We start from the raw sequence: 48181 nt of genomic DNA, 5'->3' as shown, positions 1-48181 counted from the left end.
AGTACAAGGCGCTGGTGAAGCGCTTCCACCCCGACGCCAATGGCGGCGACCGCTCCTTCGAGGACCGCCTGCGCGACATCATCAAGGCCCACGACACCCTGCGGGGCGCCGGCCTGTGCTGAGCGGAGCGGGGCCCCGGCGGGCACGGATCTCGCATCCCTGCTGCGCGACGGAGGGACTCGAAACGCGACGCCTCGCCCATATATCCGGCTCAGGCACGTTTGCGCCGGCTCCCCCCGCAGATTAAGGACATGCGGCGCCCGCCGGTCTTCCCGCGCCGTCGCGACATTCGCAGGATCGCCCATGGAGGGCCGGCCTGCCCCGACGAGGTCCGTATGCTTGCTGAGAACACGCCACCCGCTCTCCCGGACACGACCGTCTCGGTGCGCAAGGTGTTCGGGATCGATTCGAACCTCGAAGTGCCGGCCTATTCGGCCACCGACGAGCACGTGCCGGATCTCGACCCTGACTACCTGTTCGACCGCGAGACCACCCTGGCGATCCTCGCCGGCTTCGCCCGCAACCGCCGGGTGATGATCACCGGCTATCACGGCACCGGCAAGTCGACCCATGTCGAGCAGGTCGCCGCGCGGCTGAACTGGCCCTGCATTCGCATCAACCTCGACAGCCACGTCTCGCGCATCGATCTCGTCGGCAAGGACGCGATCGTGCTCAAGGAGGGCAAGCAGGTCACCGCCTTCCAGGACGGCATCCTGCCCTGGGCGTTGCAGAACAACGTCGCGCTCGTCTTCGACGAGTACGATGCCGGCCGCCCGGACGTGATGTTCGTGATCCAGCGCGTGCTGGAGGTGTCGGGCCGCCTGACGCTCCTCGACCAGAAGCGGGTGATCCGCCCCCATCCCGGCTTCCGCCTGTTCGCCACCGCCAACACGGTCGGCCTCGGCGACACGTCGGGCCTCTATCACGGCACCCAGCAGATCAACCAGGGCCAGATGGACCGCTGGTCGATCGTCACCACGCTCAACTACCTGCCGCACGACCGGGAGGTCGACATCGTCCTGTCCAAGGCGCCGCATTACCGCGGCGAGGGCGGGCGCGACGTCGTCAACAAGATGGTGCGCGTGGCCGACCTGACCCGTAACGCCTTCATCAACGGCGACCTGTCGACCGTGATGAGCCCGCGCACGGTGATCACCTGGGCGGAGAATGCCGACATCTTCAACGATATCGGCTTCGCCTTCCGGGTCACCTTCCTCAACAAGTGCGACGAGCTGGAGCGCGCCCTGGTGGCCGAGTTCTACCAGCGCTCCTTCGGCAAGGAGCTGCCCGAGAGCGCGGTCAACGTCGCGCTGAGCTGACGGCGTCGGGGCCGTCGCCGGAGGGTGGGATCCCGCTGCGCGAGCGCCGCGTCGAGGCGCCGCCGCAGCGGGGCCGGCCCCGCCGGAGGACCGACCCCGAGCGCGCCGGCGCATGCCCACGACGCCTTCCCACGACGCCGCGCCCCTCCGACTTCGACTCGCTGAAGAAGTAGCCTTGCTATGTCCATCTCCAACCGCAAGCCCGGCGAGAAGCGCGAGTCCGTCGCCGAGCCGCTGAAGCGCTCGGTGGCCGGGACGCTGCGGGCCATCGCCCGCAAGGCCGAGATCGAGGTCACCTTCGCGACCGACCGGCCGGCGCTCACCGGCGACAAGGCCCGCCTGCCGGAACCGCCGCGCAAGCTCTCCCCCGGCGACGTGGCGATCCTGCGCGGCCATGCCGATTCGATGGCGCTCCGTCTCGCCTGCCACGACAACGCGGTCCACCGGCGCCTGGCGCCCGAGAACGCCGCCGCGCGCGCGGTCTTCGACGCGGTCGAGCAGGCCCGGGTCGAGGCGATCGGCTCGCGCCGGATGGCCGGCGTCGCCGGCAACCTCACGGCGATGCTGGAGGACCGCTACCACCGCGGCGGCAAGTACGAGGAGATCACCGACCGGGCCGACGCCCCGCTCGAAGACGCCGTCGCCCTGATGGTGCGCGAGCGCCTGACTGGCCAGGCCCCGCCCCCGGCGGCGCAGCGCATCGTCGGGCTGTGGCGCGAGTTCATCGAGGACCGGGCCGGGCGCAACCTCGACGGGCTGCTCGGCACCCTGGAGGACCAGCGTGCCTTCGCCCGCTCGGTGCGCGACCTGCTCTCCTCCCTCGACATGGCGGACGAGGCGCCCCTCGATCCCGACGACGAAGAGAACGACGACGAGAACGAGGCCGAGTCGGACGAGCAGCAGGCCGGCGAGGGCGAGGCCGAGCAGCAGAGCCAGGGCGACCGGGCCGAGATGGAGGTCTCGGACGAGGCGTCCGACGAGATCGAGGAAGGCGCCACCGAGGCCGCCGACGCGCCGTCGGGAGAGTTGCCGGAGGATGCTGAGGATGCTGATTCGGAGGAAGCCTCCGAATCCTGGCGACCGCCGGGCCCGCGGGCCAACGAGCCGCGCGGCCCCGACTACAAGGTGTTCTCGCAGAAATACGACGAGGTCGTCCACGCCGAGGATCTGTGCGACGCCGACGAGCTGGCGCGCCTGCGCTCCTACCTGGACAAGCAGCTCGCCCATCTCCAGGGCGTGGTCGGGCGGCTGGCGAACCGTCTCCAGCGGCGCCTGCTCGCCCAGCAGAACCGCGCCTGGGAATTCGACCTCGAGGAAGGCCAGCTCGACCCGGCCCGGCTCGTGCGCGTCGTGATCGACCCGTTCCAGCCGCTCTCCTTCAAGCACGAGAAGGACACGAATTTCCGCGATACGGTCGTCACGCTGCTGCTCGACAATTCGGGCTCGATGCGCGGCCGGCCGATCACCGTGGCGGCGACCTGCGCCGACATCCTGGCCCGCACGCTGGAGCGCTGCGGCGTCAAGGTCGAGATCCTGGGCTTCACGACGCGTGCCTGGAAGGGCGGGCAATCGCGCGAAGCCTGGCTGCAATCGGGCAAGCCGCCGACCCCGGGGCGCCTCAACGACCTGCGCCACATCGTCTACAAGTCGGCCGACGCACCATGGCGCCGGGCGCGCAAGAATCTCGGCCTGATGATGCGCGAGGGCCTGCTCAAGGAGAACATCGACGGCGAGGCCCTGGATTGGGCCCACAAGCGCCTGCTCGGCCGGCCCGAGCAGCGCAGGATCCTGATGGTGATCTCCGACGGCGCCCCGGTCGACGACTCGACCCTCTCGGTCAATCCGGGGAATTACCTGGAGCGCCACCTGCGCTACGTCATCGACGAGATCGAGACCCGCTCACCCGTGGAGCTTCTGGCCATCGGCATCGGTCACGACGTGACCCGCTACTACCGCCGGGCCGTCACCATCATCGACGCCGAGGAACTCGGCGGCGTGATGACCGAGAAGCTGGCCGAGCTGTTCGAGGAGGATGCCGGCCCTGCGCCGGTGCGCCGGATGGCGGCAGGCGGGCGGCGGTAGAGCCATAGACCCATCCCACACACGAACCTGATTCCGAGGCGCCGCTGTGCGGCACATCGGGATCAGGTTCGTGTGTGGGCAGGACCGACGGCGTGACGGCACATCTCATACCATCGGCCCAAGATGCTGACGCGTCGGGCCGATGAACCATCTCATATTTTCGATACTCAGCCTTTGGCTGAGCGAAAATTGGAGAACGGAACCAAAGGTCGTTTTCAACGGCCGTTGGTATCAGTGGCCAAAGCGAAAAACCCCCGGGCGCCGTCGGCGCATCCGGGGGTTTTTCGTCACCGTGCTCTCGTCATCGTCCTGGCGAAGGAGTCGCTGGACGCCTCCACCGCGAAAAATCAGGCCGCCTCGGCGAGCTTCTTCTCGATCTCGCGCTTCAGCAGGCGGGCATTCTGCGACAGATCGGTCTCGCCGGCCTTGATCAGGAACGCATCCAGGCCACCGCGGTGCTCGACCGTGCGCAGGGCGTTGGCCGAGACGCGCAGGCGCACCGAGCGGCCGAGCGTGTCGGAGAGCAGGGTGACGTTGCACAGGTTCGGCAGGAACCGGCGCTTGGTCTTGCGGTTCGAGTGGCTCACGAGGTGGCCGGTGAGCACCCCCTTACCGGTGAGCTCGCAGCGACGCGACATGGTCTATATCCTCAACTGGTCTTGGTTCGGCGAGGGACCACGCAACGCGAGAGAGCCGGGCGTGCTGCGCACCCCGGACTGAACCGGACCCCGCGAAGTCCCTGGAAAGCACGCGCCTATAGAGGGAGAGTGTGGGTCTCGTCAAGGCGCAGACCCCGATCGTGCCTCCGAGCGAGCGACCCCGGGCCGCCCTCTCGCGCCCGGGAGAGGCGCGCCGCGCCGGAGTGCGGTCCGCCGGCCGGACGCGCCCCGACCAGCCACGGGGGCGCGGCGAGACGGTCCGTTAACCCTGATCGCGTCACGATAGGGACAGATTTTCCCCGCTTCATCGCAGGCGGGCGATGGCGTTCGAGATCGGTTCCCTCATGCGTTGCACGGCCTTCCTCTCGCTCGCCCTCGCGGCGGGGCTCGCCCTCCCGTCCGGCGAGGCGACGCCAGCCCAGGCGGCGCGGGGCCGCGCGCCCAAGGCCGGCGAGACGGCCGTGACGGTCGATTACGGCATCACGCTGGCCGGCGTGCCGATCGGGACCGCACAGGTCACCGGTTCGGTGCAGGGCCAGCGCTACACGATGGATGTCAGCGCCCGTCTCACCGGCCTCGTCGGCGCGATCACGGGCGGCTATGGGTCGGGCCGGGCGAGCGGCACGGTGACGGCCCGGCCGGTGCCGGCAGCCTTCGCGCTGGCCTCCCACAGCGCCAGCGCCTCGATCACCGTGCGTATGGCGATGGCCCGCGGCAACGTGGTCGCCTCCGACATCGCCCCCCCGCTGGTGCCGGACCCCGAGCGGGTGACCGTCAGCGAGACGCATAAGCGCGGCGTAATCGATCCGGTGAGCGCCCTGATGATGCCGGCGCAAGGCCACGGCGACCTGACCGATCCGCAGAATTGCAACCGCATCATCCCGGTCTTCGACGGCGCGAGCCGGTTCAACGTGGTGCTGAGCTACGGCGAGACCCGCAGCGTCCAGAAGCCCGGCTATGCGGGGCCGGTCCTCGTCTGCAAGGCGCGCTACCAGCCCATCGCCGGCCACCGGCCGGACCGGCCGGGGGTGAAGTTCATGGAGGAGAACACCGAGATGTCGGTGTGGCTCGCCCCTGTCGCCGGCGCGCGGGTGCTGCTCCCCTTGCGCATCGCCGTCCGCACCCAGATCGGCCTCAACATCATCGAGGCGACGCGGTGGTCCCAGAGCGGCCAGGGTGCCCCGGAGACGAGCGTGCAGGCGGCGGCGCAAGCGCCGGAGGCTCCGGCGGACGGGCGCTAGAACCGTGCGGCGCGCCCTCCCCTTCCTCCTCCTGCTGGCCCCGCTCCCAGCCCTTGCGGGCGGCCTCGGGAACGGGCCTGATTGCGGCGGCGACGCCTATTCCTCGGCGACGATCGGCGCGAACCCGCCCGGACCGCTCACGGCGGTGCCGGAGACCCTCTGCGCCGACCTGGAACAGGGCCGGGCGCCCGATCCCCGCATCGAGGTCATCGTTCCGGGATTCGCCCCGCCCGGCCTGCCGTCGCCCTCCCCGTATGGCGATCGGTCCGTCTCCGCCCCATATGACGGGAGGCCGCCGGCCGGGCCACGGCTGCTCCGCGGCCGCGATCCGGAGCGCTGAAGGGGTCGCGCGACGGCTCCGGCGCCGAGTTCGGGACGGCGCGGCGGCTGCTGCCAATCGCCCCGAGGATGTCTGTCCGACCCGATGACGCGCCGTTCCCTCTCACCGCAGGCCCGCTTGCGCGGCGCCACGGCGGTGCTCGGTCCCACCAATACCGGCAAGACCCACCTCGCCATCGAGCGGATGCTCGGCCACCCGACCGGCATGATCGGTTTGCCGCTGCGGCTCCTCGCCCGCGAGGTCTATCACCGCGTGGTCGAGCGGATCGGACCCGAGCGGGTCGCCCTCGTCACCGGCGAGGAGAAGATCAAGCCGCACCGGCCGAGCTACTGGATCTGCACCGCCGAGGCGATGCCGCGGGACAGCGAGGTCGATTTCGTCGGCATCGACGAGATCCAGCTCGGTGCCGACCGCGACCGCGGCCACACCTTCACCGACCGCCTGCTGCACCAGCGTGGCCGCGAGGAGACGCTGCTGATCGGCTCGGCCACGATGGAGCCGCTGGTCAAAGCGCTGATCCCCGGCATCCACGTCACCACCCGGCCGCGCCTGTCGCAGCTGAGCTTCGCCGGCAGCCGCAAGCTCTCGCGCCTGCCCCAGCGCAGCGCCATCGTGGCGTTCTCGGCCGAGGAGGTCTATGCCATCGCCGAATTGCTGCGGCGCCAGCGCGGCGGCGCCGCGGTGGTGCTCGGCGCCCTCTCGCCCCGCACCCGCAACGCCCAGGTCGAGCTCTACCAGTCCGGCGAGGTCGATTACCTGGTGGCGACCGACGCCGTCGGCATGGGGCTCAACCTCGACGTCGACCACGTCGCCTTCGCGTCGAACCGCAAGTTCGACGGCACGCGCTTCCGCGATCTCTCCCCTTCCGAGATGGCGCAGATCGCCGGACGCGCCGGGCGCCACCTGCGCGACGGCACCTTCGGCACCACCGGGCGCTGCCCGCCGCTGGAAGCCGAGATGGTGGAGGCCCTGGAGAGCCACACCTTCGAGCCGCTGCGGATGCTGCAATGGCGCAACCCCGACCTCGATTTCCACTCGGTCGACGCTCTGCGCCGCAGCCTCGGCGAGCACCCGACCGAACGCGGCCTGACCCGCGCTCCCACCGGCGACGACGAGGCGGCCCTCGACCTTCTGGCGAAGGAGGACGACATCCGCGACTACGCCACCTCGAAGAGCGCGGTCGAGCGGCTCTGGGCGGTCTGCGGCGTCCCGGATTATCGGAAATCGGCGATCCAGACCCATGCCGACCTGATCGCCCAGCTCTTCCGCTTCCTGATGCGCGGCATGGCCGGTCGGATCCCGGTCGACTGGTTTTCCCAGCACGTCGCCATGGTCGATCGCACCGACGGGGACATCGACGCCCTGTCGCAGCGCATCGCTCACGTGCGAACATGGACCTTCGTGGCGAATCGGCCGGACTGGCTCGCCGACCCGGAGCATTGGCAGGGCGAGACGCGTCGGGTAGAGGACAGGCTGTCCGACGCCTTGCACGAGCGGCTGGCGAGTCGATTCGTCGATCGGCGCACCAGCGTGCTGATGCGGCGCCTGAGAGAGAATACCATGTTGGAAGCTGAGATCACCGCAGGCGGCGACGTGACGGTCGAGGGACAGCACGTCGGCCACCTGCACGGGTTCCAGTTCGTGCCGGATCCCGGCGCCGAGGGCCAGGAAGCCAAGACCCTGCGCAGCGCCGCCGAGAAGGCGCTGGCGAGCGAGATCGAGGCGCGGGCCGACCGGTTCGCCGCCGCGGCCGACGCCGCCCTGGTGCTCTCGAATGACGGCACGATCCGCTGGACCGGCAACCCGGTCGCCAAGCTCGTCCCGGGCGAGAAGCTCTACGCCCCGGGCCTGCGGCTGCTGGCCGACGAGCAGCTCGCCGGCGCGGCCCGCGAGAAGGTCGAGACCCGGCTGAACGCCTGGCTCAAGGCGCATATCGTGCGCCTGCTCGGACCCGCGCTGGAGCTGGAGACCGCCGCCGACCTGACCGGCCTTGCCCGCGGCATCGGCTTCCAGGTGGCGGAGGCGCTGGGCGTGCTGGAGCGCGCCAAGGTCCTCAACGAGATGCGCAGCCTCGATCAGGAGGGCCGCGCGGCGCTTCGCAAGCACGGCGTGCGCTTCGGCGCCTACCACATCACCATGCCGGCCCTGCTGAAGCCCGCGCCGCGCACGCTCGCCGCGCAGCTCTGGGCCTTGCAGAATGGCGGCCTCGACCAGCGAGGCCTCGACGAGATCGCGCATCTCGCCGGCTCCGGCCGCACCTCGATGCCGGTCGATCCCGAGATCGCCAAGGGCCTCTACCGCGCCGCCGGCTTCCGGGTCTGCGGCGGCCGGGCGGTGCGCGTCGACATCCTGGAACGCCTCGCCGACCTGATCCGCCCGGCCATCGCCTACGTGCCCGGCACCACCCCGGGCGAGCCGCCTCCGGGCGCCGCCGACAAGGACGGCTTCGTGCCGACCGTCGGCATGACCTCGCTGGTCGGCTGCTCGGGCGAGGATTTCGCCTCGATCCTGAAGTCCCTCGGCTACGTCGTCGACCGCCGGCCCGGCCCGGCGATCACCGTGGCCCTGCGCCCGGCCGCCCCGATGGTGCCGGTGCAGCCGAAGGTGGTGGAAGCCGGCGAGGCTCCGGCGGAGGCAGGCGAGGCCGCGGATGCCGCGACCGGTGACGACGCGCAGGCCGAGGCCGTGACGGCGGACACGGCGCCGAGCGAGGAGGCCGGTCACCACGCGACGGCCGCCGAGGCGACGGCCGCCGAGCCGGTGCAGGCCGAGGCGACGGAGCAGGCCCAGGAGGCGGCGGCCCAGGAGGCTGCGACCTATCATGAGGCTGCGGCCCAGGAGGCTGCGGCCCAGGAGGCCGTTACCCAAGACGCCACCCAAGACGTCATCCCCCAGCAAGACGTCATCACTCACCACGACGTCGTCACCCAGGACGCCGTGACCGAAGAGGCTTCGGCTCAAGAGACCGTCGCCCAGGATGGTGCGGTCGAGGCGCCGGCATTCGAGGAGCCGGCCGCGGTCGAGGCCACCGACGCCGCGGCGGGCGAGACCGACGAGACTGCGCCCGTGGAGACGGCCGAGGCGACGGGTGAGCCCGCCGCGCCGGCGGAGCCGATCATGATCGAGGTGTGGCGGATGCACCGCCACCAGCGCAGCCATGCGCCGCGCCACCAGGGCCGCGGCCGGCCGCAGGACGGCCAGTCGCGCGAAGGCCAGCGGGACGGCCGCCCGCGCGGCGGCTTCCAACGCCCCGATCCGCGCAGCGGCGAGGGGAGCGAGGGCGCGCCGGCGGAGCAGCGGGCCCATCATCGCGCGCCCCGCGACGGCCAGCGCTGGGGCGATCGGCGCCCGGCGGACAACCGGGGCGAGAGCCGCCCCGCCGGCGGGGGCGAGAGCCGTCCCGCCGGCGAGGGTCGGCCCGAGACCCGCTTCGAGGGCCGTGGCGGCGAGAACCGGAGCGAGAACCGGGGTGAGGGTCGCCGCGACGGGCGTCCCCCGCGCGGGCCGTATCCGGGTGGTCGCGAGGGAGGCCGTCCGCCGCAGGAACGTCGTGACGGCGCCCCGCGCAACGGCGGCCAGCACGAGGCCCGGCCGCCCCGCCGCGAGCGCGCCCCGGATCCGGATTCCCCCTTCGCCAAGCTTCTCGCCCTCAAGGCGCAGATGGAGGCGAGGGACGGCGACAAGCGCTGACCGGGCGCCATGCGCGCGGACCGGCAGCGCCTCGACAAGTGGCTGTGGTTCGCGCGCTTCGCCAAGACGCGCTCATTGGCCGCGCGCCTCATCGAGGACGGCTTCGTGCGGGTGAACGGCCAGCGGGCCGACGCGCCCTCGAAGGCGCTGGCGGTGGGCGACGTCGTCACGGTCGCGGCTCAGCACGTCACGGCGGCGGTGCGGGTGCTCGATCTCGGCGAGCGGCGGGGCCCGGCGCCCGAGGCGAGGCTGCTCTATGCCGATCTCTCGGCGGGCCCCTCGCCCGACGATGCAGGCTGACGGCCCCGCGGGCGAAAGCGTGACGCGAAGGCGACGCGCCCGGGCAACGCGAGGCCGCCCCCCACAGGGTGGCTTGCAAGCCCGGCCTCCCGGGTCTAAGGCCCGCCCCAGATGCCCCGGGCGCCACGCGAGCGCCCTGCTCAGCCTTCGAGGTTTGACCGGCCCATGACCTACGTCGTCACCGAGAACTGCATCAAGTGCAAGTACATGGACTGCGTGGAGGTGTGTCCGGTCGACTGCTTCTACGAGGGCGAGAACATGCTCGTCATCCAGCCGGACGAATGCATCGATTGCGGCGTGTGCGAGCCGGAATGCCCGGCCGAGGCGATCAAGCCCGATACCGAGCCGGGCCTGGAGAGCTGGCTGAAGCTGAACGCCGACATGGCGAAGAGCTGGCCCAACATCACCCAGAAGAAGGCTGCCCCGGCCGACGCCAAGGAATGGGACGGCAAGACCGGCAAGTTCGAGGCTCATTTCTCGGCCAATCCCGGCTCGGGTGACTGAGCCGTCCGACCGATCCGGCCGGGATGGTTGCTGCTCCGTTGCCATCCCTGCCGGATCCGCATGGCCGGTCTGCGATTGGCCCGTTACGCTGGTGAAACATCATGCAGGGTGCCCGGGCAGCCATGCCGGGCGCCTGAATTTTTTTGATTTTCTGGCCTCTTCGTGCTAGGTTCCTGATCGCCGTCGCTTGCGTCCGACGTGCGGCCTTCGTCCACCGAGCGGGATTTCTTCGATGGGGCGAGGCGGCATGCGATCAGCCGAGGTGGATCTTATCCGGTCCGCAGCGCGTTCGGACGTTCCTTAGCTATGGTTTGACAGGGACTGGCGGACGCCCCTCAGGACGTCCGGCAGGCGCGTATTTTTCGCCGGGTGCCCTGACCCGGATGAATGATCCGGTCGCGGACATTGCCGCGAACGGTGACCTGGAGGCCACCCCCGCATGACGACCGCCAAGAAGACGACAGCCGCCCGGCAGGGCTTCAAGACCGGCGAAGCGATCGTGTACCCGGCCCACGGCGTCGGCCGCATCACGGCCATCGAGGAGCAGGAGATCGCCGGCTACAAGCTAGAGCTGTTCGTGGTGTCGTTCGAGAAGGACAAGATGGTCCTGCGGGTCCCGACCGCCAAGGCGAACTCGGTCGGCATGCGCAAGCTCGCCGAGCCCGAGCTGGTCAAGAAGGCGCTCGACGTGCTCACCGGCCGCGCCCGGGTGAAGCGCACCATGTGGTCGCGCCGGGCACAGGAATACGAGGCGAAGATCAATTCCGGCGACCTGATCGCCGTGACCGAGGTGGTGCGCGATCTCTACCGCTCGGACGCCCAGCCCGAGCAATCCTATTCCGAGCGCCAGCTCTACGAGGCGGCCCTCGACCGGGTGGTGCGCGAGATCGCGGCGGTGAACCGCATCACCGACACCGAGTCGCTCAAGCTGATCGAGCAGAGCCTCGCCAAGTCGCCGCGCCGGGCCAAGGGCGCCGAGGCGGAGGCCGAGGCCGACGGCGAGGACCTGCAAGACGAGGCCGAGGCGGCCTGACGCCTCCCTTTCCTCTGACAGCCACCCTACGAAAGCCCGGCCCCGTGCCGGGCTTTCGCCTGTGCGGGCCCCTCGGTCCGACGCTCCCGCATCCTGCCCGTCCCTGTCACGCCGAGGCGATTGCCGCGTTCGCGAGGCAATCGCACCGCTGGGGATTTTTTCGCGGTGCGGGAACCGTCCGGGTGGTCTCGCCGTTGTCGCAGGCCTTGCGGTGTAACGGGCGCGCGTCATGCTGCGCCCGGGCCTCATCGCGATACACAGCGCTCACCATAGCGGCGGAGGCGGGGATGGCGGAAATCGCAGGCATACGTCGGCAGTTCGTGCGAGTTGCGATGGATGCCCCCTTCCTCGAAAGGGAGGAGGAGCGCGGCCTCGCGGTGCGCTGGAAGGACGAGCGTGACGAGCAGGCCCTGCACCGTCTGATCTCCGCCCATATGCGGCTCGTGATCGCGCTTGCCGGCCGCTTCCGCCATTACGGCCTGCCGATGGCGGATCTGGTCCAGGAAGGCCATGTCGGCCTGATGGAAGCGGCCGCCCGCTTCGAGCCCGAGCGGGACGTGCGCTTCTCCACCTACGCGACCTGGTGGATCCGGGCGTCGATCCAGGATTACATCCTGCGCAATTGGTCAATCGTCCGCGGCGGCACCTCCTCGGCCCAGAAGGCCCTGTTCTTCAACCTCCGCCGCCTGCGCGCCCGGCTGATGCAATCGACCGACGAGCGCGTCGGTGACGAGATCCATCGCCGCATTGCCACCGCCATCGGCGTCTCCCGCGAGGACGTGGCGCTGATGGATGCCCGCCTCTCGGGCCCGGATATGTCGCTCAACGCCCCCGTGGGCGATGACGGCGAAGCCTCGGCCGAGCGGGTCGACTTTCTGGTCGACACATCTCCCCTGCCCGACGAGACGGTCTCCGACGCCGTCGACGGCGAGCGCCGCCTGACCTGGCTGCGGCAGGCGCTCACCGTGTTGTCCGAGCGCGAGTTGCGCATCCTGCACGAGCGGCGCCTCGCCGAAGACCAGGCGACCCTGGAGGCCCTCGGCCACCGCCTCGGCATCTCCAAGGAGCGCGTGCGCCAGATCGAGAACCGCGCCCTCGAGAAGCTGCGCCGCGCTCTCGCAGAGCGCTTCCCGCAATCGGATGCCACCGGGATGAGCGCCTACGTCTGATGCCAACGGTCGTTGGAAACGACCTTTGGTGCCGTTCTTAAATTTTCGCCAAGCCCAAGGTCCCGGACATCTGCGCTTGGCATCGAGAATTCGAGATTGGATCAGCGGCCGCGTCGATCTCGGGCCTGCCCGAGATCGAATCGATGCGTCAGCATCCTCGGCCGTTGGTATGATGCGCTCGATCCTGTTTGACACGGTCGTCGTCAGTCCGAAGCCGCGACGCGGAGCCCGGATTGACGACTTCGGCACGGAACCGGCTGCTCACACGCAACGAGCGTGTCGGACGAAGGTGGGCATTTTGCCCACGGCAAGAGTCGGCCGATCAACCCGCGACCGCGACCACCACCTCGACTCCCTCCGCCGCCGCCCAGGCGAAGCGCGCCCCATCCGGCAGGACCCGTGACGCCGCCCGCAGCGACAGCCCCGCCCGCTCCAAGCGCCAGGCCGCGCCGTCCGGCGTCAACCAGACCGAGCACGGCTCGGCGACCAGCCCCTCGCCAGTCGCCTTCAGGCACGCTTCCTTGACCGACCAGAATTCCAGCGCGCGGCGCGGCCGCGCCCCGGCTGGCAGGCCGCGATAGGCTGCGAGTTCGGCCGGGTGCAGGAAGACCGGCGCCAGGCGGTCCCAATCCACCGGCCGGACGGCGCCTTCGACATCGACGCCGATCCGACCGACGGTCGACAGGCCGACAGCGACCCAGCCGCCGCCATGGCTCAGGTTCAGGTCGAGGGCTGCCCCTGGGAGGAAGGGCCGGCCGCCCGCGTCCCGCGCCAGCGTGAGCCCGGCCGGGTCTCGGCCGAGCCAGGATCCGAGCAGATGGCGCAGCAGCCCGTGCGCCGCCATGCGCTCGTGACGGTCCTGCGGCTGCCGGAAGCGGGCGATGCGCGCCGCTTCGTCCGGCGGCAATCCCCGGCGCTCCGGCGGCAGGGCAGCCACCGCATCGGCCGGGACCGCCACCGCAAGGGCCCCGCCCGTGAACACGAGAGTCGAAAGGTCCGTCACATCGCCGCGCCCCCACCCGCCCCCGCGCTAAAGCACGGGCGGGCAGCCCGCGTCACGCCTCCTGAAGGTCGTACAGGGTGGCGAGTTCGACCTCGTCCAGGGTGACGCCGCGGGGTGCCAGCTGCTCCGCGAGCTGGCGCGACGCGAAGGCGATGAAGCTGCGGGTCTTGGCCGGGAGCAGCCGCGAGGTCGTGACGAGGTAGACCGGGTTCGGCAAGCCGCGCCATTCGGGCAGCACCCGCTCCAGGCGTCCGGCCTCCATATCCTGCTCGACGTCGATCACCTGGAGGAGGCCGATCCCGTGCCCCGACGTGACGAGGCGCCGGGCCATGCCCTGGCTGTTGCTTGAGACCGCGCGGCCGACCCGGGCCGAGACCGATGCGTCGTCCCGCTCCAGCGGCCAGCTTCCCGATGGCGATGCGGCCGCGGGCGACGTCCCGGATGCCGAAGGCGCCACCAGCACCGCCTGGTGCCGCGCGAGATCGGCCGGGGTGTCGGGCCGCCCGGCCCGGTCGAGGTAATCGGGTGCGGCGAACAGGCCGGTCTCGAGCTGCGCCACCTTGCGGGTGATCATCGAGGTCTCCCGCGGCGCCCCGACGGCGAGCGCCAGGTCGTAGCCGTCCTGGGCTAGGTCGACGAGATGCGGCCAGACGTCGAGATGCACCCGCACCTGGGCATAGCGCCGCGCATAGTCGCCGGCGACGGCGGAGAGGTGGCGCAGCACCCACGGATCGGGCGGCGCCGCGATCTTGAGGAGGCCGCTCGGCCCCTTCGCCTGCGCGATCAGTTCGTCGAAGGTGCGCTGCGCCTCTTCCACCAGGCGGGTCGCCTGCTCGTAATACGCCTCGCCATGCGGAGTCAGCACGATCTTGCGGGTGGTGCGGTCGAGCAGGCGCAGACCGATCGAGGTCTCGAACTGGGTGATGCGCCGGGAGAGGGACGAGATCGGCACGTCGAGCGCCACAGCGGCCTGACTGAAGCTCTTCCGCTTCGCAACCTCGACGAAGAGCGCCATGTCGCGAAGGACTTGCGGGTGGGCCAAGCGGGAACCTCCGACGCGGATGGGGGCGCGGGACCGCGCCTCCCGGGCTGTTCCTCTAGATGATAAGCTGCAACTCTAGATAAGGAAACTCCGCCGGGCCCCTGCGTCAGCCCCTTGGCGAAAATTACCGTTCCGTGTGGCGGCCCTCGGCGCGCCCAACGGGCGCCGGCACTCCGACGCCGGTTTTTCAAGCAAAACGTGCACAACCGATAATACAACCAATGCCGCCGTCGCGGCGCCGGCCCGGTTGACGCAGGGCGCCTTGGCGGGGCAACACCGCGGCGCCGACGCGGACGACGAGGCGTCGGCGGACCGGAGCCCCGCATGTCTCATCCCGTCTCGCCGCTCGCGCCCAAGCACCAGCCCGCCCTGCCGCCGATTGCTGGCGTGCGTCTCGCCACCGCGCAGGCCGGCATCCGCTATCGCGGCCGCACCGACGTGCTGCTGGTCCTGCTCGATCCGGGCACCCGGGCCGCTGGCGTCTTCACCCGCTCGAAATGCCCCTCCGCCGCCGTTGACTGGTGCCGCGAGACCCTGCGCGGCGGGCAATCGGCCCGGGCGCTGGTGGTCAATTCCGGCAATGCCAACGCCTTCACGGGTCTCAAGGGCCGCGAATCGGTGCGGCTCACCGCCGAGATCGCCGGGAAGGCGGCGGATTGCGCCCCCGGCGAGGTCTTCATCGCCTCGACCGGCGTGATCGGCGAACCCCTCGACGCCACCAAGTTCGACGGCGTGCTGGCCGAATGCGCCGGCCGCACCGGCCCGGACGCGGAGCGCTGGACCGAGGCCGCCCGCGCCATCATGACCACCGACACCTTTCCCAAGCTCGCCACCCGCCGGGTGCGGCTCAACGGCGCCGAGGTGACGATCAACGGCATCGCCAAGGGCGCCGGCATGATCGCGCCCGACATGGCGACGATGCTCTCCTTCGTGTTCACCGATGCCGACCTCCCGGCCGAGGTGCTCCAGGCGCTGCTGAGCCGTGGCGTCGCCAAGAGCTTCAATTGCTGCACGGTCGACGGCGACACCTCGACCTCCGACACCCTGATGCTGTTCGCCACCGCCAGGGCCGGCAACGCGCCCGTCGCGTCGGCCGAGGATCCGGCCGTGGCCGAGTTCGCGGAGGCGCTCGACGGCCTGCTGATCGAGCTGGCCCAGCTGGTCGCCCGCGACGGCGAGGGGGCGCGCAAGTTCGTCACCGTCGAGGTCAATGGCGCGACCGACGACGCCTCGGCGCACCGGATCGCGATGTCGATCGCCAACTCGCCGCTGGTGAAGACCGCGGTGGCGGGTGAGGATGCCAATTGGGGCCGGGTGGTGATGGCGGTCGGCAAGGCCGGCGAGCCCGCCGACCGCGACCGGCTGGCGATCTGGTTCGGCGACGTGCGCGTCGCCGTCGAGGGCGCCCGCGATCCCGGCTACGACGAGGAGGCGGCGTCCGCGGCGATGCGCGGCGACGAGGTCAGGATCGGGGTCGATCTCGGCCTGGGCACCGGCGCGGCCCGGGTCTGGACCTGCGACCTCACCAAAGCCTACATTGAGATCAACGGGGATTACCGTTCGTGAGGGCGGCGGCGCTCCTCCTGGGCGCGCTGCTGGCGGGGACTTCCATCATCCTGGCGGGGACTTCCATCATCCTGGCGGGGCCTGCCTTCGCCGACGACGCGGCGCCGGGCCGGATCAGCGTCGTCGGCCGGGCGAGCCGAGAGGTGGTGCCGGACTTCGCCACCGTGGAGGTCGCGGTGGAGAGCCGCGGCCCGACCCCGGCCGCCGCCCTCGACCAGAACTCGGCGGCGGCCCGCAAGGTGTTGGACCTTGCCGGCGAGTTCGGTATCGTGGGTGCCGATCTGGCCACGGCGGCCGTGTCCCTGCGCCCGGCCAGCAAGACGGTGCGCGATCCCGGCGGTCAGGTGCGGGACGTCCCCGACGGCTTTCAGGCGACCAATTCCGTCTCCCTCCGGGTGCGCGATCTCAAGCGCCTCGGCGCCGTGATGCGCCGCCTCATCGACGGCGGGTCCGACCGGATCGGCGGCGTCGCCTTCGGGTTGTCGGATCCGGGTCAAACGGAGAATGCGGTCCGGGCCGAGGCGGTCCGGGATGCGCGCCGTCAGGCCGAGGCCCTGGCGGAGGCGGCGGGCACCCGCCTCGGCCGCCTCGCGAGCATCGTCTCGCCGCCGCGGGAGGGCACGCCTGCGCCGATCCATGCCCGCGCCTTCGCCGCCAAGGCGGCGCCCGGCGGCCTCGCCGTCCCGGTCGAGCCCGGCACCCTCGCGATCGAGGCCGCCGTCGAGGTCACATACCAGGTCGCGCCCTGACGGGCGCGATCTCCCCGCCCGTCAACCGAATTGCCCGACATGGCTGACACCCCGATGGTCGAACCACTCAAGCTCCTCCTCGTGGTGGCCGTCGCCCTCGTGGATCCGGACGGGCGCGTGCTCCTGGCGCAGCGCCCGCCCGGCAAGCAGCTGGCGGGCCTGTGGGAATTCCCCGGCGGCAAGATCGAGCCGGGCGAGCGCCCGGAGGAGACGCTGATCCGCGAACTCGCGGAAGAACTCGGCATCACCGTGAAGGGGGAGTGCCTCGCGCCGTTGAGCTTCGCGAGCCACCCCTACGAGACCTTCCACCTGCTGATGCCGCTCTATATCTGCCGGCGCTGGGACGGCTTCGTGCAGTCCCGGGAGGGGCAGGCACTCACATGGGTGCGCCCGCGCGACCTTGCGACCTACCCGATGCCCCCGGCCGACCTGCCGCTGCTGCCGGCGATCGTCGACCTCCTCGGGCCGTGACGCTCAATCGGTGAACTCTTCGATCGCGTCGACCTTGCTCGGATAGAAGGCCAGGTAGCCGGCGATCGCCGCCACCGCCGGGAACGGCGCCTCGTAGCTCCAGACCGCGTTCCTCCGCTCGAGCCCGCCCGCGGTGAGCGAGTAGTAGCTCGCATCGCCCTTGCGCGGGCAATGCGTGCGGTGCTCGGTTCGCGCGAAAAGGTCCATCTCGGCATCCTCGCGCGGGATGTACTGCACCGGCGGCATGCCGCCCTCGCGCAGGGTCAGGGCCCGGGTGGTCTCTGCGACGATCGTGCCGCCGAGCATCACGCGGATGCGATGCGGGTTCGGCGTGAGCGTGATGGACGTGTCCGTCATGATGGCTCCTTGCGTTCGACGGTGCCGAGGGCATCGGCCAGCCGGGCTTGGGCGCTGCCCGGCCGCAGCGGCTTCTGCTGGCTCTCGTGCGGCACCCAGCCCGACAGCCAGATCAGCTCGAAGGTGGCGCGCAGGCGCCCATCCGCATCCGCGAAGCGCTCGGCATAGAGGTGGGCCGCCCGCATCAGGGTCTCGCGGCGCAACGCGCCGCGGCGTTCGCGCAGGGCGTTGGTGAGCCCCATGGCGCGCAGGTCGCGCATCAGCCCGACGGGATCGCCGTAGCGCACCGTCACGGTCTCGACATCGGTGACCGGCAGGGCAAAGCCGGCGCGCTGGAGCAGGCCGCCGAGGTCGCGCACCTCGGCGAAGGGAGCGACCCGCGGGCTCACGCCGCCCTCGACCTCGCTCTCGGCCTGGGTGAGGACCTGGCGCAGCTCCGTCAGGGTGCGCCCGCCGAGCAGGCAGCCAACGAACAGCCCGTCGGGCTTCAGCGCCCGGCGAACCTGGACCAGGGCGCCGGGCAGGTCGTTGGCGTGCTGGAGCGCCAGCAGCGACACTGCAAGGTCGAAGCGGCGATCGGCGAAGGGCAGAGCCTCCGGATCGCCGATGGCGACGGTGAGGCCGGGGCTGGCCGGCTCGGGCACGGGGGCGAGCCGGGTGACGGCGGCGGCCCGGCCGCTCCGCCGCAACCAGGCTGCCGCTGCCGGCACCGGGGTTGCGAGGTCGAGGGCGCTGGGAAATTCCCGCAAGACCGCGTCGAGGCGGTCCGACAGGTCGTCGACCGCCCGCGCGACCAGAAAATCGGCGAATCCGGCGCGGCGGGCGCGGGCGAGGCGCTTGCGGATCAGGGCGGAGTCGAACAGGAGCGGCGAGGACATCGCCCGCTAGATGGCGCGGCTGCGGGCGCGGCGCCAGGGCTGCGTGCCCCCGTGAGGATCCGAAACACCCCGCGACGATCGTACCGTGCCGAATCGTTCAGCGAATCGGGCTAAGGGTGCGCCCGTGACCCGCCCTCTCCTCCTCATCCTGGCCCTCGCCTCGCCGGCTCTCGCCGCGCTGGGCCTCGCTTCCCCTGCCGCGGCGGCCCCGGCGGCGCCCGTCCCCGCCGTCGAGAGCAAGGAAGAGACGATCGAGCAGGCCTTGTGCCGGCTGATCGAGGGTGCCGCCCAGTCCAAAGGGCTGCCGGTCGCCTTTCTCACCCGGCTGATCTGGCGCGAGAGCAGCTTCCGCCCCGGAGTAGTGAGCCGTGCCGGGGCGCAGGGTGTGGCGCAGTTCATGCCCGGCACGGCGCAGGAGCGCGGCCTCGCCGATCCGTTCGACCCCGAGCAGGCGATCCCGGCCGCGGCGGGGTTCCTGATCGACCTGCGAGGGCGCTTCGGCAATCTCGGCCTCGCGGCGGCGGCCTATAATGGTGGGCCCGGCCGCGTCTCCGCCTGGCTCGCCGGCACCGGCGGCCTGCCGGCCGAAACCCGCGCCTATGTCGCGGCGATCACCGGACGCAGCGCCGAGGACTGGGCCGCAGCCGCCAAGGAGGAGCCGAAGAGCGACCTGACCGAACCCGAGGGCACCCGCTGCCTTGCGATCACGGCCGCCTTGCGCATCCGCGGCCGCACCGATGCCTTCTTCGCCGAGACTGCGGCAGCCTTGGCCCCCTGGGGCATCCAGCTCGCCGGCAATTTTTCGAAGTCAATCGCCCTGGCGAGCTTCGGCCGGGCCCGCGATCGCTACGCCGCGATCCTGGGCGACGTGCGCCCGATGATCATCGGCACCCGGCTGCGCCACCGCGGGACCCGGGCCTTCTACCGCATCCGCGTGCCCTCGGAGACCCGCGCCAGCGCCGAGGCCCTGTGTGCCCGCATCCGCCGTGTCGGCGGTGCCTGCCTGGTCCTGAAAACCTGAGGTTGGTGCCAAGTCACCCAAATGGGTGATGACACAAGGGGAGCCTCCCTGTTTCGTTCGGCACGCGAGATCGATCGCATGGCGGACGAGCAAGGAGGGAAGCCTCATGAAGTTCGGCGATGGCGTGCCCCGGTGGGCGCGGAGGCGGGTCGAGCGGCACTTGGCGCGCCACAGCGACGGTAAGATCGTCCGCTGGATGTCGTTCGCGCCGGGGCACGGGCGGATCGCGCCCGAGGCCAAGGCGCCCGAGATTGGCGGAAACATCCTGGCCTTCATCCGCCGGTCCCCCGCGGCGGAGCCAGGCCACGCTGTCCCAACGCTCGACGCGACGGGATCGTGACGGTGACCTCAGGTGAAACCCTCGGTCCGGCGCCATGGCGGCGCCGGCTCGCTCATCCGTGCTCCTCTCTCACCCGTGCTCCTGGCCGATCTCGTCCAGTAGAGCGGTGAACCATGGCGTCGTCGGATCGAAGGTCTTGCCGCCGCGGATGCGCGGGAACTCGATCGCCCGCAGGCGGCCACCCTGGTCCTCGTCGTGGCCGATCACGCCCGAGACACCCTTCAGCCCGCATTCGACCGCAAGGTCGACCATGCCCTGGATCAACCTCAGGTCGTCCGCATTCGGCGCGGCCGAGCGACAGAAATGGCCGGATTTGAGCACCAGGCTCTTCTCCGCCCCGATCATCGGCGCGAAGCGATCGGCGAACCACTTGCCGACATTGACGGTGTCGATCTTGACGTGGCCGAACGGATCGCGGCCCAAAACCTCGCCGCGCCCCTCGAACTCAGCCACGATCTCGTCGAGGCCGGCGCCCTCGCTGAGGAAGATCGTGACGCAATCCTTGGCATCGAGCCGGGCGCGCAGCCGCTCGGCCTCGCGGCCGATGTCGAAGGGCAGCTCCGGCAGGTAGACCGCGTCCACGTCCTTGTGGGCCCGGTCGAACCCGAATTCCGGCAGGAAGGCGGCGCGGTCCAGGCGCTCGCGATAGGCCAGGGCCGTCGCGGCCGTGAGCCAGCCGCATTTGCGGCCCATGATCTCGTGGACGATCAGCATGCGCGGGTTGGCGCTCTGCTCGTTGACGATGTTCTCGGCGAAGATCGCCCCCTGCTCCGCCGCGCTCCAGGCGCCCAGCGTCTGGCGGATCGGCACCACGTCGTTGTCGATGGTCTTCGGCAATCCGACCACCGTCAGATGGTAGCCGTTCGACTCCAGATAGGCCGCGAGATCGGCCGCCGTCGTGTTGGTGTCGTCGCCCCCGATCGTGTGCAGCACCGTGACCTGATCGCGGGCGAGCTGCTCGGCTGCGACCTTGAGGGGATCCTGCCCCTCCTTGACCAGGCCGCGCTTGACGCAATCCTTGACGTTGGTGAGCTTGATCCGGCTGTTGCCGAGCGGCGAGCCGCCCTGGCGCAGGAGCAGGGGCGCCTTGGCCCGCACCTCCGGGGTGACGGTGAGGAACTCGCCGAGGAGCACACCCTTGTAGCCGCTGCGATAGCCGATGATCTCGGCCTCCGGCGCGAGGTCGGTATAGCGGGCGATCAGCCCGCCGACCGCCGCCGACAGGCAGGGAGCGAGGCCGCCGGCGGTGAGCATGGCGATCTTGGGGGTGGGCATGAGGGGCTCCACATTGCGACGTGGGGACCACATGGCGCCGAAGAGGCCGCCGGTCCAGTCCCCGTCGGAGCGTCAGGGGTGTCCCGTGCCGCGTCGCGCGCGTGCCATCCGGCACGGGCCGCGCTCGATCAAACCGAACATCAAGCCGTTGATTTTACGGTTCTGTTTTTGATCGCCGGATCCCCAGCCGGTGTCGGGCAAGCCCGACATGATCTGGTCGAGTGACACCGGTCAAGCCGACATCGCCTGGAGAGAGGATCCCGCGATCAAAACTCCAACGTCAAGTGGGCCGCTTGAAGTGGGCCGCTTGGAGTCGGCTCCGTTTAGTCCTTGTCGAGGCTGAGGTCCGGCGCCTCGGGGTTCTTCATGCCGACGACGTGGTAACCGGCATCGACGTGCAGGATCTCGCCCGTCATGCCGCGCGACATGTCGGAGATCAGGTAGGCTGCGGTCTCGCCGACCTCGTCGATGGTCACCGTGCGCCGCAAGGGCGCGTTGTACTCGTTCCACTTGAGAATGTAGCGGAAATCGCCGATGCCGGACGCGGCCAGCGTCTTGATCGGGCCGGCCGAGATCGCGTTGACGCGGATCTTCTGCGGCCCGAGATCGGCCGCGAGGTAGCGCACCGACGCTTCGAGCGCCGCCTTGGCGACGCCCATCACGTTGTAATGCGGCATCCACTTCTCGGCGCCGTAATAGGTCAGGGTCAGCAGCGAGCCGCCATTGCGCATCAGTGTCTCGGCACGCTGGGCGATGGCCGTGAACGAATAGCAGGAGATCAGCAGCGACTTCGAAAAGTTCGCCTCGCTCGTATCGAGGTAGCGCCCGGTCAGCTCGTCCTTGTCCGAGAAGGCGATGCAGTGGACGACGAAGTCAATCCCGTCGGGGAAGTGCCGGCCGGTGGCCTCGAAGGCCGCGTCGATCGAGGCCGGATCGGTGACGTCGCAATGGCCGACGACGGCAGCGTCCAGCTCGCGGGCGAGCGGCTCGACGCGCTTCTTCAAGGCCTCGCCCTGATAGGTGAAGGCCAGCTCCGCGCCGTGCTGGCGCGCGCTGCGGGCGATGCCCCAGGCGATCGAGCGGTTGTTGGCGACGCCGAGCACGAGGCCGCGCTTGCCGGCGAGAAGCCCGGTGCGGGGCTGCCCGCCATCCTGTACGTGTGCCCGGTTCGAGTCAGCCATGAGTCACCCAAAGAACAGCCGCCACGGGAGGCCGGCGGCGGCCGGTTGGACCCGGCCGTGCATGGCGCCCCAGCGGCTTCCTTAACCGACGCCCGCGGGCGACGGAAGTGCGCCGGCTCCGGTAAAGCGGCGAACGCCGTGATGGTCAGCTCGCCGCCGTGGCGGCCCGGCGCTTGCGGGCGAACTCCATCAGGGCCTCGTCGGCATTCGCCGGCAGGGTGACGGCGACGGTGGCGAGCAGGTCGCCGCGGGTGCCGTCCTTCTTCGGCAGGCCCTTGCCGCGCAGGCGGAAGACCCGGCCCGAGCTGGTCATCGCCGGGATCTTCATCTCGACCGCGCCGGTCAGGGTCTGGATCCGGATCGGCCCGCCCAGCACCGCATCCTCCAGCGGGACCTCGGCGGTGGTGCGCAGGTCCGATCCATCGACCTGAAAGCGGGGATCGGGAGCGAACCGGATGGTCAGGAGCGCGTCGCCCGGGTCGGCGCCCTGGGCGCCGGGATAGCCGAGGCCGCGCAGGCGGATCACCTGACCGTCGACCACACCCTTGGGCACCACCGCATCGACCTCGCGGCCGCTCGGCAGGTTGAGCCGCAGCTTGGTCTCGTTGGCGACCTGATCGAGGGTGACGGTCAGCTCGGCGGCGACGTCTTCGCCCTTCTGGGGTGCGGCGCGCCCGGCCCCGCCGGCGGAGCGGAACGCCTCGCCGAACAGATGCGAGAAGATATCCTCGCCAAAGCCGCCCGCCGCGCCGCCGCCCGGCCCGGCCCGGCCGCGGGCCATCGATTCGAAGTCGAACCCGCCGCCGCCACCGCCGCGGCCGGCGGCGCCGCCGAAGCCCTCGAAGCCGGTGAAGCGGGGCTTGCCCTCGCCGTCGATGGCGCCGCGGTCGAATTGCTCGCGCTTCTTGGCGTCGCCCAGGATCTCGTAGGCTTGGTTGACCTCGGCGAAGCGGTCCTGCGCCTTGGCGTCGTTCTTGTTGCGATCGGGGTGGTAGGCTTTGGCGAGCTTGCGGAAAGCTTTCTTGATCTCCGCCTCGTCGGCCGAGCGGCTGACGCCGAGTACGTCGTATGGGTTGCGCATGGCGATCCGATGGCGATTCGAGCGGCCCGGTTCCGGTGCGACGCGCCCGGGCGCGGGTCCGCCTGCGTGAATAAGGTGAGCCCTATCTGGCGACCGTGTTGCCGGATTGCAACGCAGGCGGAAGCGGCAAGCTCCTAAGGCAAGCCGCTAAGGTATGTCACTTCGTGAGCCGGCGCCATGTGAGCCGGCATCACCCCGGACGGTTCGCGAAAAGAATAGCGTGGATCTCCCCGCTCCCACGGGTCGGACGCGGCCTGCGCCCTCTCGCAGGCCACGGGCGCCCTGTCACGCCACCGCCTCACCCCGGCTTGGCCGTCGTCTTGAGGCTCTTGAGCTCCCAGGCGCCGCCCGAGGGGCGGCAGCCGGTGCCGCGCACGAAGCGGTTGCCCCCGGGCCCGATCACCGAGGCCAGGAAGCCGCGGCAGATCTCGTCGTTCTTCACGAAGGGCAGCCCGGTCGGGTTGACCATGCCGCGCATGCCCGAATCCGGGTTGTCCCACTTCACCGGCTGGCCGTTGCCCTGGGGATCCAGGGCGACGGAGAGCGCCGCCTTGGCGCGGCGCCAATCCTCGCCCGAGAGATCCGGGCCGAAGCTCTTCGGAGGGGGTGGCGCGATGCTGCCGGTGCTCTCCGGCTCCGGCGGCGGCGCCACCGCCACCTGTGGCGCGAACATGATGAGCGGCTGGCTGCACCCGCCGACCGCCAGGATGCCGCCCAGGCCGCTCGCCGCGACGACGAGCCCGAGCGTCACCGAACCGACTTTACACGCACCGCGACGCATCACACCTGTTCTCACGACCGGGCGGCCGCCACGACGCATGAGGATGCGACGCCGGCCCGCCCCCGGTTCCGGTTGTCACATGAGCTGGGAGCCATGCGGGCGCACCAGCCACCTGGGTAAGGACGATGCCGTGCACGGGTTAACGAAAGATGATTTCACCCAGAACCCGGATCCCTGGGGTCTGTTCCGGCAATGGTTTGCCGAAGCGCAGACCTCGGAGCCGGAGGATCCGAACGCCATGGCGCTCGCCACCTGCGACGCCGACGGGCTGCCGGACGTGCGCGTCGTGCTCCTCAAGGACGCCGACGAGCGCGGATTCGTGTTCTACACCAACACCCTGTCGATGAAGGGGCAGGAGCTGTCGGACAATCCGCGCGCCGCCCTGGTGCTGCACTGGAAGAGCCTGCGCCGGCAGGTGCGGGCCCGCGGCACCGTGACCACGGTCAATGATGCGGAGGCCGACGCCTATTTCGCCACCCGCGCCCGCGACAGCCGCCTCGGCGCCTGGGCGAGCCGCCAGTCGCAGCCCCTCGACAGCCGCGAGACCCTGATGCGGGCGGTCGAGGAGGTGGGCACGCGCTTTCCCGGCGAGACCGTGCCGCGCCCGCCCCACTGGACCGGCTACCGCATCGCCCCGGTCTCGATCGAGTTCTGGCAGGACGGCGCCTACCGCCTGCACGACCGGGTGCGCTTCACCCGCCGGGGCGACGCCTGGGAGGGCAGCCGCCTGTATCCCTGACGCGCAAGATCCCTGACCTCCAAGCTTTGCTGCGGCGCGGCAAGCCCTGGATTTTAGCGGCCCGGAGCCCTACCCTGAGGCTCCTGGCGCCGCGCCCGAACCGGCGGCGCCCCGCACCGGACATCCCGAGGAACGGCCGTGGCCTCATCGTCGAACGAACGCCGCCGCGTGATGCTGCTCACCGGCGCGAGCCGCGGCATCGGCCATGCCACCGTGAAGCGCTTCTCGGCGGCCGGGTGGCGCGTCATCACCTGCTCGCGCCACCCCTTCCCGGAGAACTGCCCGTGGGAGATGGGGCCCGAGGATCATCTCCAGGTCGATCTCGCCGATCCGGGGGACACGGTCCGCGCCGTCGAGGAAGTGGCCGGGCGGCTGGAGGCCGAGGGCGGGCTGCTGCATGCCCTGGTCAACAATGCCGGCATCTCGCCGAAGGGAGCCGGCGGCGCCCGCCTCGGCGCCATCGATACCCCGTTCTCCGACTGGCAGCGGGTGTTCCAGGTCAATTTCTTCGCACCCATCCTGCTCGCCCGCGGCCTGTGCGGGGAACTGACCCGGGCCCGCGGCTCGATCGTCAACGTGACGTCGATCGCGGGCTCCCGCGTCCATCCCTTCGCGGGGGCGGCCTACGCCACCTCAAAGGCAGCGCTTGCCGGCCTGACCCGCGAGATGGCGTCGGATTTCGGCCCGCTCGGCGTGCGGGTGAACGCGATCTCGCCGGGCGAGATCGACACCTCGATCCTCTCGCCCGGCACCGACAAGCTGGTGGCGCAGATCCCGCAGCGGCGCCTCGGCACGCCGGACGAGGTGGCCAAGGCGATCTACTTCCTGTGCACCGAAGCCTCGTCCTACGTGAACGGCGCCGAATTGCACATCAACGGCGGCCAGCATGTCTGAGAGGGCAGTTGTCGCCCTCAGCGTCCTGCTCCTCGCCTCGCCCGCCGCCGCCGAGCCGCGGGTCGCACTCCTCGACCTGCCCTTCCGGGTGACGCAACTGCGCGATGCCGGCAGCGAGGCGGCGCTCGCCGTCACCACCGCGGGGCTGCCACAGCTGCCGCGCAAGGCGGGTCCGGTCGCGGTCGCGTGGGGCGAGACCGGTGCGGCCGTGCTGATGCTGTCCGGCGACCGGGTGACGGCCGTCCCCCTGCCTCTCGACGCGATCGAGGGCCTGACCGCCGGCGAGACGCCGAAGGGCGCGGTGCCGGGCACGCGCCGGGTCCTGGCGGGACCGGTCAGCGCCTATCTGTCGGGCCCGAGCCGCGCGGCGGATGGGCGCCCGGGTGCCGCCGGGGTGACATTGCGCGAGCGCCAGACGGTGACGATGAGCGCCGATCCCAAGCCCGTGCCGGTGGCGACCGCCACGGTGCCGCCGGGCGCGGGCGCGGTGTTTTCCGCCGATACCCTGCGGCCGGTCGAGATCGACGGCGCCCTCAACCTGCTGGCGCTCAGCGAGCGCCCGGAGGGGATGGGCCTTGCGGTGATCGGGCGCCAGGGCGGCGTCTGGCGCGTGCGGGCCGAGACCCCGTCCGAGCCCGGCCCCCTCGCGCTGGCAGCCGACCTGCCGGGGCCGATGCCCGGCGCCGTGCTGGTGCGCGGCGAGGAGGGCCGGCTCGAACACTGGAGCCTCGCGGGCGGGACGCCGGCGCGGCAGGCCCGGAGCGCCGACGGCAAGAGCTTCTCCGCCCCCGGTGCCGCGCTCGGGGGCGAGCTGGTGGTGGCGAGCCGGGACAGGACCGCCCTCGCCTATCTCTCGCTGAAAAACCTGACCGAGCGCACCCGCGCGGCTTTGCCGGCGCCGGTCGGGGCGGGCCTCGCTGTGCTGGGCCGGCAGGTCGTGGTGGCGTTGGCCGACGGGCGGCTCGCCACGGTGCAGGATGGAGATGCGCGGCCGTGAGCGCCGAGCCCGAGGACCCGGCTTGGCGCCGCCGCTATCCCCTCCGTCCCTTCATCGCCGCCTCCGCGGCCGTCGTGCGTGACGGACGGGTGCTCCTCGCCGCCCGCGGCCAGGAGCCGATGCGCGGTGTCTACACCCTGCCGGGTGGCCAGGTGGAGACGGGCGAGACCCTGGCCGAGGCGGCGCTCCGCGAGCTGCACGAGGAGGTCGGGGTGGTGGCCGAGGTGGTCGCCGGGCTGACGCCCCTCGAAGTGATCGAGCGCGATGCGGACGGCGCGGTGCTGCACCATTTCGTGATCCATCCCCATGCCGCCCGCTGGCGCTCGGGCGAGCCGACGACCGGGCCGGAAGCGCTCGACCTGCGCTGGGTGACGCCGGCGGAGGCGCGCGACCTGCCGACCACCAGGGGACTGCACGGCGTGATCGCCCAAGCCCTCGCCGCTGTCGGGGACGAGGCATCGAGGGACGATGCACCGGGTGACGCGGCATGAGGCGCGCCATCATCCTGGCCGCCTGCCTGGTCGCGGCGCTGCCCGCCCTCGCGCAGCAGACCAAGCCGAAGCCCGCGCCCAAGCCTGCCGAGAAGGAGGCCCCCGCCCCGCCCCCGCCGGCCGACACGCCGGCTCCCTATGATCGCGACCTCCTGCGCCTGTCCGAGATCATCGGGGCGCTGAGCTTCCTGCGCGAGCTGTGCGGCAGCCCCGATGCGCCGGAATGGCCTGCCCGGATGAAGGCCCTGCTCGATGCCGAGGGCACCAGCCCGGGCCGGCGCGACCGCCTCGCCGGGGCGTATAACCGCGGCTATGGCGGCTACGCCGTGACCTACCGGGTCTGCACCCCCTCGGCCGTGGAGGCCGCGACCCGCTACATCGCGGAGGGCGAGCGCCTGTCGGCCGCCCTGGCCGGGCGGTTCGGCGGCTGACGGCTCCCTGTTGCGGGTTGGCCACAACTGTGGCGCCCGTGTCGATCAGAGAGGCATTCTCGCGGCGCCATTAACCTCTTCGCAATTCCTGGCTGGCCCGGCGCCGGGCGAGGGCCTATGAATCGGATCATCCCACGAGGCCGCTGCGGATCCGAGACCGCCGTTCTCGCCAGAGACCCGATCTCAAGGCTGTCGATGACCGAGTTCGAAACCCACGACCCCGCCCGCGATTCCGACCAGGAGGCGAAGCGCGCTGCCCTGAGCTACGTCTCGGAGGCTTTCGCGGAAGGCTGCCTGGACGGGATCGACGGAGACTGCATGGCTCAGGCCGCCCTGTTCGCGGCCTTCCAGGAGCTGGTCCAGACCTATGGCGAGGAGGCGACCGCCCGCTACGCCGAAGGCTTTCCCGAGCGGATCCGCGGCGGCACCTACACGGTGCGGCCCCAGGCCCGGCATTGACGCCCGCGTCGCGGACCCGTTAACGATCGGGGCCCGGAGGATCGCCGCGCGCGTTCGCCGGCCCCCTCCGCGATCCGTCCCCCGTCTGTGATGCCCGCACCGGGTCACCGGACGCGCAGGGGCGGGCATCACGGGGCAGACGGACGCGCGCTCGGGCGGCCCGTCGAGACACGGCCAGGCAACCGTCTCACGGGCCTGCACCACCCCGATCCGCACCAAACCTCTCTTGCCTCGCCAAGCCGGTCGCACCGCCGACCACTCCCACGCTTCAGCCGATCCCGCCGGGCGCCGATTGACGCTATCGGCCCAAGATGCTGACGCATCGGGCCGATGATCCATCTCACATTGTCGATACGAGAGCGCTTCACGATCGCGTTGCAATCGCGAAGCTTCTCTAGCTCTTTGATTTTGACGCATTTTCTACGACGAACTGGTATTCACTTCGTCGGAAAATGCTCTAAGCCAAAAGCTGAGCGAAACGTGGAGAACGGAACCAAAGGTCGTTTTCTTTCGACCGTTGGCATCACTCCTGCGGCTCGAACCCCATCGCCGCTCCGTTCATGCAGTAGCGCAGCCCCGTCGGGGCCGGGCCGTCGTCGAAGACGTGGCCGAGATGGCCCTTGCAGCGGGCGCAATGCACCTCGGTGCGGGTCATGAAGAACGAGCGGTCGGTCTGCGTCTCCACCGCGCCCTCCAGCGGCGCGTAGAAGCTCGGCCAGCCGGAGCCGGATTCGTATTTGGTGCCGGATTCGAACAACGGCTGGCCACAGCCGGCGCAGACGAAGGTGCCGGCGCGCTTCTCGTGGTTGAGCGGGCTGGTGCCGGCCCGCTCGGTGCCGTGCTCGCGCAACACCCGGTACTGCTCGGGCGTCAGCTCGCGGCGCCACTCGGCCTCGGTGCGGGCCTCGGCGGTGTCGGTTTGGTGGGCGGCCATCGGGGCCTCTCCTGATGCTTCGCTGAGTCTCCGGTGGACCCAAGATGGTGGTGGACGCCGCATCTGGCGAGAGGCTGCGGCTGTAAGCGCAGCGCACAAAGGTCACACCGCAGCGCAACCCCGCTTCGGCCCTTCGCGATCCCGGTCGGAAGCGGCTATCATGGTCTGGCTGAGCACGAGGGAAGCCGGCATGTCAAATCGCCCGTTCAGCGGTCCGATCGTCGTCGATGACGGACAGAACGGCCCGCGCCCGCATCTCGTGCGCGTCGTCCCGTGGACCGATGGCAACGGGAGGCGGGACCGATTCGCGTCATCTCAGTCGCGGACCGCAAGCGCCTATGACACCGGCCTCCCGGCCGGGCGCGACCCGAACGCGACGTTCCTGTACTGAGGCAACGGCACCGTCTTGACGATGAGCCAGGGGATCGTCGCCCGTCTGACCGGGCTCGGGGTGCCCTGGCGCACGCTTGGCCGCCGGTTCGGGCTTGGGCCGAGCCGCCCCCTCGATGCCGGTGACGACCGGGTCGCCCGCCCCCCGCGGGACCGGGAGACGAGGATCTCCGGATGACGGCGCCCTCCGACCTGGCCGGGCCTCCGTATCCCTATGGCCCCGATCCGCTCCTGCCGACTTGGGGCAGCGTCAAGGCGTGAGGTCTCGCCGTCCTGGCCCTGATCGGGGCCGGTCTCGAGGGCGGGATCGGCAGCGCTGCCGGGCAGCCGGTGAACGAGATCGCGCTCCTCGCGGTCCTGCCGGGCGCCTTGGCCGTCACCCTGGCTTTCGCGCCGGAGCCGGCGACACGCCTCGGCACGATGGCCAAGGATCTCCTCTGCATCGGCACCGCGGCGGCGCCGCTATGCGGCACCGGCATCCACGTCGCCATCGCGGCCGTGCCGGCCCTGCTCGCGGTCGCGGTCCTCCTGGACCGGCTGCTGCCGCCCGGCCTTGAGAGTTCCCGCCCGCTACCGCGGGAGGCCTGCGGGATCCCCCCGATGATCGCGAGCCTGACGAGTCTGGACGTCGCGACCGCCTCGCCTGAGAGCGGACCATCCTGCTCCTGCTTCCCGTGCTGCTGGCGGCGGGCCTGATCCTGGCCCTGCGGCCGACGCCGCGGGAGACGTCGGCCGCGATGCTGGCCTTCCTCTGGCAGGTGCCGGCCCTGCTCGCCCTCGATGGCGCCCCTATCGGCCGGGTCACCCCCTGGTGATCGCCCGCACCGGCGACGAGGAGCGGCACGTGATCGCCGGGGGCCTTTGCCTCGATGCCGGGATCGTTCTCCGGCGCAGGCGGGCCGGCGGCGCCGGACGGCTCGCCTTCCGCTGCGCCGAGACCGGCATCCGCGCGACGGGCATCGCCGCCCTCTCCCGCATCCTCGCACGGCGCAGCCTGCCATGGGCCGTCCTGGCTTGGACGATGCGGCTGCCGCTCGTCCTGCCGCTTCTCCAGGCCGCGACGTCTCCGGGGATCCGCGGACTGGCACTTGGCCGCGGCAGCGCGGTGGGGCCGCGCCGCGACGGGCCCTGACCCCCGCGCCGGATCGGCGGGGCTCGCTCTCACGCCGGCGCCCCGACCGTGTCGGCCATGCGCGCGCGGCGAGCGCCCATCGGCTCCTCCGGCCCCACGGTGGTGTCGCGGGCAGTCTGATGCTCCAGCTCGGCGTTGATCTCGCCACCGAGCAGCACGATCGTCGACGAGATCCAGATCCAGGTCATGAAGCCGATCGCGGCGCCGAGCGAGCCATAGGTCTCGTTGTAGCTGCCGAAATGCGCGACGTACCAGGAGAAGCCGATCGAGGCAGCGAGCCAGACCACCCCGGCGGCGAGGCTGCCGGGGGTGACCCAGCGCCAGCGCGGCAGGTCGCGGCTCGGCCCGTAGCGGTAAAGGAGTGCCAGCGCGAAGAGCAGCACGGCGAGGAGCGCCGGCCAGCGCAGCAGCGCGACATACCAGGCGGTCGGGCTGATCCGGATGCCGAAGGCCCCAAGGAAGTTCAGCGCCACCGGCAGCACCACGATGCAGCCGATCGCCACGATGACGAAGACCAGCGCCCCGAAGGTGAAGGCGAGCGAGCGCAGGTTCAGTTGGAGGAAGCTGCGCTTCTCCTCCTCCTCGTAGACGATGTTGAGCGCGTCGAACATCGCCTTCATGCCGGCATTGGCGCTCCAGAGTGAAATCGCGAGGCTGGTGAAGAAGGTGAGGCCGAGCGTGGTGCCGCCCTTGGCGGTGATGCGCTTGACCTGGTCGCCGATGATCTCCAGCGCGCCGGAGGGCATCACGCCCTGGAGCAGGGAGAGGTGGTCGTTGATGGTGCTCGGATCGGTGAACAGCCCGTAGAGCGACACCAAGGCCGCCACCGCCGGGAAGATGGCGAGCAGGGTGTAGAAGGTGACGCCGGCGGCCACCGACAAAACCCGGTCCTTCTGGAATTCGAGATAGACGCGATAGAGAACATCCTTCCAGCCCTTCGCCGGGATCTCGGTCGGCGCATCGGCCTTGCGGCCGCGCTCCACTTCCGTCTCCGCGACCCACTGGGCCGGGCGCCCGGAATAGGACTTGGCGCCACCGCCGAGATGCCGCGTCGGGTCAGGCGCCGCCTCCACCACGCCGTCGGGGCGCCGCGCGGTGACGAGGCGCACCAGGGCGAGGCCGAGGAAGACGGTCCACAGGGTCGAGGTCACGCCGGACGGGGCGGAACCGGAGCGGGGTTCGGGCGGCATCGCGACACCGGGGGAAGGAGGATCGTGTCGCCCACAAGCGTGGGCGCTCGGGATCACAACGTCGCGTCCCCGGGGTCGTTCCCCGTCAAAGAAAGCGCCGCAAGGTCAACGGGTTGACCTAGGTCAGGATCACGCCGCCGCGCTGCCGCCCGGCAGGCTGCGGATCAGCTCGGCGAAGCGGTCGCCCTGCACCAGAACGTGGACGCGCAGGCGCTCGCCGGCCAGCCCCTCGTCCCCGGCCAGGATCGCCTCCACGGCGCCCTCATGCTCGGCGAGGGACTGGCGCAGCCGGTTGCGGGCCCGAAGCTGGATGCGTCGGAACGGCGCCAGCCGCCGGCTCAGGCTCACGGCCTGCTCGCACAGGAAGCCATTGCGCGAGGCCCGGTAGATCACCGCGTGGAACACGGCGTTCTCGGCGTAATAGGCTTCCGTATCGCCCGAGGCTGCGGCGGCCCGGCAGGCATCGAGGGCCGCGACCAGCTCGTGCTGATGCGCGTCGGTCAGCCTCCGGGCGGCGAGGCGGCCGCAGGCGGCTTCCAGCTCCGCCATCGTCTCGAACATCTCGACGAGCCGCGCCGGCTCCGGAGTACTCACCACCGCACCGCGGCGGGGCTTCACGTCGATCAGACCGGTGACGGCAAGTTGCAGCAGGGCTTCGCGAATCGGGGTGCGCGAGACCCCGAACCGGGTCGCGAGCTGGACCTCGTCGAGCCGGTCGCCGGGACGCAGCACCCCGTCCACGATCTCGTCCTCGATCGTCTGCCGCAGCCGCTGGGCATGGTTCAGGGTGCCTGGTTCATTGCGCGTGGCCATGGCGCCTTCCTCCGCAGGGCGCAACCGGTATCGACTTTCGCGACATATGCACACCAGTTGACAAAATATACAAGAAGGGAGTCTTTTCCGAACGAGCCGCGGCGTGCGACGCCAGCCTGCCGCGCGTCAACGATAATCCCCGAGCCGAATGGCTCCCTCCGGAGGAACCGCCATGGCGATCACCCGTCGCTCCCTCGTCGTCGCCGGCTTGGCCGCCCCGGCCCTCATCGGCCTCGGGCGCGCCGCGCAGGCCGCCACGACGCTGAAGATCTCGCATCAATTCCCGGGCGGCACGATCGACGAGGGGGATTTTCGCGACCGGATGTGCCGCAAGTTCGCAGCGGCCGTGAAGGAGCGCTCGAAGGGCGCGCTGGAGGTCCAGGTCTATCCCGGCTCGTCGCTGATGAAGACGAACGCCCAGTTCAGCGCCCTGCGCAAGGGTGCGCTCGACATGAGCCTCTACCCGCTGCCCTATGCGGGCGGCGAGGTGCCCGAGACCAATATCGGGCTGATGCCGGCGCTGGTGACCTCCTACAAGCAGGCGATGGCCTGGAAGACGGCGCCAGTCGGCCGCAAGCTCACCGAGATCCTGCTGGCGAAGAACATCGTGCTGGTGTCCTGGGTCTGGCAGGCGGGCGGCGTGGCAAGCCGCGACCGTGCGCTGGTGCGGCCGGAGGACGCCAAGGGCCTGAAGGTGCGCGGCGGCTCGCGCGAGATGGACCTGATGATGAAGGCCGCGGGTGCCGCCACCCTCAGCCTGCCCTCGAACGAGTCCTACGCGGCGATGCAGACCGGCGCCTGCGACGCGGTCATCACCTCCTCGACCAGCCTGATCTCGTTCCGGCTGGAGGAATTGTCGAAGTCCCTCACCTCGGGCCGCGGTCGCTCCTACTGGTTCATGCTCGAGCCGATCATGATGTCGAAGCCGATCTTCGACGGCCTGCCACAGGACCAGCGCGACCTCATCATGGCAGTCGGTGCCGAACTCGAAGCCTTCGGCCAGGAGGGCGCGCAAGCCGACGACACGCGGGTCGAGCAGATCTTTTCCAAGGCCGGCGCCAAGGTCGAGACCCTCGACGAGGCGACGCTGAACCGCTGGCGCGATATCGCCCGCGAATCGGCCTGGAAGGACTATGCCGCCAAGTCGTCGTCCTGTGCCGAGATGCTGAAGCTCGCGGAGGCGGTCGCGTGAGCCACGCCTTCGACGCCGCCTCGGCGGCCGCAGAGCCGGAGCGCGCCGCCGCGCGGGCCCGGCTGCCCGGTCCGCTCGCGGCGATCGAGGCCGCGATCGGCGGCCTCAACCGGCTGATCCTGCTTTTCGGCGGCGTCGCCCTCGTCGCCGCCTGCCTGGTGCTGAGCTACAGCGTCGTCATCCGCTACGTGCTCAAGGTCCCGACCGAGTGGCAGGACGAGACGGCGGTGTTCCTCATCGTCGGCGCCACCTTCCTGTCGGCGGCCGGCGTCCAGGCCCGGCGCGGCCACGTCGCCATCGAGGCGCTGACCGGCCTCCTGTCGCCGCGGATCAACCGCCTGCGCCTCCTCTTCGCCGACGTGGTCAGCTTCGGGTTCGTGGCGTTCTTCGCCTGGAAGAGCTGGACGCTGCTGCACGAAGCCTGGGTCGACGGCCAGATCTCGCAATCGACCTGGGGCCCGCCGCTCTGGATTCCCTACTCGCTGATGGCGGTCGGCATGACGCTGCTGGCCTTGCAGTTCCTGCTCCAGATCGCCGAGGCGATCGCTCGTGGCCCCGAGGCCGCCGGCTTTGCCGACCCGAAGATCGGCCTCGGCGCCGATCTCGAACGCGCCAAGAAGCAAGACAAGCGGAAGGATGCCGCCCGATGAGCACCGCGATCATCGGCACGCTCTATGCCGGCGCCACCCTCGGCGCCATGCTCGCCGGCATCCCGATCGCCTTCGCGCTCGGCGCGGTGGCGCTCGTCTTCATGCTGGCTTTCATGCCCGGCGCCTCCCTCGATACGGTGGCGCAGAACGTCTACGAGGAGATGGCCTCGATCACGCTCCTGTCGATCCCGCTCTTCATCCTGAAGGGCGCGGCGATCGGCCGGTCGAAGGCGGGCCAGGACCTCTACTCGGCGATGCATGCCTGGATGCACAAGATCCCCGGGGGTCTCGGCATCGCCAACGTCTTCGCCTGCGCGCTGTTCGCCGCCATGGCGGGATCGAGCCCGGCGACCTGCTCGGCGATCGGCTCGGCCGGCATCCCGGAGATGCGCCGGCGGGGCTATTCCGGCGGATTCGCCGCCGGCATCATCGCGGCGGGCGGCACGCTGGGCATCCTCCTGCCGCCGTCGATCACCATGATCCTCTACGCGGTGGCGGCCGAGCAGTCGCTGGGGCGGCTGTTCCTCGCCGGCATCGGCCCGGGGCTGCTGCTGGTGCTGCTCTTTGCGGGTTATGCCGCCTGGCGCTTCCGGCGCGAATTCGCCACGGCGCGGGCGGCCTACGCGACCGGCGGGCCCGAGCACCCGATCCTGGCGGAAGACCGCTACTCGATGGCGGAGCGGTTCTCGACCCTGCCGCGGGTGCTGCCCTTCGTGGTGCTGCTCACCGGCGTGATGGTGGCGCTCTATGGCGGCTACGCCACGCCCTCCGAGACGGCGGGCCTCGGCGGCATTTTGGCGCTTCTCCTGATCGCGGCGATCTACGGCGTCTGGCGGGCCCGGGACGTCAGCCCGATCCTCACCGCGACCTTACGTGAATCCACGATGCTGATGCTGATCATCGGCATGTCGCTGCTCTACGCCTACGTGATGAGCTACCTCCACATCTCGCAAGCCGCCGCCGCCGCGATCGTGGCCCTGCATCTCTCGCCCTGGCTGCTGCTCCTGACCATTCTGCTCCTGGTCGTGGGCCTCGGCTTCTTCCTGCCGCCGGTCTCGATCATCCTGATGACCGCGCCGATCATCCTGCCGCCGTTGCGGGAGGCGGGGTTCGACCTGGTCTGGTTCGGCGTCGTCATGACGATCACCATGGAGATGGGTCTGATCCACCCGCCGGTCGGCCTCAACATCTTCGTGATCAAGAACATCGCCCCCGACATCCCGCTCTCGGAGATCATCTGGGGCACGCTGCCCTTCGTGATCCTGATGGCGGTGGCGATCCTGGTGCTCTGCGTCGCACCCGGCATCGCCCTCTGGCTGCCGGATCTGCTCTTGCCCTCGACCAAGTAGAGGCGCCACCATGGGCACGACCCAGGCCGGCACCGCGCGGCGGATGCGGCGCCTCTCCCTCCGCTCCGCGGCCTCCGCGGAGCCCCCTCTTCCGAAGAGCGGCGCAGCCCCCGACGCGCGGGGACGGCCCGGACGTGATGAGAGCGACATGGCGGCGATCTCGTTCCTCGGCGACCTCCTCCAGAGCATCTCGGACCGGGGCCGCGGGCTGATCACCTTCGGCCGCGGCGACCTCGCCAAGGCGAGCGTGGCCGAGGTGGTGAAGCTCTGCGAGGATTTGATCTCGCGGCGCGGCGAGGCGTCCGGGGTCGCGCTCGCCCGCATCATCCTCGACGGCTACGAGAGCTTCGGCCTGTCCGACCGCCACGACTTCCTGCGCCGGATCGCCCTCGATTTCGGGGCCGACCACGCGGCGGTGGAGAGCGCCATCGCGGCTTACGGCAAGGCGCCGTCCCGGGCGGCTCTGGGCCGCCTGCACGAGGCGGCCGAGCCGCGCTCGCAGGAGCTGATCCGCCGCCTCAACCTCGCCCGCGACGGCACGATCGCGCTGGTGCGGATGCGCGAGGATCTGTTTTCGCTACGCGACGCCGCCCGCAAGGCCGACACGCCGGACCCGGCCCTGGCCGAAGCGGTCGAGAGCCTCGATTCCGATTTCGAGCATCTGTTCGCGTCCTGGTTCAACCGCGGCTTCCTGGTCCTGCGCCGGATCGACTGGACCACGCCGGCCCATATCCTGGAGAAGATCATCCGCTACGAGGCGGTGCACGCGATCTCCGGCTGGGACGACCTGCGCCGGCGCATCGAGCCGCCGGACCGGCGCTGCTTCGCCTTCTTCCACCCGGCCCTCGTCGACGAGCCCTTGATCTTCGTCGAGGTGGCGCTCACCACCGGCATCGCCGCGGCGATTGCCCCGATCCTGGCCCATGACCGCCAGCCGACCGCGACCCGCGAGGCGACCACCGCCATCTTCTACTCGATCTCGAACTGCCAGAGGGGCCTGGCCGGCATCACCTTCGGCAACTTCCTGATCAAGCAGGTGGTGGAGGATCTCTGCCGCGAGATGCCGGCGCTGAAGACCTTCGTGACCCTGTCTCCGGTGCCGACCTTCCGCACCTGGCTCGATCGCGAGCGCCGGTCCGATGCGCCGCAGGGGCTGACGCGGGAGGATGTCGAGACCCTGCGCGCCCTCGACCAGCCCGACTGGCACGCCGACAAGGCGAAGGCCGACGCGGTGAAGAAGGCGCTGCTGCCGGCTGCCGCCTATTACTTCCTGCGCGCCAAGACCCCGCGCGGCAAGCCGGTCGACCCGGTGGCGCGGTTCCATCTCGGCAACGGTGCGCGGCTGGAGCGCCTGAACTTTTTGGGCGACGTCTCGCCCAAGGGCCTGTCGCAGGGCTACGGCCTGATGGTGAACTATCTCTACGACCTCGCGGCGATCGAGAAGAACCACGAGACCTACGCCAATCTCGGCACCGTCTCGGCCTCGCTGACCGTCAACCGCGAGCTGCGCCAGAACCTGCCGCCCGCCCGCGCAGTGGCCCTGGCGGAGGCGTGAGCCGAGCATTCCCCCTCTGCCCGCCCGCGGGGAGAGGAGACACCCGCGTTCTTCGAGTGGACGGCGTGGCCGCTCATCTCGCCGACGACTGAAGAGTCCCTTCCATGTCCAACCATTTCTTCGACATCGTCCGCTCCCGCCTCCCCGCCGATCCGCTGGGCAAGACGTTCCTCGAAACCCCTGAGGGCCTGCGCTGGAGCTATGCCGACCTGATCGCCGAATCCGGCCGCTACGCCGCCGCCCTGGTCGGCCTCGGGGTCGCGCCCGGCGACCGGGTGGCGGTGCAGGTCGAGAAGAGCCCGGCGGTGATCGCGCTCTATCTCGGCTGCGTGCGGGCGGGCGCCGTCTTCCTGCCGCTGAACACCGGCTATACCCCGGCCGAGATCGCCTATTTCCTCGGCGATGCCGAGCCGGCGCTGTTCGTCTGCGACCCGGGCAAGCGCGACGCGCTGAAGCCGGTGGCGGAGATGGCGGGCGTTGCCCAAGTCGGCACCCTCGACGCCAAGGGCGAAGGCACGATGGCGGCGGAGGCCGCGGGCCAGACCGGCGACTTCGCCGACGTGCCCCGCGCCTCGGACGACCTCGCGGCGATCCTCTACACCTCGGGCACCACCGGGCGCTCGAAGGGCGCGATGCTGACCCACGACAACCTGTCGTCGAACGCCCTGACCCTGGTCGAGTCCTGGCGCTTCACGCCCGAGGACGTGCTGATCCACGCACTCCCGGTGTTCCACACCCACGGCCTGTTCGTCGCCACCAACACGGTGCTGATGTCGGGTGCGGCGATGATCTTCTTGGCCCGGCTCGATCCGCCGCTGATCCTGTCGCTGATGGGCCGGGCGACGGCGCTGATGGGCGTGCCCACCTTCTACACCCGCCTCCTCAAGGAGCCGGGCCTGACCCGCGCGGCGACGGCCGGCATGCGCCTGTTCGTCTCCGGCTCGGCACCGCTCCTCGCCGAGACCCATCGCGAGTGGCAGGAGAGGACCGGCCACGCGATCCTCGAGCGCTACGGCATGACCGAGACCAACATGAGCACCTCGAACCCCTATGACGGCGACCGGGTCGCCGGCACGGTCGGGTTCCCGCTGCCGGGCGTGTCGCTGCGGGTGGTCGATCCGGAGACCGGCCGCGGGCTCGAAGCGGATCAGGTCGGGATGATCGAGGTGCGCGGCCCCAACGTGTTCAAGGGCTACTGGCGCATGCCGGAAAAAACCGCCGCCGAGTTCAAGGCCGACGGCTTCTTCATCACCGGTGATCTTGGCAAGGTCGATGCGCGCGGCTACGTCCACATCGTCGGGCGCGGCAAGGATTTGATCATCACCGGCGGCTTCAACGTCTATCCGAAGGAGGTCGAGACCGAGATCGACGGATTGCCCGGCGTGCTCGAATCGGCGGTGATCGGGGTGCCGCACCCGGATTTCGGTGAGGGCGTCACCGCCGTGGTGGTGCCGCGCGGCACGGAGGCGCCGAGCGAGGCGGCGATCCTCTCGGCCCTCGAAAGCCGGCTCGCCAAGTTCAAGCTGCCCAAGCGCGTCATCATCGCCGACGAGCTGCCCCGCAACACCATGGGCAAGGTGCAGAAGAATCTGCTGCGCGAGACGCATAAGGGGCTTTACGAGGGCTGAGCCGCGGGCTCGTTGTCCTTCGTTCACCGAAAAGCCTTTCCCCCTCCCCGTCATCCCGGGTATCGCCAAGGCTCGGCCCGGGAGGAACGGCGAGAGGGCCGCGCAAGTCCCGGTGGGACGAGCCAGGGGAATCAGGCAAACAGGCCCGTGGCGGCACCCGCCGCCGCCCGGAGGCCGATTCATGACCGCCCGATTCGCCCTGGTCGACGTGTTCCACGACGGGCCGTTCACCGGGAACCCGCTCGCCGTGGTGAGCGGCGCCGATCTCGACACCGCGACGATGCAGGCGATGACCCGCTGGTTCAACCTGTCGGAAACGGCCTTCCTGCTGCCGCCGACCGATCCGGCCGCGGATTACCGGGTTCGCATCTTCACCCTCGCGCATGAATTGCCCTTCGCGGGCCATCCGACGCTCGGCGCCTGCCACGCCTGGCTCAGTCTCGGGGGCAGGCCGCGGCAGCCGGGGCACATCGTCCAGGAATGCGGCACCGGCCTCGTGCCGATCCGGCAGGACCGGGACCGCCTCGCCTTCGCGGCGCCCAAGCTGCTGCGCGAAGGACCGGTGGACGAGGCGACGATGCGGGAGGTTCTGGCGGTGCTGCGCATCGCGCCCGAGCAGATCGTCGAGGCGCGCTGGGCCGACAATGGCCCCGGCTGGGTCGGGGTGATGCTGGCTTCAGCCGACGCGGTATTGGCCGTCGCGCCGGTGCGCCGCCACGAGGGCCGGATCGATATCGGCCTCGTCGGCGCCCACCCTCCCGGCGGGGAGATCGCCTGGGAGATCCGCACCCTGTTCAGCGACGGGGCCGGTGCCCTCGTCGAGGATCCGGTCACCGGCAGCTTCAACGCCGCGGTCGCGGGCTGGCTGCGCGAGACCGGCCGCGCCGCCGGCCCCTATGTCGCCGCCCAGGGCACGACGCTCGGGCGCCGGGGCCGGATCTTCGTCGATTACGACGGCGCCGACTGGATCGGCGGACGCACCCTCACGGTGGCGGAGGGCACGCTCGCCCAGGGGCCGGGCGCCGCCGGCGCCTGACCAAGCCCCGCTCAGGCAGCCCTCACCTCGGACAGGAAGCGGCCGATCGACTGGGTCAGAGCCGAGGTGTGGCGACCGAGGTCCTGCGCGACGCGCAGCATCGCGGTCGCGGCCTCGCCGGTCGCCCCGACATCCTTGCGCACGTCGCTGATGTTCCCGGAGACGGACCGCGATCCGGTCGCCGCCTGCTGGACGCTCTGGGCGATCTCGCCGGTGGCCGCGCCCTGCTCGCGCATCGCCTCCATCATGCCGAGCGCGGTGTCGCGCAGTTGCGTGATCGTCGTGCCGATCTCGCCGATCGCCGAGACGGCGCTGCCGGTGGCCTGGCGGATCTCCGCCACCTGCGTGCCGATCTCGTCGGTCGCCCGGCTCGTCTGACCCGCCAGGGCCTTCACCTCGGCGGCGACGACCGCGAACCCCCGGCCGGCTTCGCCGGCGCGGGCCGCCTCGATCGTGGCGTTGAGCGCCAGAAGGTTGGTCTGGCTGGCGAGCGAATTGATCATGCCGACGACCGCGCCGATCTTGTCGGCCGCCTGCGACAGGGCGTGGACCAGGGTGTCGGTCTGGCTCGCCTTCTCGGCCGCGGTCGCCGCCAGGTTCGAGGTATGGGACGCCTGCTGCGACAATTCGCGGATGGTCGCCGCCAGTTCCTCCGTCGCCGCCGCCACGGCATCGACATGGGTCGAGGTCTCCTCGGCCGATCCCGCCACCTCGGCGGAGCGCCGGTTGTTCCGGTCCGCCACCGAGGCGACGTCGCCGGCCGACGCCTGCAAGGCGTTGGCGCTCGTCACGAGGGTGTGGATCACCGCGTCGGTGTCCTCGCCGAACGCCTTGATCAGCCCGTCGATCAGGGCGGCACGGCGCTTGCCCTGCTCCGCCGACTCGACGGCGACGTGGATGTCGACCAGCGAGCCGCAGGCGCGCACCGGCTTGCCGGCCGCGTCGTGGACGACGCCCCCCGTCGCGCGGAACCAGCGGTAATGGCCGCCGCGGCATTTCAGCCGATAGGTGACGTCGTAGGCGCCCTTGTTCGCCACGTTGACGAGAGCCGCCCCGAAGGCCGCGAAGGTCGGAGCGACATCGTCCGGATGGAGCAGGTCGCTCCACGACTGCATCACGTCCGGAAAATCCTCCTTCGACGTGTAGCCCAGCAGCCGGCGGAATTCCTGCGACCAGGTCCAGCGGCTCTTCGGATGCGCGGCGTCCCCCTGGTACAGGATGGCATCCCAGAGACCGACCCCGGCATGCTTGCCGAGAACATCCATCAGCTCGTCGTTGCTGGAGTGGCGCTTGAACATGCAAAATTGGTCCTTTGTGTGCTAAATTTTTGCACACATAAACATCAATAAATCGTTAAAATTCGCATTATATTGCATCGCACCCATGCAAGCAGCCGCATGATCTCCAGCACTCCGCGCAACTGACCTAGAGTTGTTCCGACCAGAAAAGACAGTGCCGTTGCTTGCAATGAGCGACTGGTCGCGGGCCGCCGGTCAATTGGCGTAGGTGAAGGCACCGTCGCGCCAGACGTAGAGCACGTAGCCCGGCGCCGTCACGTCGCCCTTCTGGTCGAACCCGACATTGCCGAGCACCAGGTTGAACCGCTCCGCATGCAGGGTCTCGGCGACGGCCTTCGGGTCGGTGGACTTGGCGAAGGTGCCGGCCTCGACCAGCGCCTGGAGCGCGGCGTAGCCGTAGAGGGTGAAGCCGGCCGGGTCGATCCCGTCGGCCTGGAGCGCCTTCACGGCGGCGGCTGCCTCGGGTTTCCGGCGCAGGTCCGGGTTGAAGGTCATCAGCACGCCGTCGCTCGCCGGGCCGGCCAGCGCGCCGAACTCCTTCGTGGCGATGCCGGAGGTGCCGAACCATTGCGGGCGGTAGCCGGCTTCCGCCGCCTTGCGCACCAGCTTGCCCATCTCCTGGTAATGGCCGCCGTAATAGACCACCTCGATCCCCGCCCCTTGCAGGCGCTTGACGAGGGCGACGTCATCGGTCTGGCCCGGCACGATCGCGGCGAACAGGGTCTCGTTCTGGCCGATCTTGTTCAGGTTGGCCTTGGTCGATTCGGCGAGGCTCCGCGACAGGGGCGTGTCGTCGTAGAGGATCGCGATCTTCTTGTCGCGAAACCGCTCGGCCAGGATCGTGGCCGAGAGCCGGCCCTGGTCGTCCTCCCGTCCCGAGACCCGGAAGATGGTGGGCAGGCCGCGATCGGTCAGGCGGGCGGCGTTGGAGGCCGGGCTGATCATCACCGCGCCGGCCGCCGCGTAGACGTCGGAGGCCGCAAGCGACGCGCTGGAGCAGACATGCCCGATCACCAGCCGCACGCCCGCACGCACGAAGCGCTCGGCCACCGCCATCGCCTGGCCGGGGTCGCAGGCATCGTCCTGCACGTCGAGGACGATCGCCTCCCCGGCGAGGCCCCCACGGGCATTGGCGTCCCGGACGGCGGCCTGCACGCCCTGGAGCACCTGCTCGCCGATGCCGGCGACCGCGCCGGTGCGCGGAACCGCGACGCCGATGGTCACGTCGGCGCGGGCGGTCCCCGCCCCGCACAGCAGCGCTCCGATCGCCAGCCAGAGGGCGGCGACAGCCCTGGCGCGCGTCATCCCCGGCGCTCCCGCATGGTTCAGAACCACTCCGTCCTCCGGCCTCGATCCTCCGGCCGCTTAGCACAGCCGTCGCCCCTCTGTCCGTGCAAACCCGCCGTGCAAACCCGCGAAGGCGCCCGCTCTATCGGGCCCGAGCCCGCAGGGGCGCAAGGGGGCTGCGGCGCGTCAGGGTGCTGCGGCGAGCATAGCACGGCCCCGGGCTGGAACGCCTATCCGACGCCGGATATTGACGGAATCATGGCCGGCCGGGAACCGGCGGTCGGGGCCCGGCGCGATCGGTGGAAGCGGAACGATGACACACGGTGACGGGATCCGGGTCGCGGTGCTCGACGATTACCAGGGCGTGGCCGAGGGGCTGGCCGATTGGGGCAGCCTCGGCCCGGGGGTCGCGGTGGATTTCCTGTCGGAGCCCGTGCCCCGGGCGGAGGCGGCGGCGCGGCTCGCGCCCTATGCCGTGCTCTGCCTGATGCGCGAGCGCATGCCCCTCGACGCCGAGCTGATCGCCGCCCTGCCTGCCCTGCAGCTCGTGGTGTTCACCGGCGGGCGCAACCCGTCCGTCGACAGCGCGGCGCTGCAAGCCCGCGGCATCACCGTCTGCAACACCCGCAACGGCGAGGGCGGCATCGCCACGGCCGAGCTGACCGTGGCGCTGATGCTCGCCTGCGCCCGCAACCTGCCGCGGGAATTCGCCAACATGGCGGGCGGGCGCTGGCAGGACAGCGTCGGCGAGAGCCTGGAGGGGCGCACCCTCGGGCTTGTCGGCCTCGGGCGCATCGGGGCCCGGGTGGCGGCAGTGGGCCGCGCCCTCGGCCTGCGGGTGACGGCCTGGAGCCCGAACCTGACGCCGGAGCGGGCGGAGGCCGGCGGTGCCACCCTGGTGCCGCGCGAGGCGCTGTTCTCGGAGAGCGACGTCGTCAGCCTGCACATGGTGCTGGCGCCCTCGACCCGCGGCATCGTCGGCGCGGCCGAGATCGCCCGGATGCGCCGGGGCGCGATCCTGATCAACACCTCCCGGGGCCCGCTCATCGACGAGGCGGCGCTGCTCGCGGCCTTGGCGGAAGGCCGCATCCGGGCCGGGCTCGACGTGTTCGACCGCGAGCCCCTGCCCGCCGACCATCCGCTCCGCGCCGTGCCGAACGCGGTGCTGACGCCGCATCTCGGCTACGTCACGCAGAGCACCTACCGGATGTTCTACGAGGACACCGTCGAGGCAATCGCGGCCTGGCGCCGGGGCGCACCGGTGCGGGTGGTCACGCCCTGATGGACGGGCGGGCGCCGCGGCGCCCGCCCTCAGCGCACGCCGGCATAGACCGAGGCGCCGGCCGAGACCGGCGCGGTGATGGTCGAGAACACGCCGAGCACCTTCTGGACCTCGGTGAAGGGCGCGTTCGAAACGTAGACGAGATCGCGGTTGCGCATCCGGAACGCCTGGGAGACGAACAGGCTGTTGGGATCGCGCATGTTGATCCGGTAGACCACCGGCACGAAGTTCGAGGACAGGAGCGGGCTCGACGGGCGCATGCGGCGCACCACCGAGGCCGGCTCGAACCGGAAGATGAACACGCCGGCCGGGTCGGCCTGCACGTCCGAGAGGCCCCGCGCCTTGGCGAGCGCCTGGGCCAGCGTGATGCCCTCGGCGGCAAAGGGGATCTCGGCCTGGGCGCCGAGCGCGCCGACCGCCAGGAAGGTCTGGGGGTCGCGCACCAGGGTGAGCGTGTCGCCCGGGCGCAGGAAGATGTTTTCGCGCGGGTTGGAGACCACCGCGGTGAGCGGAACCGTCGCGGTGGTCGCACCGCGTGACAGCCGCACGAAGGTCTCGGAGACCGGGGCGCGCACGCCGCCAGCCCCCGCCACCACGTCGAGCAGCCGGTCGCCCTTGGTCGAGAGCGGAACGCGGGCGCCCGCCGTGACCTCGCCGGTCACCGTCACGGCGGTGCTGGTCGGCTGCACCACGGTGACGATCACCTGCGGCTCGATCGCCTTGCCGGCGAGTTCCTGCTCGATCTGGGTCTGGACGTCCTGGACGCGCTTGCCCGCCACCTGGATGCGGCCGGCATACGGCACGGTGATGGCGCCGTCGCGGGTGACGACCTGCGGCGGGATCGTGGCCGATTTCGAGCCGGAGGAGAACCGATCGATCGACAGGGAGCCGGAGAACAGGCCGCCGGTGCTCGCCTCGTAGATGGTCACCGCCACGGTGTCGCCGATGCCGATCACCGGCTCGACCGAGGGGCGGCGGTCGCCGAAGGAGGCGAGCAGGCTGTCGAGCGGGCGGCCGCGCAGGGCCTCGACCACCGCGGCATCGACGTCGACGATTTCGTAGCGGGCAAGAAGGCCCTGATCGGTCGCCACGTCGGCCCCCGACGCCACCGCGCTCGCCGTCGGGCCGGCCGCCGGCAGGAAGTTGGAGCAGCCCGAGACCGCGAGCGCGGTGCAGAGGGCGATCGGGAGTGCGCGCATCAGCGAGAGTGCTCGTCCTTACCTTGAGAATGGTCCCTAGCCGAGTCGGGGTCCCCTGTCCGTGGCCCCCGTGTCACACTACCCTCGGGAGCCCTCCCCTGACGCCGGCTTCCCCGCTAGACACAGGGCCCGAAGGACGGCGCGTGGCCTTCGGCCTGTCGTGCGGGCACGACAACCGTTACCACGCCGTGGCTACACGACACCCGTTACCACATTGCGGCGTTCGGACGGGGGTGACGCGGATGACAGGGCAGCGATGACCACACCAATCGGCTTCACGCCGCCCGATGCGGCGCCGCAGGGGTCGGAGCCCGTGCGGCGGCGGCACGTCGTCTACCTGCCGGGCTACGACCCCGAATCGAACAAGCGCTACCGGGCGCTGTTCGCCCGGGAGCTGGCCCGCTACGCCAAGCGCTTCGATCTCGGCTCACGAAAGGTCACTCGGGCCGAGACCCGGCCCGACGGCCTGGTGCAGACCTGGACCGTCGAGGCCGGGCAGCCCGGCCGGGAGACCCGCACCACCTACGACGTTCTGCTGTGGGACGACCTCGTGCGGGCGGATTTCCGCAGGCCGCTGCTCGCCTCGATGGCGCTCCTCACCGCCGGCATCCTGCACACCTTCGCGACCGGCAAGCTGGTCCGGCTCTACGCGCTGAACTGGAAATACGGGAACATCATCCTCTACCCGTTCGGCATGACGCTGATCCTGGCCGCCCTGGCGGCCCTGCTCGGCACCGGCGCCGCCCACCTGCTCGCCGGCTGGCTGCCGGGCCTCGCCGCCGGGGCGATCGGGGCGCTGTCCGCCCTCGGCCTGGTTCTGGCCGCCGTCCCGCTCCTCGACCGGATCTTCCTGCGCCAGCTCATCAACGATTGGGTGTTCAACTGGCAGCACAGCATCCGCTGGCGCCCGGATTACGAGGCCCGCTTGGACCTGTTCGCCGAGTACGTCGCAGGGGTCTACCGGGCGGGCGAGGTCGACGAGGTGCTGATCGTCGGCCATTCCTCGGGGGCGCTCACCGCCGTCGAGGTCGCCGCCCGGGTGCTGGAGCGCGATCTGCCGGAGGGGCCGCGCCTGTCGCTCCTCACCCTCGGGTCCGGGCTGCCCCTCGTGGCGATTCACCGGCGGGCGATCCAGACGCGGGCCGACGTGATGCGGCTCGTGACCAGCGACCGGCTGGTCTGGGCCGATTACCAGGCGCCGCAAGACTGGATGAACTTTCCGGGCTTCAACCCCGGCCGCGACCTTGGGATGACGCCCGAAGGCCCGGTGCGCAACCCGCTGATCCGCTCGACGAAGTTCCGCGAGATCATCGTCCCGGAGGTGTACCGGCGGATCTCGTTCCGGCCGTTCCGGATGCATTTCCAGTTCCTGATGGCCAACGACCTGCCGGGCGAGTACGATTTCTTCGCCCTGACGCTCGGGCCGCAAGCCCTGCGCGACCGGGTGATGAATCCCCGGATCGTTCCGCTGCGGCCCGAAACCGCGCCCGAGCCGGTGCCGGTGCACCGGGAGATCTGACGATCCGAGGAGACTGCCCCTTGTCCATCGCCCTGGTGGTCACCGATGTCGACGGCACCCTCGTCACCGGCGACAAGCGGCTGACCGAGCGCACGATCGGCGCCGTCGCGGCCCTGCGCGCCCGCGGCATCGCCTTCACGGTGGCGTCGAGCCGCCCGCCGATCGGCCTGCGCCCGCTGGTCGAGGCCCTCGGGCTCGCCCTGCCGATGGGCGCCTTCAACGGCTCGACGGTGGTGCGGCCGGATCTCTCCCTGATCGACGAGACCCTGATCCCGGAGGCCGCGGCGCGGGCCGCCGCCGCGCGCTTTGCCGCGGAGGGGATCGACCTCTGGGTCTTCGCGGAGGGGGCGTGGCTCGTGACCGATCCGGACGGCCCCTATACCGATCTGGAGCGCCGCACTCTCCAGGCCGGCCCCCGCGTGGTCGACGACCTTGCGCCGCATCTCGCCCGCGCGGCGAAGCTCGTCGGCGTCTCCCGCGACCACGCCCGCCTCGCCGCCCTCGAGCCGCGTCTGGCGGAGGAGATCGGCGACGGCGCGGCAGTCCACCGCTCACAGGTCTATTATCTCGACGTCACCCCGCCTCATGTCGACAAGGGCCACTTCGTGGCCCGCATCGCCGGGGATCTGGGCATCCCGCTCGACCAAGTGGCGGTGCTCGGCGACATGGCGAACGACACGGCGATGTTCGCCCGCGCCGGCCTGTCGGTCGCGATGGGCAATGCCAGCGACGCGGTCAAGCGGGCCGCGACCCAGGTGACGGCGACGAACGAGGCGGAGGGGTTTGCGGAGGCGATCGAGCGGTTCGTGCTGGGTGGGGCGTCGTGACAGCCTGTCGCCGGGGCATCGATGCTTGATGCGCGGGTCTTGTGCACCTTAAGTTGAGCCTGGGGCTCGGCTGGGGGTGGGCGTGGCGTCGTCAGGACGGGTGTCGCCGGACAAGGCGTTTGCCGAGGCGCAGGTGAGGATTGCGGAGGAGGCCGTTCGGCGCACGGGCGCGCTTGATCTCACGGATTTGCCGCTCCGGGATGTGCCGAGGGACTTGTTTGATCTGGATCATTTGGTTTCCTTGCGATTGGGATACGGAATTTTTGTCGTTGATAGAATTCAATTAAATATAAATAAATTTTCGGATCTTCTTCGCACAATGGTGAATATTAGAGATTTACATGTGCGATATAGCGACATAAATTGTTTGTCTTTTGTATACAATCTAAAAGACTTGATAATTATTGATGTTGGTGGCAACGTCAATTTAGAAGATATTTCGCCCCTGTCCGGACTGCCCAATCTGCAGCAGGTCAACTGCAGCGGCACACAGGTGAGCGATCTGTCGCCCCTGTCCGGACTGCCCAATCTGCAGCAGGTCGACTGTGGCGGCACACAGGTGAGCGATCTGTCGCCCCTGTCCGGACTGCCCAATCTGCAGCAGGTCGACTGCTTCAACACACAGGTGAGCGATCTGTCGCCCCTGTCCGGACTGCCCAATCTGCAGCAGGTCGACTGCTGCAACACACAGGTGAGCGATCTGTCGCCCCTGTCCGGACTGCCCAATCTGCAGAAAGTATAATCATTCGACAGAGAGGAGACAGACAGAGCGCCCCAGTTCGAACTACCCAAAGTCATGCACAGAAA

Annotated in this window: 50 protein-coding genes and 1 pseudogene; 35 read left to right on the top strand and 16 right to left on the bottom strand. The window is 70.5% G+C overall.

What is annotated here, in order from left to right:
- From VP06_RS37915 to cobT, 3 genes and pseudogenes are all read left to right on the top strand, one after another.
- A pseudogene (locus VP06_RS37915) lies at positions 1–122 on the top strand (molecular chaperone DnaJ); the annotation flags it as partial.
- Positions 123–335: 213 nt separating this feature from the next.
- Positions 336–1319: a cobaltochelatase subunit CobS gene (gene cobS / locus VP06_RS06190; RefSeq protein WP_048462953.1), complete on the top strand. Its 984-nt coding sequence runs from the start codon at positions 336–338 to the stop codon at positions 1317–1319.
- Positions 1320–1499: 180 nt separating this feature from the next.
- Complete coding sequence (cobT, locus tag VP06_RS06185; protein WP_048462952.1) at positions 1500–3401, top strand: cobaltochelatase subunit CobT; 1902 nt, start codon at positions 1500–1502, stop codon at positions 3399–3401.
- A gap of 347 nt (positions 3402–3748) precedes the next feature.
- Here cobT and rpmB read toward each other — a convergent pair whose 3' ends face one another.
- Positions 3749–4039 carry a 50S ribosomal protein L28 gene (rpmB, locus tag VP06_RS06180; protein WP_048462951.1) on the bottom strand — a complete coding sequence of 97 codons (291 nt, stop codon included), beginning with the start codon at positions 4037–4039 and terminating at the stop codon, positions 3749–3751.
- Positions 4040–4404: 365 nt separating this feature from the next.
- On the opposite strand from rpmB, the gene VP06_RS06175 reads away from it, so the two are divergent.
- The 7 genes from VP06_RS06175 to VP06_RS06145 all read left to right on the top strand — a co-directional run bounded on the left by VP06_RS06175 (position 4405) and on the right by VP06_RS06145 (position 12337).
- Entirely contained in the window at positions 4405–5301 is an 897-nt protein-coding gene (locus VP06_RS06175; protein WP_048462959.1) for a DUF3108 domain-containing protein, read from the top strand.
- Between the two features lie 4 nt (positions 5302–5305).
- Positions 5306–5641: a hypothetical protein gene (locus VP06_RS06170; RefSeq protein ID WP_053081554.1), complete on the top strand. Its 336-nt coding sequence runs from the start codon at positions 5306–5308 to the stop codon at positions 5639–5641.
- Positions 5642–5725: 84 nt separating this feature from the next.
- The gene (locus tag VP06_RS06165; protein WP_048462950.1) at positions 5726–9331 is read left to right on the top strand and encodes a helicase-related protein; all 3606 of its coding nucleotides are present in this window, start codon (positions 5726–5728) and stop codon (positions 9329–9331) included.
- A gap of 9 nt (positions 9332–9340) precedes the next feature.
- Complete coding sequence (locus tag VP06_RS06160) at positions 9341–9631, top strand: RNA-binding S4 domain-containing protein (RefSeq protein WP_048462949.1); 291 nt, start codon at positions 9341–9343, stop codon at positions 9629–9631.
- A 165-nt stretch (positions 9632–9796) separates the two neighbouring features.
- Positions 9797–10135 carry a ferredoxin FdxA gene (gene fdxA, locus VP06_RS06155; protein WP_048462948.1) on the top strand — a complete coding sequence of 113 codons (339 nt, stop codon included), beginning with the start codon at positions 9797–9799 and terminating at the stop codon, positions 10133–10135.
- Between the two features lie 439 nt (positions 10136–10574).
- Positions 10575–11168, top strand: a complete 594-nt coding sequence (locus tag VP06_RS06150; protein ID WP_048462947.1) for a CarD family transcriptional regulator — start codon at positions 10575–10577, stop codon at positions 11166–11168.
- A 287-nt stretch (positions 11169–11455) separates the two neighbouring features.
- Entirely contained in the window at positions 11456–12337 is an 882-nt protein-coding gene (locus tag VP06_RS06145) for an RNA polymerase factor sigma-32 (RefSeq protein ID WP_048462946.1), read from the top strand.
- A gap of 322 nt (positions 12338–12659) precedes the next feature.
- Here the strand turns inward: VP06_RS06145 and VP06_RS06140 are convergent, their stop codons facing one another.
- On the bottom strand, positions 12660–13340 hold the full coding sequence (locus VP06_RS06140) for a 4'-phosphopantetheinyl transferase family protein (protein WP_048462945.1): 681 nt from the start codon (positions 13338–13340) through the stop codon (positions 12660–12662).
- 52 nt (positions 13341–13392) lie between these two features.
- Positions 13393–14382 carry a LysR family transcriptional regulator gene (locus tag VP06_RS06135; protein WP_048462944.1) on the bottom strand — a complete coding sequence of 330 codons (990 nt, stop codon included), beginning with the start codon at positions 14380–14382 and terminating at the stop codon, positions 13393–13395.
- Positions 14383–14706: 324 nt separating this feature from the next.
- Between VP06_RS06135 and argJ the strand changes: the two genes are divergently transcribed.
- Genes argJ through VP06_RS06120 form a run of 3 tightly spaced genes read left to right on the top strand, consistent with a single transcriptional unit; the run spans position 14707 to position 17168 of the window.
- Positions 14707–15948 carry a bifunctional glutamate N-acetyltransferase/amino-acid acetyltransferase ArgJ gene (gene argJ, locus VP06_RS06130; RefSeq protein WP_048462943.1) on the top strand — a complete coding sequence of 414 codons (1242 nt, stop codon included), beginning with the start codon at positions 14707–14709 and terminating at the stop codon, positions 15946–15948.
- Positions 15945–16697: an SIMPL domain-containing protein gene (locus VP06_RS06125; protein WP_245291076.1), complete on the top strand. Its 753-nt coding sequence runs from the start codon at positions 15945–15947 to the stop codon at positions 16695–16697. The genes argJ and VP06_RS06125 overlap by 4 nt, the downstream gene beginning before the upstream one ends.
- Positions 16698–16751: 54 nt before the next feature.
- Complete coding sequence (locus tag VP06_RS06120) at positions 16752–17168, top strand: (deoxy)nucleoside triphosphate pyrophosphohydrolase (protein WP_048462942.1); 417 nt, start codon at positions 16752–16754, stop codon at positions 17166–17168.
- Positions 17169–17171: 3 nt separating this feature from the next.
- On the opposite strand, the gene VP06_RS06115 is transcribed toward VP06_RS06120, so the two are convergent.
- Positions 17172–17525, bottom strand: coding sequence for a DUF427 domain-containing protein (locus VP06_RS06115; RefSeq protein ID WP_048462941.1), 354 nt, complete (start codon positions 17523–17525; stop codon positions 17172–17174).
- Positions 17522–18403: a methyltransferase domain-containing protein gene (locus VP06_RS06110; protein WP_048462940.1), complete on the bottom strand. Its 882-nt coding sequence runs from the start codon at positions 18401–18403 to the stop codon at positions 17522–17524. The genes VP06_RS06115 and VP06_RS06110 overlap by 4 nt, the downstream gene beginning before the upstream one ends.
- A gap of 124 nt (positions 18404–18527) precedes the next feature.
- Here VP06_RS06110 and VP06_RS06105 point away from each other — a divergent pair, with 124 nt between their 5' ends.
- Together VP06_RS06105 and VP06_RS06100 are read left to right on the top strand one after the other, a co-directional pair.
- Positions 18528–19424 (top strand): lytic transglycosylase domain-containing protein, encoded by an 897-nt coding sequence (locus tag VP06_RS06105; protein ID WP_048462939.1) that lies wholly within the window; start codon positions 18528–18530, stop codon positions 19422–19424.
- A 106-nt stretch (positions 19425–19530) separates the two neighbouring features.
- Complete coding sequence (locus tag VP06_RS06100; protein ID WP_048462938.1) at positions 19531–19764, top strand: hypothetical protein; 234 nt, start codon at positions 19531–19533, stop codon at positions 19762–19764.
- 69 nt (positions 19765–19833) lie between these two features.
- Here the strand turns inward: VP06_RS06100 and VP06_RS06095 are convergent, their stop codons facing one another.
- The 5 genes from VP06_RS06095 to VP06_RS06080 form a co-directional block, all read right to left on the bottom strand.
- Positions 19834–21039, bottom strand: coding sequence for a pyrophosphate--fructose-6-phosphate 1-phosphotransferase (locus tag VP06_RS06095; RefSeq protein WP_048462937.1), 1206 nt, complete (start codon positions 21037–21039; stop codon positions 19834–19836).
- Between the two features lie 72 nt (positions 21040–21111).
- Positions 21112–21267, bottom strand: coding sequence for a hypothetical protein (locus VP06_RS36020; protein ID WP_156295477.1), 156 nt, complete (start codon positions 21265–21267; stop codon positions 21112–21114).
- 95 nt (positions 21268–21362) lie between these two features.
- Entirely contained in the window at positions 21363–22220 is an 858-nt protein-coding gene (gene fabI / locus VP06_RS06090; protein WP_048462936.1) for an enoyl-ACP reductase FabI, read from the bottom strand.
- 145 nt (positions 22221–22365) lie between these two features.
- Entirely contained in the window at positions 22366–23301 is a 936-nt protein-coding gene (locus VP06_RS06085; protein ID WP_048462935.1) for a DnaJ C-terminal domain-containing protein, read from the bottom strand.
- Positions 23302–23599: 298 nt separating this feature from the next.
- On the bottom strand, positions 23600–24082 hold the full coding sequence (locus tag VP06_RS06080) for an RT0821/Lpp0805 family surface protein (RefSeq protein ID WP_053081553.1): 483 nt from the start codon (positions 24080–24082) through the stop codon (positions 23600–23602).
- Positions 24083–24161: 79 nt separating this feature from the next.
- Here VP06_RS06080 and pdxH point away from each other — a divergent pair, with 79 nt between their 5' ends.
- From pdxH to VP06_RS06050, 6 genes are all read left to right on the top strand, one after another.
- Complete coding sequence (gene pdxH, locus VP06_RS06075) at positions 24162–24821, top strand: pyridoxamine 5'-phosphate oxidase (protein ID WP_082167204.1); 660 nt, start codon at positions 24162–24164, stop codon at positions 24819–24821.
- Positions 24822–24992: 171 nt separating this feature from the next.
- Positions 24993–25715, top strand: a complete 723-nt coding sequence (locus tag VP06_RS06070; protein ID WP_048462933.1) for an SDR family NAD(P)-dependent oxidoreductase — start codon at positions 24993–24995, stop codon at positions 25713–25715.
- The gene (locus tag VP06_RS06065) at positions 25708–26712 is read left to right on the top strand and encodes a hypothetical protein (protein ID WP_048462932.1); all 1005 of its coding nucleotides are present in this window, start codon (positions 25708–25710) and stop codon (positions 26710–26712) included. Before VP06_RS06070 ends, VP06_RS06065 begins: the two co-directional genes overlap by 8 nt.
- Positions 26709–27203, top strand: a complete 495-nt coding sequence (locus tag VP06_RS06060) for an NUDIX hydrolase (protein WP_048462931.1) — start codon at positions 26709–26711, stop codon at positions 27201–27203. The genes VP06_RS06065 and VP06_RS06060 overlap by 4 nt, the downstream gene beginning before the upstream one ends.
- Positions 27200–27634, top strand: a complete 435-nt coding sequence (locus VP06_RS06055; RefSeq protein ID WP_048462930.1) for a TIGR02301 family protein — start codon at positions 27200–27202, stop codon at positions 27632–27634. The genes VP06_RS06060 and VP06_RS06055 overlap by 4 nt, the downstream gene beginning before the upstream one ends.
- 195 nt (positions 27635–27829) lie before the next feature.
- A complete protein-coding gene (locus tag VP06_RS06050) occupies positions 27830–28093 on the top strand; it encodes a hypothetical protein (RefSeq protein ID WP_048462929.1) in 264 nt (87 codons plus the stop codon).
- A gap of 523 nt (positions 28094–28616) precedes the next feature.
- Here the strand turns inward: VP06_RS06050 and msrB are convergent.
- On the bottom strand, positions 28617–29027 hold the full coding sequence (gene msrB / locus VP06_RS06045) for a peptide-methionine (R)-S-oxide reductase MsrB (protein WP_048462928.1): 411 nt from the start codon (positions 29025–29027) through the stop codon (positions 28617–28619).
- 160 nt (positions 29028–29187) lie between these two features.
- On the opposite strand from msrB, the gene VP06_RS06040 reads away from it, so the two are divergent.
- From VP06_RS06040 to VP06_RS06030, 4 genes are all read left to right on the top strand, one after another.
- Positions 29188–29418 (top strand): hypothetical protein, encoded by a 231-nt coding sequence (locus VP06_RS06040; protein WP_048462927.1) that lies wholly within the window; start codon positions 29188–29190, stop codon positions 29416–29418.
- A gap of 329 nt (positions 29419–29747) precedes the next feature.
- The gene (locus VP06_RS06035) at positions 29748–30113 is read left to right on the top strand and encodes a hypothetical protein (RefSeq protein WP_048462926.1); all 366 of its coding nucleotides are present in this window, start codon (positions 29748–29750) and stop codon (positions 30111–30113) included.
- Positions 30092–30232, top strand: coding sequence for a hypothetical protein (locus VP06_RS36015; protein WP_156295476.1), 141 nt, complete (start codon positions 30092–30094; stop codon positions 30230–30232). The genes VP06_RS06035 and VP06_RS36015 overlap by 22 nt, the downstream gene beginning before the upstream one ends.
- Positions 30229–30549, top strand: coding sequence for a hypothetical protein (locus VP06_RS06030; protein WP_048462925.1), 321 nt, complete (start codon positions 30229–30231; stop codon positions 30547–30549). Before VP06_RS36015 ends, VP06_RS06030 begins: the two co-directional genes overlap by 4 nt.
- A gap of 29 nt (positions 30550–30578) precedes the next feature.
- Here the strand turns inward: VP06_RS06030 and VP06_RS06025 are convergent, their stop codons facing one another.
- Together VP06_RS06025 and VP06_RS06020 are read right to left on the bottom strand one after the other, a co-directional pair.
- Complete coding sequence (locus tag VP06_RS06025; protein WP_048462924.1) at positions 30579–31739, bottom strand: YihY/virulence factor BrkB family protein; 1161 nt, start codon at positions 31737–31739, stop codon at positions 30579–30581.
- A gap of 129 nt (positions 31740–31868) precedes the next feature.
- Positions 31869–32525, bottom strand: a complete 657-nt coding sequence (locus VP06_RS06020) for a GntR family transcriptional regulator (protein ID WP_048462955.1) — start codon at positions 32523–32525, stop codon at positions 31869–31871.
- A 199-nt stretch (positions 32526–32724) separates the two neighbouring features.
- On the opposite strand from VP06_RS06020, the gene dctP reads away from it, so the two are divergent.
- From dctP to VP06_RS05990, 6 genes are all read left to right on the top strand, one after another.
- Complete coding sequence (gene dctP, locus VP06_RS06015) at positions 32725–33744, top strand: TRAP transporter substrate-binding protein DctP (protein WP_048462923.1); 1020 nt, start codon at positions 32725–32727, stop codon at positions 33742–33744.
- Positions 33741–34394 (top strand): TRAP transporter small permease, encoded by a 654-nt coding sequence (locus tag VP06_RS06010; RefSeq protein ID WP_048462922.1) that lies wholly within the window; start codon positions 33741–33743, stop codon positions 34392–34394. The genes dctP and VP06_RS06010 overlap by 4 nt, the downstream gene beginning before the upstream one ends.
- Complete coding sequence (locus tag VP06_RS06005; RefSeq protein WP_048462921.1) at positions 34391–35743, top strand: TRAP transporter large permease; 1353 nt, start codon at positions 34391–34393, stop codon at positions 35741–35743. Before VP06_RS06010 ends, VP06_RS06005 begins: the two co-directional genes overlap by 4 nt.
- Before the next feature lie 148 nt (positions 35744–35891).
- On the top strand, positions 35892–37298 hold the full coding sequence (locus VP06_RS06000) for a malonyl-CoA decarboxylase (protein WP_048462920.1): 1407 nt from the start codon (positions 35892–35894) through the stop codon (positions 37296–37298).
- Between the two features lie 104 nt (positions 37299–37402).
- Entirely contained in the window at positions 37403–38926 is a 1524-nt protein-coding gene (locus VP06_RS05995) for a malonate--CoA ligase (RefSeq protein ID WP_048462919.1), read from the top strand.
- Positions 38927–39107: 181 nt separating this feature from the next.
- The gene (locus VP06_RS05990; protein WP_048462918.1) at positions 39108–39962 is read left to right on the top strand and encodes a PhzF family phenazine biosynthesis protein; all 855 of its coding nucleotides are present in this window, start codon (positions 39108–39110) and stop codon (positions 39960–39962) included.
- An 11-nt stretch (positions 39963–39973) separates the two neighbouring features.
- Here VP06_RS05990 and VP06_RS05985 read toward each other — a convergent pair whose 3' ends face one another.
- Complete coding sequence (locus VP06_RS05985) at positions 39974–41260, bottom strand: methyl-accepting chemotaxis protein (RefSeq protein WP_048462917.1); 1287 nt, start codon at positions 41258–41260, stop codon at positions 39974–39976.
- Positions 41261–41455: 195 nt separating this feature from the next.
- Entirely contained in the window at positions 41456–42565 is a 1110-nt protein-coding gene (locus VP06_RS05980) for a branched-chain amino acid ABC transporter substrate-binding protein (protein ID WP_048462916.1), read from the bottom strand.
- A 295-nt stretch (positions 42566–42860) separates the two neighbouring features.
- Here VP06_RS05980 and VP06_RS05975 point away from each other — a divergent pair, with 295 nt between their 5' ends.
- Entirely contained in the window at positions 42861–43829 is a 969-nt protein-coding gene (locus tag VP06_RS05975) for a D-2-hydroxyacid dehydrogenase family protein (RefSeq protein WP_048462915.1), read from the top strand.
- Between the two features lie 29 nt (positions 43830–43858).
- Here the strand turns inward: VP06_RS05975 and VP06_RS05970 are convergent, their stop codons facing one another.
- Positions 43859–45028: a polysaccharide biosynthesis/export family protein gene (locus VP06_RS05970; protein ID WP_048462914.1), complete on the bottom strand. Its 1170-nt coding sequence runs from the start codon at positions 45026–45028 to the stop codon at positions 43859–43861.
- Between the two features lie 256 nt (positions 45029–45284).
- On the opposite strand from VP06_RS05970, the gene VP06_RS05965 reads away from it, so the two are divergent.
- The 3 genes from VP06_RS05965 (at position 45285) to VP06_RS34530 (ending at position 48116) form a co-directional block, all read left to right on the top strand.
- Positions 45285–46547 carry a hypothetical protein gene (locus tag VP06_RS05965; RefSeq protein ID WP_048462913.1) on the top strand — a complete coding sequence of 421 codons (1263 nt, stop codon included), beginning with the start codon at positions 45285–45287 and terminating at the stop codon, positions 46545–46547.
- Positions 46548–46567: 20 nt separating this feature from the next.
- Positions 46568–47374: a Cof-type HAD-IIB family hydrolase gene (locus VP06_RS05960; RefSeq protein WP_048462912.1), complete on the top strand. Its 807-nt coding sequence runs from the start codon at positions 46568–46570 to the stop codon at positions 47372–47374.
- 100 nt (positions 47375–47474) lie between these two features.
- Positions 47475–48116, top strand: a complete 642-nt coding sequence (locus tag VP06_RS34530) for a leucine-rich repeat domain-containing protein (protein WP_156295475.1) — start codon at positions 47475–47477, stop codon at positions 48114–48116.
- Positions 48117–48181 lie beyond the last annotated feature (65 nt).

It is taken from the genome of Methylobacterium aquaticum (assembly GCF_001043915.1).
Classification (GTDB): Bacteria; Pseudomonadota; Alphaproteobacteria; order Rhizobiales; family Beijerinckiaceae; genus Methylobacterium; species Methylobacterium aquaticum.
The sequence above is the reverse complement of the archived record's forward strand: the minus strand, read 5'-3'. Positions and strand labels throughout refer to the sequence as shown.

What these genes read in the sequence shown, in the direction of transcription:
- cobS (WP_048462953.1), top strand. Translation starts at nt 336, where the DNA reads ATGCTTGCTGAGAACACGCCACCCGCTCTCCCGGACACGACCGTCTCG.
- cobT (WP_048462952.1), top strand. Translation starts at nt 1,500, where the DNA reads ATGTCCATCTCCAACCGCAAGCCCGGCGAGAAGCGCGAGTCCGTCGCC.
- rpmB (WP_048462951.1), bottom strand. Translation starts at nt 4,039, where the DNA reads ATGTCGCGTCGCTGCGAGCTCACCGGTAAGGGGGTGCTCACCGGCCAC.
- VP06_RS06175 (WP_048462959.1), top strand. Translation starts at nt 4,405, where the DNA reads ATGCGTTGCACGGCCTTCCTCTCGCTCGCCCTCGCGGCGGGGCTCGCC.
- VP06_RS06165 (WP_048462950.1), top strand. Translation starts at nt 5,726, where the DNA reads ATGACGCGCCGTTCCCTCTCACCGCAGGCCCGCTTGCGCGGCGCCACG.
- VP06_RS06160 (WP_048462949.1), top strand. Translation starts at nt 9,341, where the DNA reads ATGCGCGCGGACCGGCAGCGCCTCGACAAGTGGCTGTGGTTCGCGCGC.
- fdxA (WP_048462948.1), top strand. Translation starts at nt 9,797, where the DNA reads ATGACCTACGTCGTCACCGAGAACTGCATCAAGTGCAAGTACATGGAC.
- VP06_RS06150 (WP_048462947.1), top strand. Translation starts at nt 10,575, where the DNA reads ATGACGACCGCCAAGAAGACGACAGCCGCCCGGCAGGGCTTCAAGACC.
- VP06_RS06145 (WP_048462946.1), top strand. Translation starts at nt 11,456, where the DNA reads ATGGCGGAAATCGCAGGCATACGTCGGCAGTTCGTGCGAGTTGCGATG.
- argJ (WP_048462943.1), top strand. Translation starts at nt 14,707, where the DNA reads ATGTCTCATCCCGTCTCGCCGCTCGCGCCCAAGCACCAGCCCGCCCTG.
- VP06_RS06120 (WP_048462942.1), top strand. Translation starts at nt 16,752, where the DNA reads ATGGTCGAACCACTCAAGCTCCTCCTCGTGGTGGCCGTCGCCCTCGTG.
- VP06_RS06115 (WP_048462941.1), bottom strand. Translation starts at nt 17,525, where the DNA reads ATGACGGACACGTCCATCACGCTCACGCCGAACCCGCATCGCATCCGC.
- VP06_RS06110 (WP_048462940.1), bottom strand. Translation starts at nt 18,403, where the DNA reads ATGTCCTCGCCGCTCCTGTTCGACTCCGCCCTGATCCGCAAGCGCCTC.
- VP06_RS06100 (WP_048462938.1), top strand. Translation starts at nt 19,531, where the DNA reads ATGAAGTTCGGCGATGGCGTGCCCCGGTGGGCGCGGAGGCGGGTCGAG.
- VP06_RS06095 (WP_048462937.1), bottom strand. Translation starts at nt 21,039, where the DNA reads ATGCCCACCCCCAAGATCGCCATGCTCACCGCCGGCGGCCTCGCTCCC.
- fabI (WP_048462936.1), bottom strand. Translation starts at nt 22,220, where the DNA reads ATGGCTGACTCGAACCGGGCACACGTACAGGATGGCGGGCAGCCCCGC.
- VP06_RS06085 (WP_048462935.1), bottom strand. Translation starts at nt 23,301, where the DNA reads ATGCGCAACCCATACGACGTACTCGGCGTCAGCCGCTCGGCCGACGAG.
- VP06_RS06080 (WP_053081553.1), bottom strand. Translation starts at nt 24,082, where the DNA reads ATGCGTCGCGGTGCGTGTAAAGTCGGTTCGGTGACGCTCGGGCTCGTC.
- pdxH (WP_082167204.1), top strand. Translation starts at nt 24,162, where the DNA reads ATGAGCTGGGAGCCATGCGGGCGCACCAGCCACCTGGGTAAGGACGAT.
- VP06_RS06070 (WP_048462933.1), top strand. Translation starts at nt 24,993, where the DNA reads ATGCTGCTCACCGGCGCGAGCCGCGGCATCGGCCATGCCACCGTGAAG.
- VP06_RS06065 (WP_048462932.1), top strand. Translation starts at nt 25,708, where the DNA reads ATGTCTGAGAGGGCAGTTGTCGCCCTCAGCGTCCTGCTCCTCGCCTCG.
- VP06_RS06055 (WP_048462930.1), top strand. Translation starts at nt 27,200, where the DNA reads ATGAGGCGCGCCATCATCCTGGCCGCCTGCCTGGTCGCGGCGCTGCCC.
- VP06_RS06050 (WP_048462929.1), top strand. Translation starts at nt 27,830, where the DNA reads ATGACCGAGTTCGAAACCCACGACCCCGCCCGCGATTCCGACCAGGAG.
- msrB (WP_048462928.1), bottom strand. Translation starts at nt 29,027, where the DNA reads ATGGCCGCCCACCAAACCGACACCGCCGAGGCCCGCACCGAGGCCGAG.
- VP06_RS06040 (WP_048462927.1), top strand. Translation starts at nt 29,188, where the DNA reads ATGGTCTGGCTGAGCACGAGGGAAGCCGGCATGTCAAATCGCCCGTTC.
- VP06_RS06025 (WP_048462924.1), bottom strand. Translation starts at nt 31,739, where the DNA reads ATGCCGCCCGAACCCCGCTCCGGTTCCGCCCCGTCCGGCGTGACCTCG.
- dctP (WP_048462923.1), top strand. Translation starts at nt 32,725, where the DNA reads ATGGCGATCACCCGTCGCTCCCTCGTCGTCGCCGGCTTGGCCGCCCCG.
- VP06_RS06005 (WP_048462921.1), top strand. Translation starts at nt 34,391, where the DNA reads ATGAGCACCGCGATCATCGGCACGCTCTATGCCGGCGCCACCCTCGGC.
- VP06_RS06000 (WP_048462920.1), top strand. Translation starts at nt 35,892, where the DNA reads ATGGCGGCGATCTCGTTCCTCGGCGACCTCCTCCAGAGCATCTCGGAC.
- VP06_RS05995 (WP_048462919.1), top strand. Translation starts at nt 37,403, where the DNA reads ATGTCCAACCATTTCTTCGACATCGTCCGCTCCCGCCTCCCCGCCGAT.
- VP06_RS05990 (WP_048462918.1), top strand. Translation starts at nt 39,108, where the DNA reads ATGACCGCCCGATTCGCCCTGGTCGACGTGTTCCACGACGGGCCGTTC.
- VP06_RS05985 (WP_048462917.1), bottom strand. Translation starts at nt 41,260, where the DNA reads ATGTTCAAGCGCCACTCCAGCAACGACGAGCTGATGGATGTTCTCGGC.
- VP06_RS05980 (WP_048462916.1), bottom strand. Translation starts at nt 42,565, where the DNA reads ATGACGCGCGCCAGGGCTGTCGCCGCCCTCTGGCTGGCGATCGGAGCG.
- VP06_RS05975 (WP_048462915.1), top strand. Translation starts at nt 42,861, where the DNA reads ATGACACACGGTGACGGGATCCGGGTCGCGGTGCTCGACGATTACCAG.
- VP06_RS05970 (WP_048462914.1), bottom strand. Translation starts at nt 45,028, where the DNA reads ATGCGCGCACTCCCGATCGCCCTCTGCACCGCGCTCGCGGTCTCGGGC.
- VP06_RS05965 (WP_048462913.1), top strand. Translation starts at nt 45,285, where the DNA reads ATGACCACACCAATCGGCTTCACGCCGCCCGATGCGGCGCCGCAGGGG.